Genomic DNA, 56508 nt, shown 5'->3' with positions numbered 1-56508 from the left:
GCCTTCGGTGGCGCCTACACGCGCGAGCATTTCTTCGGCAAGTACCCGCAGACGCGCGAGATGGTCGCCAACCTGTCCGACGACGACATCTGGCGCCTCAACCGCGGCGGCCACGACCCGCACAAGGTCTACGCCGCCTACCACGCGGCGGTGAACACCAGGGGCATGCCGACGGTGATCCTGGCCAAGACGGTCAAGGGCTACGGCATGGGCCTGGGTTCGGGCGAGTCGCAGAACCCGACCCACCAGCAGAAAAAGCTCGACACCGACTCGATCCGCGCCTTCCGCGACCGCTTCAACGTGCCGGTGCCGGACGACAAGCTCGACGAGGTGCCGTACTACCACCCGGGCAAGGATTCGCCGGAAGTCGAATACATGCTCGAGCGCCGCCGCGCGCTGGGTGGCTTCCTGCCGCAACGGCGCCGCAAGACGGACGTGGCGCTGAAGGCGCCGGAACTGTCGGCGTTCGAACAGATCACCAAGGGCACCGGCGATCGCGAGATCTCCACCACCATGGCGCTGGTGCGCGGCATGAATCTCTTGTTGCGCGACAAGGCGATCGGCCCGCGCGTGGTGCCGATCGTGGCGGACGAGGCGCGCACCTTCGGCATGGAAGGCATGTTCCGGCAGATCGGCATCTACGCGCCGTTCGGCCAGAAGTACCGGCCGCAGGATGCCGACCAGCTGCTGTACTACCGTGAGGACCAGAAGGGCCAGGTGCTGCAGGAAGGCATCAGCGAGGCTGGCGGCATGGCCGCCTGGATGGCCGCGGCGTCGAGCTACTCGATCAGCAATCAGCCGATGCTGCCGTTCTTCATCTACTACTCGATGTTCGGCTTCCAGCGCATCGGCGACTTGGCCTGGGCCGCTGGCGACATGCGCGCGCGCGGTTTCCTGGTGGGTGGCACGTCCGGCCGCACCACGCTCAACGGCGAGGGCCTGCAGCACGAGGATGGCCAGTCGCACCTGATGTCGGGCGTGATCCCGAACGTGAAGTCGTATGACCCGACCTTCTCCTACGAGGTCGCGGTGATCCTGCAGGACGGCACCCGCCGCATGCTGCAGGAGCAGGAGGACGTGTACTACTACATCACCGTGATGAACGAGAACTACGAGCACCCGGATCTGCCCAAGGGTTGCGAGGAGGGCGTCATCAAGGGGATGTACCTGTTCCGCGACTCAGGTCTAGGCCAGGGCAACGGCAAGGGCAAGAAGGCCAAGGCGCCGTGCGTGCAGCTGCTGGGTTCGGGCACCATCCTGCGCGAGGTGATCGCGGCGGCCGAACTGCTGGAGAAGGATTTCGGCGTGGCGTCGGACATCTGGTCCTGCCCCAGCTTCACCGAGCTGCGTCGCGACGGCTTCGACGCCGAGCGCTGGAACCGCCTGCATCCGGAAGCCGAGCAGCGCCTGCCGTATGTCACGCAACTGCTGCAGGGGCGCGCCGGTCCCGCGGTGGCGGCGACCGATTACGTGCGCGAGTACGCCGACCAGATCCGCGCCTTCATGCCGGACGGCATGCGCTACACCGTGCTGGGCACCGACGGTTACGGTCGTTCGGACACGCGCGAGCACCTGCGTGATTTCTTCGAGGTCGACCGCTACTGGATCGCGCACGCTGCGCTGGCCGCGCTGGCGAAGGACGGCCTGGTCAACGCCAAGGACGTGGCGCGCGCGATCAAGGAATACAAGCTCGACGCGGACAAGCCCAATCCGCTGACGGTCTGACTGGCTGGAGCCCCTTTCTTTGCGGAGGGGCCGATGCTCGCCTCCCTCTCCCCTGCGGGGAGCGGGTGGGGTTGAGGGGCCGGGGCTCGCGGGAATGTTTCCCGCAGGGGGCTTTGGTTGTCGCTCTTGCGTGGCCTCCCCGCGACCTGGCTCGCCTGCGGCGGGCTTCCGATCGCCTGTCGGCGCTCCGGTCACTTTCTTTGCTGGTCCAAGGAAAGTACCCAAAGAAATAGCCTGCTAAGCCCGCTGAAGGATAAGAGCTGGGTGCCGCCTCGCCTTGCTTGGGGAGTCGCTTGCTCTTGGAGGAGCTGCCGCCGCTAAACCGCGGTCGCTCGGGAGCTGAGGCAGGAAGCGCGCGCGGTTGTGCACGTCCGCCGCGCCCTGCTCCCTCTCCCCTCCGGGGAGAGGGTTGGGGTGAGGGGCCGGGGCTCGCGGGAATGCTCCGCATGGGGGGGTGTCGCGAGCAGACATCCAAACGTAAAGAAAGCAGCCCTTCCCCGTCGCGCGGCACACATGCCGCGCGAAGGCACTCCACGCGAAAGGCGCGCGTGCGCCGCAGCTATTTCGACAACACCTGCTGGATCGCCTCCAGGCCATGCCCGCGCGTCTCGATCCCGCGCCGCACCAGCAGCCACGCCGCCAGCCCCATCGGCAGCGCAATCAGCAGCGCCGACAGCATGAAATGCTCGAACAGACCAAGCACACCCAGCAGCGCGCCGAGGATGCCGCCGAGCTTGGAGCCTCCGGCGATCAGGCCTGAGCCGGTGCTGCGCAGGTGCACCGGATAGATCTCCGCCGCGTAGGGGATCAGCGTGGCGATCACACCGCTGATGCTCAACAGCAGCGCCACCGTTGCAGTCGTCGTAAGGGTATTGGAGCGCAACTCCAGAGCGCCGATCCCGAAGAACAGCAACAGCGATGCCGCCGTCAACCCGATGAACAGCACCAGCGTGCGGATGCTGCTCCAGCGTTGGTAACAGGCGACCACGACGGCGATGCCCGGCAGCGCGAGCACCGCTGAGCGCGCCAGCAGCGCGGCGCTGCCTTGCGCGTCGATGCCGAGCTTGACCAGGTTCGCCGGCAGCCACAGCAGGAAGCCGAAATTGGCCAGCCCCCAGGCCACCGCGCAGACCATCAGCCCCCAGGTGATCGCCGCATGCCGTCCGCGCAGCAGCTGGCGCATGCCGACCCGGTCGGCCCCGTGCACCTGTGTCCCCGCCGGTGGCGGGGCGACCTCGGGCACCGGTGGCTGGTTGCCGGAGAACTTCAGCAGTACGGCGCGCGCCTGCTCCTCCAGCCCGGCCAGCGCGAGGAACCGCGGCGACTCGGGGATGTAGCGGTTGAGCAGCACGATCAGCGCGCCGGTGGGCAGGTTCAGCAGCCACAAGGCGCGCCAGCTGTAGGCCGGCTCGAACAGCGTCGCCGCGCCGGAGGCCAGCAAATAGCCCGCCGAGGTGCCCACGCCGCCGAGTGCCACCAGCAGCCAGCCGCGGTGAGCCGTGGGGATGGTCTCGGCCATCAGCGTGAAGGTGATCGGCAGCATCCCGCCGGCGGCCGCGCCCATCATGAAGCACATCCCCAGGTTCCAGCCGAACGCGGGCATCGCGCCGCAGATCGAGGTGCCCATGAACATCAACGCCGAAAGCAGGATCGTCGCGCGTCGTCCGAACAGGTCGCCGAGGCGTCCCCAGACGATCGATCCGACGGTGGTCCCGATCAGTGCCGAGAGCGCCAGCAGGCCTCCGGTGGCGCCGCTGATGCCGTACTCGGCCGACATCCCCGGCATCACGAAGCCGATCGTGGCCGGCTTCATCACGTCCACCGCGAGCGCCAGCGTCAGCACGCCGACCAGTTTCCAGTGCTCGCGGTTGAGCGGCACGTGGTCGGCCACGTGGAACGGCAGCGGGCTGGCATCGGCATGCAGCGTGCGGCGCATCTGCGCCAGCCGCGGCATCAGGCCGTAGCCCGACAGCAGTACGCCCAGAGGGACGAGCGCCATGCCGGTAAGCATCAGGTTGTCCATCGGCATGCCGGCGAGGCGGTAGTGCATGGGCGCGGCCATCGCCAGCATCGGCAGGTGGGCCAGCACGCCGGCGATCACGCAGAGGCAACCGGCCCAGAAGGCGATCGGGTGGTGGAAGGTGATGCTCTTGTGGGACATGCGGAACGTCGGCAAGGGACGGCCAAGCTTACCTTGCCCACCAGCGCATGCTTTCACCCCCTCTCCCCTCCGCGGCTGGGGTGAGCGGCCGGGGCTCGCGGGAATGTCAGCAGAGCGTGCGTTGCTTGTCGTTCTTGCGCGGTCTGCCCGCGACTTGGCTCGCCTGCGGCAGGCTTCCGATCACCGGTCGGCGCCCGGGTCACTCTTCTTTGCTGGCCCAAGGGACAGTGGGAGACAAAGAGATCATGGCCAAGCGTCACTTCGCCTTGCTTGGTGAGTCGCTGGCTCTCAGAGCTGCCTCCGCTTTTCCGCGGGCGCTCGGGAATGGGGGCAGGACGCGCGCGAGGGTGTATGTGCTCACCGCGCGCTGCCCGCTCTCCGATGGAGAGGCTTCAAGAGAGGATGCGCAAAGTGAACGGCCCTTTCGCGCGGCGCGCACGGCGGGTTGCCGATACTTCCCGCACAGGCAGCCATACGCAGGTTTCCATGATCGAGTGCATGCACGGCGCCGCTGCAGTCGCGCCGCTTTCCCCTTCCGTTCAAACGCATTCGCGCTGGTCGCTCGGCGGGCCGCCCGGTGAGCCCGAGCATCCGCAGCAGGATCCGCCGCCGCAGCGCCCGAACGATCCGATCGACCCCGGCCGGCCGCAGCAGCCGGAAGTGCCGCCGATCGAACCGCATACCCCGACGGTGCCCGAGCCGCGCATGCGCGGCTGAGCGACAGTCTTTGCAGGGTGGTGGGCGCACCCTCCCGTGAGGGAGGCGCGCCGAGGTGTCAGTCCTCGTCGCTGCGCAGCAGCTTGCGCAGCAGGAAGAACGCGCCGATCGTGCCCGCGACCACGGCGACGGTCGCCACCGGGTGGCGGGTGGCATGGCGGCGCACGCGGCGGTACTGGTAGCTCGCCTCGTCGGCGAGGTCCTCGGCCATGTGCGAAATCTGCTTGCCGTAACCGGAGCCGCGGCGCCCCAGGCGCGTGGTCAGGCGACGGCCACGTTCGATCAGGCCATTGGCCGTGTCGGCGGTGCCATAGGCGTACTGGCGCACGCGGTCGCGTACGCGTTCGCTGGCGCCATCGAAGCGCTGTTCCAGATCTCGGGTTCGGTTCATGGGAGCCTCCTGTGCGTCGAGGCCCCAGCCTGACCAGCGCAGCGTGAGAGGGGCGTCGAAAACGCACCGCCCGGTTCAGGCGAGCCTTAGCCGAGCCGGTACGCGCCACCGCGTTCGAGTGCGCGCCGGTAGGCCGGCCGCGCGTGGATGCGCTCCAGCCACGCCCACAGCCGCGGACGACCGGCATCCAGGCCGCCACGCGCGCTGGCCGCTTGTACGGTGATCACCGGTTCAGTAACGCCAGCTGGTGCGATCGGCGTCCGCCGGCGCATGGCCGTCGATGTAGCGCGTGACCGTCTCGATCAGTTCCTGGCCGCGCGGGCCCCAGCAGTGCGGCGCCATCGGCTGGTAGGTCACGCTGCCGCGGAAGGACGGGTTGCGCGCGCGCTTGAGGAACGCGTCCATCGCGCGCACGCCCATGTTGAGGTTGTAGGTGTCGGCGTCGCCCACGTAGATATGGATCTTGTCGGTGACCTTCGGCCCCAGCGTGGCCCACTGGGTTTCCAGCAGGTGGCGCAGGTCGAAATGCTGCTTCCAGTACTGCGCGACGTCGTGGTCGATCACGCCGGTGCGCTTGTCCCACAGCCGCCTGGGATAGCCGTCCGCGCCAACCGGGCCGAAGGCCGCTTCCCAGATGTCCCACTGGCCGCCGGAGCGGCTGTGGTCGCCCACGGCCAGCTCGTACCGGTTCTCGTCCTTCATCATGGCCTCGACGTTGCCGTCGGGCTGGCGCGTGTCCACGCGCTCGACCTTCACCCAACCCTTGTCGAGCCAGTAGGCGTTGGCGTCGTCGTAGATGTTCACCACCTGGTGGTGGCGGAAGTCCAGCGCGTCCGGGCAGGAGGCGAAGGTGCCGCCGTAGTAGTCGGGGTGGAAGATCATCTGCGCCATGGCGATCCAGCCGCCGGTCGAGCCGCCTTCGAGGATGCGGGCCCACGGTGCGTCGATGAGGCGGAAGCGTTTCTGGATTTCCGGCAGCAGTTCCTGGTGGATCGCGTCGTCGAACGGGCCTTCGTTGGCCGAGTTCACCGCGTAGGAGTCGTCGTAGTAGGGCGAGGGATGCTGCAGGCTCACCATGATGTAGCGCGGCGTGCCGTCGGCCAGCCAGTAATCGCGGAAGTGCGACTTCGGATAGTCGAAGCCGCCCGGCGCGCGGGTGGAGAAGTGGTCCTGCTCGTAGATCACCGGGTAGCGCACGTCCGGATGCTTGTCGTAGTCCTTCGGCAGCAGCACCGTGGCGCCAAGATAGATCGGCTGGCCCCACCAGTCGCTCAGGAGCTTGCTCTTGATGCGGAAGCGCCTGACGTAGGGCGTGTCCTTCGGGAACGCGATCGGCGGGATCACCTGATCGGCCACCAGCGTCACCGGCGTGGGCGCGGCCGGGTCGTAGTGCACCTTCACCGGCTTGCCGTAGAGGTTGCCGGGCGAGTGCTTGAAGTCCTGGCCTTCCCACTGGTCCATGTGCAGCCACACGGTATGGCCGTCGGCGCGCTTGAACTCGGTGTAGACGTTCACGAACGGCTGCATCCAGTAGTCGCCGGCCGGGAGCTGCGCGAGGCTGGTCAGCGGCGCGCCGAAGTCGCCGGCATCGATGGTCGCCACCTGACCGGGCGCGAGCGCGCTGACGTCGTGGCCGAACAGCGGCACGCCGGTGATGTCCGTCTGCTCGATCGGCGGCGTCTCGTTACTGCGGCTGACCGCCACGTAGACGCGCCCGGTGATCGGCTGCGCGTGCGCCCTGGCGCTGAAACTGACCTGGATGCGCGGACCCTCCGCCGCATGCGCGGCGGGCAGGGTGGCGAGGGCGAGGAAGGCGGCGCCGGCGAGGCGCAGGAGGGGCAGGGGCGTGGTCATGCCGGCGATCGTAGCGGCTGGCTGGCTTCCGTCACACTGCCGGTCGCGTTGTCGCGGTGGTGCTCGCCCTGTAGGAGCGTCCTTGGGCGCGACCGGGATGATGGTCGCGCCCAAGGGCGCTCCTACAGGGACAGCCTAGAAAATCTCCGCCACGCAGCAACGCAGGCTGCCGCCGGCCTTCTCGATCTCGTCCAGCTCCACCGCACCGATGCGGAAACCCCAACCGCCCAGCGCCTGTCGCTGGGCATCGGTAAGCGCGCGTGCGGCGGCCGCGCTCATCCACACGCGCTGGTCCGACAGCGTGATCGCGTTACCGGCGAAGGCCTGCTTCTGCGCCGGCGTGAGCCACAGCGCACGGTCGCCGTAGGCGCGGGCGATCGACGCGGGCACGGCCGGGTCGGCGAAGCCGTCCGGCGCCACGATCGCGGCCCGGCCGGCCAGCAACGCCAGCACCACGTTGGTGTGGTATTCGCCGGCGGCGAGCGGAAAGCAGAAGGTCAGGCGCAAGCCGAACGCCTCGTGCATGGCCCGCGCGCCGGCCTCGTCGCAGCGCTCGGACAGGCCGCAATAGCCCACGCCGCGGGCGCGGTCGATCACCAGCGCGCCGGTGAGCTCGGCCACGCAGTCGTTGCGGCAGGACAGGTCGATTTCCGCATAGCCGAGCACCTGGGCGAAGAAGTCCCGCACGTCGCGCCGCCCGGCCTCGCGCTGGCGGATCGCATGGCGCATGCGCCCGACGATCAGCCGCCCCGGCGCGGTGGCGAACACGTTGTTGGGAAACACCGCATCCGGCGTGCTGGCCTCGCCCGGGAAGGTGATCACCGGGCAGTCCGCGCGCAGTGCCTGTGCCAGCGCCGCATGCTGGGCCAGCGCGCGCAGCGGATCGACCGCCAGCGCCATGTCCATGTAGCGGTTGTCGCTGGCCGACTCCGCGGCCAGCGCGAACTCTGCCGGCGCGAGCAGGAAAGCCGCGCGCGCAGTGGCCTGGGCGTCGGGCAGCGGTGGCAGGGCGGCGAAGGCGTCGAGGAAGGCGGCGGGCGAGGTGACGATCACGACCTGGACTCCCGGAGGATGCGCCATGGTAAGCGCCCGCCACTCACAGCGTCTTGGCGCCCGCCTCCTCAGCCGCCTCGATCGCCTCCGCTTCCAGGTGCAGCTTCTGGCGCCTGCGCAGCGTCGGGAACATCGCCATCCAAAGCCCCACCACCACCAGCGTGCCGACGCCGCCGAGCACGGCCGCCCCGACGGCGCCCAGCCACGCGGCGACCAGGCCCGACTCGAACTCGCCGAGCTGGTTGGAGGTGTTGATGAAGATCGAATTGACCGCGTTGACCCGTCCGCGCATTGCGTCCGGTGTGTCCAGCTGCACCATCGAGCCGCGGATCACCATGCTCACCATGTCGAACGCACCGCCGGCGAACAGCGCGATCAGCGACAGCCACATCCACGAGGACAGCGCAAACACCAGCGTCGCCACGCCAAAACCGGCCACCGAGCCGAACATGATGATGCCCACGCGCCGGGTCAGGTCGTGCCGCGCCAGAGCGAACGACATCAGCAGCGCGCCCACCGCGGGTGCCGCACGCAGCAACCCCAGGCCCCACGGACCGGTGTGCAGGATGTCCTTGGCGAAGATCGGCAGCAGCGCGGTGGCGCCGCCGAACAGCACGGCGAACAGGTCGAGCGAAATCACGCCCAACACGTCCTTGCGCTCGCGGATGAAATGCACCCCGGCGAACAGCGATTTCAGCGAGGCCGGCTCACGCTTCGGCGGCGCCTGCTCGTAGCGCAGCAGCGCCATCAGCGTGGCCGCGATCAGGTACAGGCCCGCGGCGGTGGCGTAAACCACCCCCGGCCCCGCCACATAGAGCAGGCCGCCCACTGCCGGTCCCAGCACCATCGCCATCTGGAAGGCCGAACCGCTCACCGCCACCGCGCGCGGCAGGATCGCCGGCGGCACCAGCGCCGGCAGCAGCGAGGACATCGAGGGGGACTCGAACGCCTTGGCGGTGCTGATCACGAACACCAGTGCCAGGATGCCCGCCTCGTGGATGCGCCCGCTGAAGCTCAGCGCCGCCAGCGCGGCGATCGCGCACCATTCGACGACCTGACCGATCAGCACCACGCGCCGGCGCTCGAACTGGTCGGCGACGTGGCCGGCCGGCAGCGCCAGCAGCACCGAGGGGAAGAACTGGACCAGGCCGATCAGGCCCAGGTCCAGCGCGCGGCCGGTGATCGCGTAGATCTGCCAGGCCACCGCCACCGAGAGCATCTGGAAACCGAAGCCCGAGGCGATGCGGGCAAACCAGAACTGCACGAAGGCGCGGTGCGTGAGCAGCGAGTCGGTGGGCATGGGCAGTCCAGCGGTTGAGGCGCGGAATTATCGCCGCGGGTGGCCCTTCCCGCACGAGCGCCCCCATCCGCCCTCCGGGCACCTTCCCCGTGGAACGGGGGAAGGATCGCGCGGCACGACCTTCCTCCACCCGGCGGGGCATTCCTATCGAGTCTTCCCCCGTTCCACGGGGGAAGGTGCCGACAGGCGGATGGGGGCAGCCGCGCCAACGACTTCACGACCACTTGCCCATCCCCGCCCTAGCCTCGCCCCATCGCAGCCGCAGGAGACCGGCCATGGGCCGCCAGGCCGAACACGTCTACACCGACCAGCCCACCATCGCCCGCTTCAACAGCATGGTCGAACACCTGCAGAACGGCGCGCGCGTGCGCCTGCACCTGGCCGACGGCAGCACCTGCGACGGCGTGGTCGCCGCGCGCCCGACCGTGCAGGAGTTCTTCGACGGTGACGGCAACGAAGGCAGCAACGGCGTCGTGCACCTGGAACAGCTCGGCACATCCGAATGGAAGCGCTACCTCTGGTTCGACCAGATCGAGCGCATCGAACACCTGGATTCGGACGCACAACTGCGCGCCTGACCCGCACGCCCGCATGTGGAAGCGCCCTTGGGCGCGAACGGGATGCGGACCGCGCCAACGGGCTGTGGGTACGGGGCGGCCCGCTGCAGGAGCGCAGCGGTGCGCGACCGCCATGGCTCCGGTCGCGCCAGGTGCGCTCCTGCAGCGGTTAACCGACGCGCGTGAACCCGTCTTCGCTCCAGCCCTCGCTGCCCACGCCGTGGTGCACGACGAACAGCCCGTCCGGGTCGTAACGCCGCTTGGCACGCAGCAGCCGCGCGTAGTTCGCTCCCCAGAAGCCCCGCTGCCAGTCGCGCAGGAAGTAGTCGCTCTCGGACACGTACGAGCCGGCATGCGGCGCAACCACGCGCAGCGCCTCCATTGCAGCCTCGACCGCCGCGGCGTCGCCGCGCGCTTCGGCCAGGTCCGGATCGCGCAATCCCGGGAAGGCCGGGCCGCTGCCGTCGGCGCAGATCGCCAGAGCGAACGCGTCGGCCACCTGCGGGTTCATCGCGGTGTCGCGCGTGCGCGCGATCGCGGAAGGCTCGCCGCCGGCCATGCCCTTGTTGAAGTGCAGCGCGAAGTCATGCCGGCGCGAGGCGGCGAACAAGGCATCCGCCAACGCCCTCTGCCTATCCGGCGCAAGCAGCGCGGCCGGCAGCCAGGCCGACTGGTAGGCATGGATGAACCAGCCGACCTGTCCGCGATCGCCGGCCCAGACCATGTGGTAGGCGGGCGTGCCGGGCCGGTCGTCGTCGGCCATCAGCTGCGGCGCGTGCTGGCGGAAGAAGTCGGCATCCCAGAAGTGCCGTGCCGGCAGGGCCAGCGTGCGCGGGGGTTCCGCGAAGCTGTATTCCTTGCGCGCGCGCACCCAGTCGAAGAAGGGCTTCCACGTCTGCTCGGCCTGTGCCTCGGTCAGCCCCTGGAACACCATGCTGATCGACAGCGTGTTGTCCGGTGCGAAGCCCATCTGCTCGCCCCAGTGCGGGTTGAACAGCGCCTCGCGATAGAACGCCATCGCACGCCCCACCAGCGCCCGGTAGGCCTGGTCGGAGGACGCCTGGATGGTGCCGAACACCGCGCCAAAGAACGGCGGCAGCTCGAAGGTACGCAGGGTCAGCCGGGTCACCACGCCCAGACTCCCGCCACCACCGCCCTTGAGGCCCCAGAAGAGCTCCGGATGCTGGTGCGCGTTGATCGTGAGCACCGCGCCGTCGGCGGTGACCACTTCGGCCTCCAACAGGTTGGACGCGGCGGTGCCGAAGCCCTTGGAGAAACTGCCGAAGCCGCCGCTCTGCACCAGGCCGGCCACGCCCACCGTGGTGCAGCCGCCGCCCTGCGCGTAGCGCCCACCCACGGTCGTCACCGCGTGATAGACGTCGATCCACATCGCGCCGGCACCCACGCTCACCGCCGGCAGCGGCGCTACCTTGCCCTCGCCGCCGGCGGGCACGAACCCCTCGTGCAGAGTCACCTGATTCATGCGGCGCGGCCAGACCAGCAGCGAATCGGGCGCGCTGGAGGTGCCCTGGTAGCTGTGGCCACCGCCCTTGACCACCAGCCGCAGACGGTGCCGCCGCGCGAAATCCACCGCCGCAGCCACGTCCGCGGCCGACTCGGCGGCCACCGCGTAGGCACTGGGCCGCGAGCGCCAGGCATCCGCCCAACCGCTGGTCTGGGTGAGCGCCGGGTCGTCGCCCAGGGCGAAGGGGTTCTTCAGCTGCCTGGCCGCCTCGGCGTAGGCGGCGGTGCCCGCGCCGCCCGCGAACGGAGACGCCGGCTTGAGCAGGCGACCGCCGACCGCGCGATCGAGTGACTGCCATTCGGCCAGCGCCGGCCAGCCGGGCTGGCCCGGGCGAAGCCGCACGGCGTGAGCCAACCTGGCCGGCAGGGCGCGGGCGGTGCGCGCCAATGCCGGCAGCAGTGGCAAAGCCAGGGCGGCCTTGAGCAGTTCGCGTCGTTTCATGGCGATTCTCCGGGTGATCGGCGCACCCTACGCCCTGCCGTGGTCCAGCACCGCTGCGCGGTGACCGGTCGCGGGTGCCTTGGGATGGAAGGCGGGCGTGTGGGACGAGTGGCACTCGTGCGGGACACCCATCCGGCCCGGACCCTTCCCTCGAAGCGCGGCGTCGGGTTCCCGCCCTCCAAGGGAAGCTCGACCGCGCCTGCGGCGGAACCTCCCTTTCAGGGGAAGGGCCGGGACGGACGGTTTTTGCGGCGCGCCGCCCGCCCGCCCCATAGAATCCGCCGATGCCCCCGACCACCCACCTCGACTACCGCAGCTTCCATCGCTGGCGCCGTTCGGCGGAGATCGGTTTCTGGATCCTGCTGGCCATCCTCAACACCGTGTTCAACAGCATGGTTGCGCAGATCGACCACGCCCGGGTCGCCGCGTGGGAACCGTGGGTGTGGGAATGGACCAGTTCGCTGATGATCCTGGCACTGGTGCCGGCCATCCTGGCGGCGGAGCGGCGCTGGCCGTTTCGCTTCGACACCTGGCGACAGAGCCTGCCGTGGCACCTGCTCGCCACCGTGCCCTTCAGCTTGGTGCACGTGACCGGCATGGTGGCGCTGCGCGCGCTGGCCTATGCCGCGGCCGGCCATCGCTATGACTTCGGTCGGTGGGAACCGGGCTACGCCTACGAATACCTGAAGGACTTCCGGACCTATTTCCTCATCATCGCGCTGATCAGCCTGTCGCGGCTGTGGCTGGTGCGCTGGCAGGGCGAGGCACGGCTGCTGGCGGCGCCGGACGAAGGCCCGCCGGTCGAACCGGTCGAGCGGCCCGAGAGGTTCCTGGTGCGCAAGCTCGGCAAGGAGTTCCTGGTCAACGCGCGCGAGATCGAGTGGCTGCAGGCGGCCGGCAACTACGTGAACCTGCACGTCCGCGGGCGCGACTATCCGTTGCGCACCACCATGGCCGCGATCGAGGAGCGGCTGGATCCCTCGCGTTTCGTGCGCGTGCACCGGAGCTACTTCGTGAACCTCGACTACCTCGCCGAGATCGAGCCGCTCGATACCGGCGATGCGCGGCTCAGGCTGCGCGACGGCGCGACGGTCCCGTGCAGCAGGCGCTACCGTGCCCTGCTGCGCGAACGCTTCATTGAAGCGCCGGCGACCACGGTGTGAGCCGCCGGCATGTCGGGCTCCGGGGGCTATCGGGCTGGGAGCGTGCGGACCGCGCGTCGGCCGCTCGGCGGTCGTTTCAGGGGGCAATCAGCATCGTGAAATCGTGGCCGTGGAGCCGCCCACCCTCTCCGCGGTGCGCCGCGATCTAGGCTGCGACGGCAGCGGAGGCCTCGATCGGCTCCAGGTCGCTCCACACGTAGCTGGGGCGTGTGGGGAGCGATCGAGCCTGCTGCCTTCACGCAGCAGACGAGGTGGTAGTCCTGCGGCGTGCCCCCCCCCCCCGACAGCCGGGGCAGCAGCGGCCAGTAACCATCCACCACGTCGATGAAGCCATCAGCGGGCCACCCGGCAGGTGCGCGGGCCCGCTCATGGTGTCCCCTGCCTAGCGGGCCGGAACCAGTGCCGAAGTGGGAAGAATGACTTCCACGCGACAGCCGCCGGTCTCGGACGTGCGCTTCATGGCGCCCCCCAGGCGGGTGGCCAATTCCCCCACGAGCCGTGAGCCCGTTCCGGGTTGGGCATCCACCGGGCAGCCCTCGCCATCGTCCTGCACTACGATGTGCGTGGAGGCGCCACGGTGCCAGGCTTCCACCTTGACCTGGCCGGACGACCGGTCATTGAACGCGTATTTCAGTGCATTGGTCACCAGCTCGTTCACGATCAGCCCGATGGATGCCGCGGCAGACCGGTGGATTTCGGTCGAAGGCGCGTCGACCTCGAAGGTGATCGGGCGCACGCCAGCGAGCATTTGTCCGAGCTGGTCGCATAGCGAGCCGAGGTAGAGCGACAGTGGCACGCAGCCGCTGACGTCGCCGGTGGCATGCAGGCGCTCCTGAACCTGCCCGACGGAGCTGACCCGGCTGGCTGCCGACTGCAACGCCTGCCTTGCCATCGGGTCGGGGTGGCTCCTGGCCTGGAGCGAAATGATCGACGAGGCCATGAACAGATCGTTGCGCGTGCGGTGGATCAACTCGCGCAGGAGCAGCTCCTTCTCCTCCTTGGCCGATGCCAGCTCGCGCAAGGCGTGACGAAGGCCTTCGATGATCAGCGTCATCAGCACGCCGACAGGCACGAAGACGCCCAGCGCGGCGGTCCGTTCGGCAGCCGGCGCAGGCACGGCCCAAGGCAGGTGGGCGTTGGCGACCAATGCGCATAGCAGCGTGGCCAGGAAACCCGCTCCGTGGTCGAACAGCACGGCGCAGATCAGCACGGCCGGGAAGAACAGTTCCAGCCGGTAGCCGGCGAACACCTCGGCGAAGACGTTTTGCGCCAGCCAGGCGGCCACCACGATGGCGACCACACCGGCGAGGCGCACGGGGGTTGAGAAGTGCCGCCTTGGGAGCAGCGCTCTTGCGAGCCGATTCATGGGGCCTCCGGGCGGCACGGACGTCCACACGCCGAGCCTGGCCGTCAGATAGACGGGGGATGGGAAGGATTCCCGCACCCGGCGCACGCCGGAAGCCCCGGATGACCCGCGCCTGCCTCACTGGTGAGGGGCTGCCCGCGAGCGGTTGCCGTGGGACCGGCAACCGCGAAGCCGCTAAAGCGGCTCCACCGTAAGCTTGATCCGCAGGCCCATGGTCTTGAGCGCCAACTCCACCTGGCCCAGCTTCGACTTGTGGCGAAGATCGAGCAGGCGATCCACTTGGGGCAGGTGCACGTTGAGGCGGCGGGCGAGATCGGCCTTGCGCAACCCCTGGTTGAGCATGGCCTGGTAGAGCCCGATCTTTGCTACGACAAGCGGGGGTAGATCGACCGTCTGCTGTCCTAGAGCGGCGCGACTGGGCATGGGAACCGATTGCCGATTCTGCATGCAGTCTTGCAGTTGTTCCTCGATACCCTCCATCGCTGCGGCTAACGCGTCTTGCGCGTTCTTGCCCACGGCGGCGAGATCGGGCAGGTCAGGACAGGTGACCGTGACCTTACCCAGGGTAAGCGTCAGATTCACCGGATAACGCATGGCGGCTCCTCGGATCGCGAGCTGGCGCCGTACGCTGTCGTCCCAACCGCCGGCTGCGCAGCTTCACTGCAACCGCCGATTGTCCCCCATGGGCCTGTGGACGATAACAACATTAATGTTGTCTTCGCGGGGGCTTGCCGCCGCCATGCGCTCCGCTGCCGCCGCTGCCGGAACGGGTTGCACCGCCCGCCTGCCCGTTCCACGCTAGGGCTTTCCCCCGCCAGGAGAGCGCCGATGAAGCTGCCGTTCCATCCATCCGTGGCCGTGCTGTGTGGCGTGCTGGCCCTGGCCGGCTGCAATTCGCAGGACCAGGAGCAGCCTGCCCAGGCCCCGGCGGCTTCGGCGCAGAACGACGATGCCGCGCGCAAGCTCGACACCTACCGCCAGTTGCTGCGCATCCATAACGACGAGATGGCGGTGACGATGGGCCACGACATCCTCGACCGCTATCCGGACAGCGCCGCGGCGAAGGAAGTGCAGCAGACCCTGCCCGATATCGAGAAGCGCTGGAAGGAAGAGAGCGAGAAGCGCCGCCTCGACGCGCTGTGGCTGTACCAGGTCTCGCCGATGCAGGGCGGCACGCAGTCGACCGCCACCATCTACGCCAGCCAGCCCGCCGGCAACGACCGCGTGCGGCTGGTGCTGCGCCGGCACACCGACTGGGGCCAGAACGTGTTCCTGTACGGCGGCGGGCACGGCTTTGTCTGCCGCGGCAACTGCACGATCCACGCCACGTTCGACGGCAAGGAGCACGGCATCAAGGCGTTCGCGCCTTCCACCGGCGAGCCGGCGCTGATGATCCGCGACGACGACGACTTCATCGCGCGGATGAAGAAGGCCAGGAAGATCACCCTGGACGTGACCCTGGTCGACGGCGAGAAGAAGGAGACCCTGGTCTACGAGGTGGGCGGCTTCGATCCGGCCAAGTGGAAGGCGCTGCCGAAGAAGAAGTGAAGGCGGTGCACCGAGAAGTGACTCGGTGCACCGATCGGCCCCCGACGCGTTACCGGTCGTGCGAATCGAGTCGAGGAGTAGCGCCATGTCGTTGAAACGTGCCCTGCTGGCCAGTGCCGCCACGGTGGTGTTCGCCGGTTGCTCCAGTGTCCCCTACGCGCAGCGCCAGGCCGAGCGCCAGGCGGCCTACGCGCAGGCGGCCGGCGCGCCGGTCAACCACTTCAGCTTCTTCCAGCCGATGTGGTCGTGGGAGCCGCTCGGCAGCGACCAGGTGGCGGTCTACACCAGGCCGAAGGAAGCCTGGCTGCTCGACGTGCCCGGCTGCACCGAACTGCCGTACGCCAACACGATCGGCGTGACCTCGAACCTCAACCAGGTGTCGATCAACTTCGACAAGGTGATCACCGGACGCAACCAGCTGGCCTGCACGATCCGGCAGATCCGTCCGGTCGACGTGGGCAAGCTCAAGGCGTTGCAGCAGGAGCAGCGGCAGGTGACGGCCGAACCGCGTCAGGACTGACCCGCGCGCGAGGCCTCCATGGGAGCGCACCCTGTGCGCGACCGTGGGGTCGGCCGCTCCGGGCGGTCACGCACAGGATGGGCTCCTGCAGAACTTTCGACCCGATCCGTCGGCACTCAGTTGAGGAACAGGCGTTCGGCCAGCTTCGCCAGTGGCTTCTCCAGCGCGCCCTGCAGCCGCGCGGGAAAGTCCAGCGGCTTGAGCAGCATCTTCACCGTCATCTCGGCCGGGATATGCCGTCGCAGCAGGGCCTGCGCCTTGCCGGCGACGCGACGGAAGGCCTCGCGGTCGCCCTTGTGCTGTGGGTAGCACTGCTCGAACACGTGGCGCAACGCGATGTCGCTGTCTTCGCTGCGGATCTCGTTGACCCGCTTCAACACGGCGCGGAACACCTTGTAGCGCCCCAGACCCTCGTTCTCGCGGTAGCGGCGGAAGTGCTGGTAGAAGTACTTGAAGTGGCGCACCTCGTCGCTCTTGATATGCCCAGTCAGCTGCTTGAGCACGGGCTCGTCGGTGATCTCGTGCAGCGCGCGATACAGGCTCGCGGTGCCGGTCTCGACCACGCAGCGCGCGGCCAGCTCCAGTCCGCGGCTGTCCTCCAGCTGCTCGGCCGTGCACACCGCGCCGTATTCGGTCCAGAACGCGGCAAAACCCGTGTCCCAGTCGAACTCCGGCCACACTGCACGCACATAGGCGGCCAGCGCACGGCCGTGCTGCAGCTCCTCGTGCTCCCAGTGCTGGCTGAGCCAGGTCTGCAGTTCCTCGTCGCCGTTGAAGTGCGTGACCAGGTTGTGGGTGTAGAGATCCGAACCGCTCTCGACGAAAGACGAACTGCACAGCAGGAAGAACAACTCCTCGTTGTGGCGCACGCGCGCGCGGTCGATGCGCGACAGGTCGAGGCTTTCCAGCGTCCAGGGCAGGGCAGGGGCGTAGTTCACGCGGGTGTCCTGTGAAGGCGCGGCACGAAGCGCGCGCGTGACGGGCGAATGACGGACAGCATACGGTCTCGTGACGCGCGGGGATTAACCCAGCCCGACCCTGCGACCACCATCGCTTACGGTACGACCGTCACCGGCACGTGGGCGCGCGCCAGCACGTCGCTGGAGACCGAGCCGAGCAGCCAGCGCGCCAGCGTGCCGCGGTCGGTATGGCCGATCACGATGTGGTCCACGCCGTGCTGCCCGACCTGGCTCAGCAGCACGTCGCCCGGGCTGCCGTGGGTGACTTCCACGTCGATCATGTCGCGCGCGTCCGGCTCCATCGCGACCAGTTCGTCCAGCAGCTCCTGTGCGCGCTGGGCGCTGGAGTCGGCCATCATCAGCGCGCAGGCATCGGCGCCACCCTCGGTCACCTGCAGCACCGACACCACCCGCACCCGGCCCTTGCCGCAGCGTGCCAGCGCGACGGCGGTCTGGAAGGCGCGTTGCGACGAAGGCGAACCGTCGTAGCCGACCAGCGAATACTTGAACATGGCGCCTCTCCGTGCGTGTGGTTCCGATTATGCCGCGCCCGTCACTGGTCGCATGGGGCCTCCACCTCGGCGTGTGCGTTGGGCCGGATCGGCACCCCGCGCACCTCCGCCACGTTCTGCGTGAGCTCGGCGCCGAGCAGCAGGATCACCACCGAGTAGTACACCCACACCAGCAGCACCACCACGCTGCCGGCCGGGCCGTAGGCGCCGCCCACGTCGCTGTGCGACAGGTACAGGCTGATGCCGAACTTGCCGATGGCAAACAGGATCGCCGTGAAGGCGCCGCCCAGCAGCGTGTCCCGCCAGTCGATCTGCGCATCGGGAAGGACCTTGTAGATCGAGGCGAACACCAGGCCGAAAAGCAGCAGCGCGACGATCGCCTCCAGCGCGTCCCACATGGCCGTGTCGCTGCGCGCGAACACCGCGATCGCGGTGCTCGCCACCAGCGACACGATCAGCAGGAAGGCCAGCGTCAGCAGCAGCCCGAAGGCATGCATGCGCGTGAGCAGCCAGCTGAACAGCGCATTGCGTGGCGCCGCGCGCAGGTTCCACACGCGGTTGATCGCCAGTTGCAACTGGGCGAATACGGTCGATGCGCCGATCAGGGTGATCGCCAGGCCGATGATGCCGGCCCAGTGGCCGAGCTGGGGCCGGTCCTCCGCATTGTTGATCACCAGCTTCACCGCGTCCGAGGCGCGCGTCCCGACCAGGTGGTTGATCGAACTGACCAGCTGGTTCTGCCAGGCCGGCTGCAGCGAGGCGACCAGCCATAGCAGCAACACCAGCATCGGTGCGAATGACAACGCCGAGTAGAACGCTACCGCCGCGGCGTGCGTCATCAGATCATCCTTCGCCGCACCCTTGGCGGTGCGCTTGACGACCTCCACGGTCGATTGCCACAGCGAGTGCATGGGGCTCTCCGGAACCTGCGTGCGAACCCAAGCATGGCGAGGCGCCTGCGCTGCGATCGTGAACGCGCGGTGCCGTTCCCGCTGGCGCTTCCTTCACCCGTGCGGGGACAGACTCGACCGCAGCCTCACAGCGCCCCGAACGGGGAAGGAGACCTGCGATGAACCTGCGCACCACCGCATGGGCGAGCGTGTTCTTGGCCGGCACGATGGCGTTGGCGGCCTGGCCGGCCGCACCGGCCCGCGCGTCCGAACCCATGGTCAAGTGCGAGCTCAGCTACAACCTGCAGGGCTGGTCGATCATCTACAAGCACGCCGAAGGGGCAGGCACGGTCACCTGCGACAACGGCGAAAGCGCGCCGGTGAAGATCAGCGTGGTCGGCGGCGGCCTCACCGCCGGCAAGTTCCGCGTCACCGACGGCAAGGGCGAGATCACCAGGGTGCACGGTATCGCCGAGGTGTTCGGCGACTACGTGCAGGCCGGCGCCGAGGCGGGCGTGGTCAAGAGTGCCCATGCCCAGGTGCTGACCAAGGGCACCACGTCGCTGGCGCTGACCGGCACCGGCCAGGGCATCGACCTGGGCGTGTCGGTGGGCAAGTTCACCATCTCGCGTCAGTAGGCCGCATCACGCCCAGGGACGGGTTTCAGTCCATGGCTCCCCGCAGGGCGCTGGCTGAAGCCCACCCTGCGCCGGCCAGCGCGTAGACTTTGGCGGATCTTCCCATGGAGTCCGCCATGCGCAGACTGTCGATCACGTCCGTCCGCCACGCGGCTTTCTCCTGATGGCCGTCGATGCCACGCCCGCGCCCCGCTTCGGACTCTGGCGCGTTGCCACCTGGGTCGTGCTGCTGCTGGCCGCCATCGGCGGCGTGCTCTACCTGCGCCACGGCGACTGGCCCTACCTGGTCGGCAGCTTCGTGGTGATCGTGGTGTGCGCCGGCGGCATCCTGCGCCAGCCCTGGGCGCGACAGGCGCTGCGGGTGGTGGCCTTGCTGCTGGCGCTGTGGGCGCTGGCCACCGGCGGCCTGATGCTGGCGCAGTGGGGGCGGTTCGACGTAGCCCGCGCCCACGCCATGACCCAGCCGCAGGCGCCATTGCTTTTGCTGGTGATCGAGGACTGGCGCCGCAGTTTCATGCTGGCGCTGGCCTTCAAGGCGCTGCTGGTCCCGCTGGCGCTGTGGCTGGCCTGGCAACTAGGCCGGCCGCCGGTGCGCGCGCAGTTCGTTGCGCGGCGCTGAAACCGGGCGCAGACTCCCGGCACCGACCTGGGGAGGTATGGGGATGAAGCGCTTGTTGTTGGGAGTCGCCGGCCTGCTGCTGGCCGGCATGGCGTTCGCCGGTGGGCCCCGCGCGACCCGCGAGAAGGTCGAAGCCAGCATGGTCGTCACCGGCACGATCGGGGTGACGCCGCAGGGCACGGTGCTCGCCTTCGCACTCGACCAGCCGGAGAAGCTGCCGCCGCTGGTCGCCGACCTGATCGGCAAAGCCATACCGGGTTGGACCTTCCAGCCGGTGCTGCGCGACGGCAAGCCGGTGGCCGCCAAGGCCAGGATGAGCCTGCGCGTGGTCGCGCAGCCGATCGGCGAGGGCAGGTTCAAGGTCGGCGTGCGCAGCGCCTGGTTCGGCGATCAGGGCCAGGGCATCAGGAAGGAGAGTGCGCTCCAGCCGCGCTACCCGATGCAGGCGATCCGCGGTCGGGTCGAGGCCACCGTCTACGTCGCCTTGCGGCTCGACCGCGCCGGCCGGGTGTCCGATGCCACCGCCGAGCAGGTGAACCTGCGCGTGATCGCCGGCGAAAACGAGATGAACCACTGGCGCGAGCTGTTCGCCAAGGCCACGCTGGCCACGGCGCGGCAGTGGACCTTCAGCCCGGCCGATCCTTCCGACCATGCGCTCTACCGGGATGTCCGCGTCCCGGTGACCTACCAGCTGCACGTGGGCAACACGCCGCCTCCGTCAGCCAATGCGAGCTACGGCCAATGGCAGACCTACGTTCCCGGTCCCATCGAGCCGGTGCCGTGGAGCGACGAGGACAAGATGCTCAGCGGCGGCGTCGATGCCCTGCCCGACGACGGCGTGTTCGGGCGCTCCAGCCTCTCGCTGCTTACGCCGCTCGATCACGGCTGAAAAGCGGTCAATTCAGCCGCGGTTGACGCGCGGGCGGGTATCGCTGAGGTCCCTTTCCCGGACGACAACCGATGCGCCTGCGGCTCCTGTTCGCCAGCCTGATGCTGATCGCCGCCCTGCCGGTCCTGCACGCGCAGGACCTGGCGGGCACCTGCCACGCCAGCAGCGGCTATGACCTGACGGTCAAGCCGGACAGCCTGCTGTTCGATCGCCCGCAGCCGGCGCCCTTCCACGTGCAGATCGCCGACGGCACGCTGCATACCGACGGCCAGTCGGTGCGCCTCAACGCCGAGGACCAGGACCGGCTGGTGCTGTTCGAGCGCGAGCTGCGCGCGCTGGTCCCGCGCGTGCGGGCAGTGGCCGATGCCGGCGTCGCCCTGGCGACACGCGCGGTGCACGATGAAGCCGCCGGCATGCAGCTGGCGCCCGCCACCCTGGCCGAACTCGACCGGCGGCTGGCCACCCATGCTGCGCAGCTCAGGCAACGCATCGCGCAGAGCAACAGCACCCACGACTGGCAGGGTGACGCCGCCCAGCAACTGGCCGACCGCATCGTCGGCGACCTCGCGCCGCTGGTCGCCGCCGACCTCGGCCAGCAGGCGCTCGCTGCCGCGATGAACGGCGACCTGGCCGAAGCTGCGCGCCTGCGCGACGAGGCGGCGGACCTGGCCACCCAGCTGCAGCCCCGGCTGCAGCGCCGCATGCAGGCGCTGCGACCGCAGGTCCAGGCGCTGTGTCCGTCGATCCGGCGGCTGGCCGAACTGCAGCAGGGCGTGCGCGGGGCGAACGGACAGCCGCTGAACCTGCTGCAGGTGGGCGAGTAGGCTCCGCTGGCGCCGGGCAGCCGCGTGAACCGGCGCAGAGCAACCCGAATGCCGCCTGACGGACGGTGCGCAGCGAGCCGCGCGAACCGCGCGAGTTAATCCCCGGCTAAGTGCGCAGGGCCGACCATGGTCGTCCCACGTCGAACCCCAGGAGCCGCGCCCGTGGCGCCACGCCCGCAAACGCTGTTCAACGCCCTGATCCGCCGGGGCATCGACCTGCGCGCGATGTATCGCGATGCCTCGGCGCAGGCGAGCGAGCCGGGCCTGCGCGTGGTGCTGGGCGAGAACGCGAGCGCGCTGGACCAGGTGATCGCCGACCTGCAGGGCCAGGTCAGCCAGCTCGGCGGTACGCCGGCCCGGCACGGACGCCTGGGCGGTTCCGCGCGGCGCCAGCTGATCGAGTGGCTGCTGCCCGACACGCCTCGCCGCGACACGGCCTGGATCGCCCGCCTGGCGCACGGCGAAGCGGCGCTGGTGCACGCCTTCGAGGAAGGCCTGCAGCGCGCCACGCCGGAGGCCGCGCTGGTGCTGCGCCGCCAGCTGCCGAAGCTGCAGGGCATCCACCTGGACATGCACAGCCTGGCCCGCGCCCGGCGCTGCTAAGCTCCGCCCACCCGGGCTGGCCCAGGGGGAAAACGGCATGACCGCAAGCGCGCAGGATGTACTGGATTTCTGGTTCGCCGACGAGAACGCGGTGCGCTGGTTCGTGCGCGATCCCCAGTTCGACGAGGTCGTGCGGGCGCGCTTCGGCGCCACCCTGGACCTGGCCATCACGGGCGCGCTGGACCTGTGGGCGGTCACCCCGCACGGCTGGCTCGCGCTGCTGATCGTGCTCGACCAGTTCAGCCGCAACGTCTACCGCGGCGATGCGCGTGCGTTCGCCCAGGACAACCGGGCGCAGGCGCTGGTGCTGGAGGGGCTGGAACGGCGCGACGACGAAGCGCTGACGCCGCTCGAGCGCGTGTTCGCCTACCTGCCGCTCGAACACGCCGAGGACCTCGCGCTGCAATGGCGTTCGGTGACGCTGTTCCGCGCGCTCGCCCTACAGGCCACGCCCAACGCACGCGGGCAATATGACAACTTCCTCGACTACGCGCGCCGGCACTGCGAAGTGATCACGCGCTACGGCCGCTTCCCGCACCGCAACGCGGTGCTGGACCGGCCGAGCACGCCGGACGAACTGGCCTACCTTGAAGAGGGCGGCGGCTTCTAGCGCGACGGGTCGACTCCATGGAGGGAACGACATGCGCACCATCATGATCGCCGGCCTGTGGCTGCTCGCCTTCGGCGCCACCGCCTCGGACACCCTGCGCGTGGGCAGCCGCCTGCTGGTCGCCGGCGACAGCGCCGCGCAGGTGCGCGAACTGCTCGGCCAGCCCACGCGGGTGACCCACCACCGCGCGCGGCGCCGCGGCCGCGGCGTGGTGGTGCTGACGCCCGCCAGCGAAAGCTGGATCTATCGCGACGGCGAGCGCGAGATCACCGTCACCCTCGTCGACGGCGAAGTCGCAGGGATCGAACAGCGCCCCTGAAACGCGGCAGGCATGACCGATGGCAGGGCATGACGCCTGGCCCATGCCGGTCGCGCCGGGCGGCGGGAAGCTGGCGCCATCGTCAACGCGGAGCCGCCCCATGCGCACGCTGATCCTTTCCCTCGCACTCGCCACCGGCCTGGCGCTGGGTGCGCCGGCGCAGGCGGGCGGGCTGCACGTGAACCACGAGCAGTGCAGCTTCGGCACCGACTACGACGTGCTGGTCAAGCCCGAGGGCATCACCTTCGAGCATCAGGACGGCATGCCCGGCAGCGTGTTCATGCATGACGGCGCGCTGCGCATCGATGCCCGCGACGTGGCCGTGTCGGCCGCCGACGCGGGCCGCCTGCGCGAGTACGAAAACCAGGTGCGCAGTCTGTTGCCCGAAGTCGCCTCGATCGCCCGCGAGGGTGTGGACATCGGCTTCGATGCCCTTACCACGGTAGTCGCCAGCTTCGCCGACGACCCGGGCGAGCGCAGCCGGTTGACTTCGCAACTCAACGACCAGCACAAACAGGCGCTGCTCAAGATCGACGAGGGCCTGGGCCACGGGCAGTGGCGCCAGCACAGCGTCGAGGACCTGATGGAGAACCAGGTCGGCGACGCGGTCGAGTCGCTGGTCAGCACGGTCACCGCCAAGGCGGTCAAGGCCGCGTTGAGCGGCGACCAGAGCCAGGTCGCCGCGCTGGAAGCGCGCGCCGACGCACTGGACAAGAGCATCGACAAGCAGGTCGATGCCCGTGCGGACGCACTCTCCGACCGGGCCGAGGCACTGTGTCCGCGCATGGCCCGGCTCGATGAGCTGCAGCAGCAGTTCGAATTCCGCCTCAAGGACGGCTCGCGCCTGGCGCTGGTCGACCACCAACCCGAACGCGACAAAGAGGCTTCCGCCACGACGGAGCCCAAGACCCGCTAGCCGATCCCACGGCTTCGCGGGCCGGCCGCTCTCCCACAACGCGTATTGCGCGGCCAGCTACGCCGCGCCGGTTTCCCCAGGCCGGCGCGGCGTTTTTTTTTGGCTGCCGCGGGCTCCTGCTAGGCTTCGGGGCTGTTTCGTACGCGGAGTGACGCCATGCCCGACCTGCTTGCCCGGATCCATTTTTCCGAGAGCGCCACGCGGCTGGGGATCAACGTCCTCGCCGCCTTGCTGATCCTGCTGATCGGCATCTGGCTGGCGGCGCGCGTCGCCAATCTGGTCCAGCGGGCGATGCATCGGGCGAGCGTGGACGACACCCTGGTCGGCTTTCTGCGCAACCTGATCTACGGCGTGCTGGTGGCGGTGCTGGTGGTCAGCGCGCTGATCACCGCGGGCGTGCCCTCGGCGCCACTGGTGGCCGCCCTGGGCGCCAGCGGCCTGGCGATAGGCCTGGCGCTGCAGGGTTCGCTCAGCAACCTGGCCTGGGGCGTGCTGCTGATCATCTTCCGGCCGTTCCGTGCCGGCGATTTCATCCACGCCGGCGGCCTGGACGGCACGGTCGAGGCGGTCAACCTGATGTACACGCTGCTTTCGCTGCCTGACGGCCGCGAGGCGATCGTGCCCAACGCCAAGGTCGGCGGCGACGCGATCATCAATGCCAACCGCCGCGGTACGCGGCGCTTCGAGCTGAAGGTCGGCATCGGCTACAAGGACGACATCGGCCAGGCGATCGGCGAGATCGACAAACTGTTCGCGGCCGACCCGCGCATCCTGAAGGAACCCCCGCCGACCGTGGTGACCGGCACGCTGGCGGAAAGCTCGGTGGAACTGATCATCCGCGCCTGGACGCGCAGCGAGGACATGTGGGGTGCGCAGACCGAGCTGCTGCGCAAGATCAAGGAGCGCTTCGCCGAGGCGGGCATCAGCATCCCGTTCCCGCAGCGCGAGCTGACCGTCGTGCAGGGCGCGCTGCCGGACGGAAACGCCAAGGCCGGCTGACCCATTCGGTGCGCGAGTCCCCTTGTGGGCAATGCCTTTCGCAAACGACGCGAAGGCATCGCCCGCAACGGGACGCCACGAAAAGGCGGGCTGCTATGGCATCGTCACCGGCCGCCGGTTGTCGCCCGACACGCGGTCGATCAGCTCGTTGAACGGATCGATGCCCGCCTCGGCCGGCGTGCCCTCGACGGTCACGGTGATGGTGCTGTCACCGGCCGGCAGCCGGCGCTTTTCCAGGTACAGCGGCTTGCCGTCGCGGCCCTTGCCCGGCGAGGCGGCGAACACGCCGATGTCCACCGGCACATCCGGGGCGGCCGGGGTTTCCTTGCCGGTGCCGTCCACGTGGACCTTGCCCGCGTGGACCTTGAGCGTCACTTCGTAGCGGCCGTCCGGCAGCTTTTTTGCCGTGGCCTCGCTGATGCGGTTGTCGAACAGGGTGATTTTCCAGAACAGGTCGTCCAGCAGGCCCTTCCATTCGGGATCCAGCGCGGCACCGAGCGTGTCCATGAAATCCCTCGAGCTGGGGTAGGGCGGCCCGCGGAACTGCCAGGTAAGCAGGAACTGCTTCAGCGCGCGGTCGAAGACGTCCTCGCCGACGTAGTCCTGCAGCGCGTAGAACACCAGCGAGCCCTTGTTGTAGTGGATGTACTGCTGGTTCTCCACCTTCGCCAGCGGCTCCTCGGCGACCTTCTCGGTCGCACGGCTCATCAGGTATTTGTCCAGCTCGTACTTGAGGAACTTGCGCATCTGGTCGGCGCCGTACTTGTGCTTCATCACCATCAGCGCCGAGTACTGCGCCAGCGACTCGCTGAGCATGGTCGAGCCCTGCATGTTCGCGCCGATGACCTGGTGCGCCCACCACTGGTGCGCGACCTCGTGCGCGGTGACGTAATAGACGTAGTCCACCTTGGACGGGTCGCGCAGGTCGGCGATGAAGCCCACGCCTTCGGAGTAGGGAATCGTGTTGGCGAAGGACTGCGCGAAGTGCGCGTAGTTGGGAAACTCCAGGATGCGCACCTGGCGGTACTGGTAGGGCGTGAAGTGCGCCTGGTAGTAGGCCAGTGCGTCCCTGGTCGCCTGGATCATGCGGTCCACGTTCCAGGCGTGCGCGCTGTCGTAGTAGACCTCGATCGCGATGCCGTCGTAGCTGTCCTTCTTTACCGTGTACCGCGCGGACAGCCAGGCGAAGAAGTCGAGCATCGGCCGCTCGGCGGTGTAGGTGAAGTAGCGCCGCCCGTTGGCGGTCCAGCTCTTCGTGAGGTGTCCCGGGGCGAGCGCGATCTGGTCGGCGGCAGTGGAAACGGTGGTGCTGAAGTCGATCCAGTCGGCGTCGTTGCCGACATAGTTGTCGGCCAGCGCCTTGCTGTCGCCCAGCTTCGGCATGCGCGGCACGTCCGGTGGCAGACCGTACTTGCGCCGGTCGCCACGGTCGGTCAGTTGCACCTCGCTCTGGTAGCCGAAACGCGGCAGCACCTGGCTGTTGAAGAAGCTGCCGTTGGCGACCAGGAACTGGCCGGAGGGCTCATTGGTGAAGCCACGGGGCGCGTACTCGAGGTCGAAATCCAAGTGCATGGATCTGCCCGGCGCCAGCGGCGTCTTCAGGCGGTAGATCGCATAGCCCAGTCGCCTGTCGTCGGTCACCGTGTCGTGCGGCGCGAAGTGGAGCGCCTTGAGGGTGAAGTCGGTATCGGTGTTGACGTGCAGCGTATCGATCGGCCGGTCGCTGCGGTTGACCAGCGTGTAATGACCGCGGATTTCCAGCCGCCGCTGGTACGGATGGATGTCCACCTCGGTCGTTACCGCGGTGATCCTGGGCTGCGGCAGGCCCTCGTAGCGCGAATATTTCTTCTCGTAGTCGGCACGCTGGCGTGTGCCCTCCTCGCTGCTGGTGTAGTGGTTGAGCACGTTGGTGTTGTAGAAGATCCACGCGCCGGTCGCGATGAAGCCCGCCAGCGCCAGGCCCAGCGCGATGGCGGCCGGACGCCGCAGACGGCCACGCGCCTCCTGCAGCCGTTCGCGCCAGGTCGTGCCGGTGCCACGCACGTTGAACAGTGCCGCGACCACCAGCATGGCCACGGCCGCGAAGCCCCAGTAGAGGTCGAACCACAGCGCCGCGGCGAGGAAATGGCCGAAGCCGTTCATGTCCGAGTACGGCACCGACGAGGCGTGGCCGAAGATGGTGAGGTTGTGTTCCCAGTGCAGCAGCGGGAAGCCGATCAGCGAGGCCACCAGCCACACGATGCCCAGCAGGTAGCCCATGAATTTGCTGCCGGCCAGGGTCTGCAACAGCAGCATCAGCACGGCCAGCAGCGCGAATGGCGCCGCATCCAGCCCCAGCGTGGCCAGGTAGAGGCCGATCTGAAGATGCGTGTAGCCGTGGCCGAGCTGCCAGAGGATGCCGACCAGGTCGCCGATGACCAGGTACACCAGCACCACCGCGAGCAACGCGATCAGGCGCGCGGTGAGTGGTAGCCAGTCCGGCAGCGGGAAGGCGTCGACCACCTCGGCGGTGTGCCGGTCGCGCTCGCGCCAGACCAGCTCGCCGGCGTAGAAGGTGACGATGATCGCCAGCAGCCAGTGGAAGCTGCCCTGGATCGTTTCCAGCACCGTGTGGGTGACCGGATAGACCGGCGTGCCGTAGAAGTCGCTGGCGAAGGCCAGCGAGAACAGCAGGTTGACCAGCCCGAACACCAGCATTACCAGGAACGGCACGCCGCGCAGCACCTGGCCCACGTCGAAGGCCAGCAGCGCGCGCAACTGCGCAAGCCGTGCGCGCAGGTCGTGCGCCAGCCGCACCGTCGGCAGGCCGGTGCGCACCGCGCCGGGCATCGATCGCAGCAGCGGCGGTTCGGGCCGCGGCTTGCGCCGGGACAGGTGCAGGCCCTCGCGGTCGGTGCGGAAGAGCACGAACGCCGCGCCGGCCAGCAGCAGCGAGATGCCCAGCCAGAGCAGCCGGTTCCACAGCAACAGGCCTTCCAGCGGCGGCAGGCGATGGTTGAGCTCGTCGGCCGACCAGTAGCGCGTGACGATGGCCAGCGTGCGGCCGCCGAACGGGTCGAGCATGGCCGCGACGATGTGGTGGTTCACGTCCCGCGTCAGCAGCCCCGACAGCGAGAGCAGCACGATGAAGGCGATGATGCCGATGTAGGTGGCCAGCAGCGAGCGGGTCACCGTCGCCAGCAGGAACAGCAGCGAGGCGACGAACAGCATGTCCGGCAGCACCATCACGTCGAAGGCCCAGGCGTAACCGTGCCAACCGGACGGGCCCAGGCGGGCCGGGTCGACCCACGGCATCGCGCCGCCCAGCGCCACGCCCAGCGCCACCGCCAGCATGATCGCCACCGCTGCCGCGTAACCGGCGGCCAGCCGCCCGCCCAGATACGCACCGCGGCTGACCGGCGTGGCGAACACCAGTTCGGCGGTGTTGTGGTCGAAGTCGCGCAGCGCCGCGCCGGCGACGAATACGCCGCCGGCGAGCATGCCGAAGATGGTGAAGGCGCTGACCAGCCGCACGATCACCATCGGGGCGTTGCGCAGCACATTGCCGCTGGCGCCGCCGATCACCACCGCGTCGGTGCTGGCCACCGCGAAGGCGAGCCCGCCGAAGGCGAGCACCATGATCCAGAACAGCGGCGCACGCCATTGCTGGCGCCATTCGAAGCGGAACACTTCCCCCAGCATGGCGTCAGGCCGCGCGCGCGGTGGCCTGCGCGCGCAGGCGGCCGAAATAGACGTCCTCCAGGTCCGGCGCCACCGGCTCGAAACCCGGTTCCGGCCGCGCGTCGGCCAGCACGTGCAGCAGCGTGCGTCCACCGGCCAGGCGAGTGGAGAGGATGGTCATGCGGGCGCGGTAGTTGTCCAGCTCCGCCTTGTCGATCGTGCGCCGCCACACGCGCCCGTCCAGGCTGCGGATCGCCTCGCGCGGCTCGCCGGTGAGCAGCACCTGGCCCTGGCCGATGATCGCCATGCGCGGGCACAGGTCGGTGACGTCGGCCACGATGTGGGTGGAGAGGATCACCACCACCTTCTCGCCGATCTCGGCCAAGAGGTTGAGGAAGCGGTTGCGCTCCTCCGGGTCCAGGCCGGCAGTCGGCTCGTCCACGATCACCAGCTTCGGACTGCCGATCAGCGCCTGCGCGATGCCGAAACGCTGGCGCATGCCGCCGGAGAAGGTGCCCAGCTTGCGCTTGCGCACGTCCCACAGGTTGACCTGGCGCAGCAGCGCCTCGGTGAGGTCGCGCCGCTCGCCGCGGGCGGTGACGCCCTTGAGCACGGCGAAGTGCTCCAGCATCGCCTCGGCCGACACCTTCGGGTAGACGCCGAATTCCTGCGGCAGGTAGCCGAGCAGGCGGCGGGTGGCCGGCTTGTCGGCCAGCAGGTCCAGCCCGTCGAGCTCGATGCTGCCCTGGTCGGGGTCCTGCAGGGTCGCGATGGTGCGCATCAGCGAGGATTTGCCCGCCCCGTTGGGCCCCAGCAGGCCGAACATGCCCTGCGGGATGTCCAGGTCGATCCCGCGCAGCGCGTGCACGCCGTTGGCATAGGTCTTGGACAGGTGGCGGATGGTCAGCATGCAGTTTCCTCCGCGCCACCTCGCGCGGCGCCGATGGGAAGCAGCATAGGGAGCGCTTCCGGCGGGCACATCGGCACAAGGTCATGCCTGCGGCGGCGCCAGGACCCGCAAGATCCTTCCCCCGTTCACGGGGGAAGGTGCCCGAAGGGCGGATGGGGGAGACCTTGCGAAAGGCCCACCCGGACACCCCGGCCAAAAGCGCCCCCATCCGCCTGTCGGCACCTTCCCCCGCGTTCGCAGGGGAAGGCTCGATGGGCCACCTTTCGGCATCCACGGTATCGCTGCGGACACATTCCCGCCCACCGAGACTCCCGCGCAGGCGGGAGAAGGTCCGGCCGACGGCCCGTCGCTGCCAGGTCCTACGCGGCGGGCGGGCGTTCGCTATCATGGGAGGCCTTGCGCGGCCGCCATCCCCGGGCGCTGCGCCCTTGCCATCGCAGGAGACCCCATGGCCGACCTCAAAGAAGCACGCGTCCCCGACATCGGCGGCCACGACAACGTGCCGGTGATCGAAGTGCTGGTGAAGGCCGGCGACCGCGTGGAGAAGGAGCAGAGCCTGATCACGCTCGAATCGGACAAGGCCACCATGGAAGTGCCCTCGCCGTTCGCCGGGGTGGTGAAAGAGGTCAAGCTCAAAGTGGGCGACGAGGTGTCCGAAGGCGCGCTGATCGCGATGATCGAGGCCGCGGGCGCCGCGCCGGCTCCCGCTCCGGCCAGGGCTCCGGCCGCCGCGCCGCTGGCTTCCGACCGCCAGGCGAAGGCCGCCGAGCCGGGCTCGGGCAAGGGCGCGGTCGAGGAGTCCTCGCCGCAGCCGCCGCCCGCCGCGCCGCCGGCCGGTGGCGGCGTGCGCGAGGCGCGCGTGCCGGATATCGGCGGCCACGACAACGTGCCGGTCATCGAGGTGCTGGTGAAGGTCGGCGACACCGTCGCCAAGGACCAGAGCCTCATCACGCTGGAGTCGGACAAGGCGACGATGGAAGTGCCTGCGCCGTTCGAGGGCGTGGTCAGGGAGCTCAAGCTCAAGGTCGGCGACGAGGTGTCGGAGGGCGCGCTGATCGCCCTGATCGAAACCGGCGCCGCCACCCCGGCCGCGCCGGCGCCGTCGCCCAAGGCCTCGCCCGATGCACAGTCCGCCACCGGGCTGCCGGTCAGCGGCGGTGGTCCCACGTCCGGCCAGCCGGCGCCGGTCGGCGGCCGCGGCGTGCAGCCGGGCAACGTGCCCGAGGGTGACGTCGCGCCGCGCGCGCGTCCGCCGATGGATGCCAAGGTGATCATGCCCGGCGATGCCCCCTACGCGAGCCCGGCGATCCGCGCGTTCGCGCGCGAGCTCGGCGTCGACGTCGCGCAGGTGAAGGGTTCGGGCCGTGGCGGGCGCATCCAGCGCGAGGACGTCAGCGCCTACGTCAAGCACGCGCTGGCCTCGGGCGCACGCCCGGTGCAGGGCGCGCCGGTGGCTGCCGGCGGCGGGCTCAACCTGCTGCCGTGGCCGAAGGTCGACTTCTCCAAGTTCGGCCCGGTCGAGGAAAAGCCGCTCACCCGCATCCAGAAGATTTCCGGCGCCAACCTCTCGCGCAACTGGGCAATGATCCCGCACGTGACCCAGCACGAGGACGCGGACATTACCGAGCTGGAGGCGTTCCGCAAGCAGCTCGGCGCCGAGAACAAGGACCTGAAGGTCACCCCGCTGGTGTTCCAGATCAAGGCGGTGGTCGCGGCCCTGAAGCAGTTCCCGCAGTTCAACGCCTCGCTCGACGAGACCGGCGAGAAGCTGATCCTCAAGAAGTACTTCCACATCGGCATCGCGGTGGACACGCCCGATGGCCTGGTGGTGCCGGTGATCCGCGACTGCGACCAGAAAGGGCTGCTGGATCTCGCCCGCGAGCTGGGCGAGATCTCGAAGAAGGCGCGCGAGAAGAAGCTCGGTCCCAGCGAGATGTCCGGCGGCTGCTTCTCGATCTCCTCGCTCGGCGGCATCGGCGGTACCGCGTTCACGCCGATCGTCAACGCGCCGGAGGTGGCGATCCTCGGCGTCTCGAAGGCCTCCATCAAGCCGGTATGGAATGGCGAGGAGTTCGCGCCGCGACTCATGCTCCCGCTGTCGCTCTCCTACGACCACCGCGTGATCGACGGCGCGCTCGCCGCGCGCTTCGCCGCCTTCCTCGCCACCCAGCTCGGCGACATCCGCCGGCTGCTGCTCTGACGGAGGCGCGGCCATGGCGAACACGATCGAAGTGAAGGTCCCCGACATCGGCGGCCACGACAACGTGCCGGTGATCGAAGTGCTGGTGAAGGCCGGCGACCGCGTCGAAAAGGAACAGAGCCTGATCACGCTGGAGTCGGACAAGGCCACGATGGAGGTGCCTTCGAGCGCCGCCGGCGTGGTGAAGGATTTGAAGCTGAAGGTGGGCGACGAGGTGTCCGAGGGCGCCGTGATCCTCACCCTCGAAGCCGAGGGCACGGCTCCCTCTTCCCCAGGTGGAAATGGAGCTGGGGGAGAGGGCCGGGGTGAGGGGGCACCGCGACAGCCTGGCAACGAAGCCCACGCACCTAGCACCACTCCCGGGAGCCCCGCCCGCTCACCTCAGTCCTCTCCCCGGGGGGGAGAGGAGGCAAAAACGGCAAGCCCCAGCGGCCGCCAGCCAGATATCGAATGCAAGCTCGTCGTCCTCGGCTCGGGCCCCGGCGGCTACACCGCCGCCTTCCGCGCGGCCGACCTGGGCCTGGACACCGTCCTGGTCGAACGCTACGCCACCCTCGGCGGCGTCTGCCTCAACGTCGGCTGCATCCCCTCCAAGGCGCTCCTGCACGCCGCGGCGGTGATCGACGAAGCCGAAGCCATGGCCGCGCACGGCGTCAGCTTCGGCAAGCCGAACATCGAGCTGGACAAGCTGCGCCACTTCAAGGAGCAGGTGGTCGGCAAGCTTACCGGCGGCCTGGCCGGCATGGCCAAGCAGCGCAAGGTGCGCACCGTGCAGGGCACCGGCCGTTTCGTCGCGCCGCACGAGCTGGAAGTAGAGACGGCCGAGGGCACGAAGCTCATCCGCTTCGAGCAGGCCATCATCGCGGCCGGTTCGCAGGCGGTGCGCCTGCCCATGTTCCCGTGGGACGACGAGCGCGTGATGGATTCGACCGGCGCGCTGGAATTGAAGGACATCCCGAAAAAGCTGCTCGTCGTCGGCGGCGGCATCATCGGCCTGGAGATGGCCACCGTGTACGCCGGCCTCGGAAGCGAAGTGACCGTGGTCGAGTTCATGGACCAGCTCATCCCCGGGGCCGATGCCGACCTGGTCAAGCCGCTGGCAAAACGCCTCGCGGCCAGGCTCAAGGGCGTGCACCTGAAAACCAAGGTGGTCGAGGCCAAGGCGACCAAGAAGGGCATCGAGGTTCGCTACGAAGGCGAGAGCATCCCCGACACCACCGTGTTCGACCGCGTGCTGGTCGCCGTCGGCCGCTCGCCCAACGGCAGCAAGATCGGCGCCGACAAGGCGGGCGTGGCGGTGACCGAGCGCGGCTTCATCACCGTGGACACGCAAATGCGCACGAACGTGGCGCACATCTTCGCCATCGGCGACCTGGTCGGCCAGCCGATGCTGGCGCACAAGGCTACGCACGAGGCGCGCGTCGCCGCCGAAGCGGCAGCCGGCATGAAGAGCCACTTCGACGCCCGCGTGATCCCGTCGGTCGCCTACACCGATCCGGAAATCGCCTGGGTCGGCGTGACCGAGCGCGAGGCGAAGGAAAAGGGCCTCAAGATCGGCGTTGGCAAGTTCCCCTGGGCCGCCTCCGGCCGGGCGATCGGCATCGACCGCACCGAGGGCTTCACCAAGCTGCTGTTCGATGAAGAAACCCATCGCGTGGTGGGCGCCGGCATCGTCGGCCCGCACGCGGGCGACCTGATCTCGGAACTGGCGCTCGCCATCGAAATGGGCGCCGAAGCGGCCGACATCGCGCTGACCATCCATCCGCACCCCACCCTGAGCGAATCGGTCGCAATGGCGGCGGAGGTCTACGAAGGCACGATCACCGACCTGTACATCCCGAAGAAAAAATAACGGCGGATGCCGTGCTTCACGGAGGAAGACCATGGATCGAGCAGGCCTCGTGCTGCTTGCCTTGCTGGCCGCATGGCCATTCGGCGCATGTGCCGCCGACACGGACGCGGCCCTCATGAAAGCCTGCCCCGGGCTGGCGGCCTGGGCCGAGCAGCATCCCCACGGCGATGCTGCCGCCGCGCAAGCGGATGCCCACCGCCAGGTCTCGCAGCCTTCGTTGCGCGAGGCGTTGGCGACGCGCGCGGCGGCCGACACACGCGTGCGTGACAGGGCGATGGCCCAGGGCAGGCCAAGCCAGGCCACTATCGAGGCGGTACTGGCGGTCGATGCCGACAACCTGGCCTGGCTCAAGGGCGTGGTGGCGCGCCAGGGCTTTCCCACCCTGGCACAGGTCGGAGCGCAGGGCATGGCCGACGCCTGGTTGCTGGCGCAGCACGCCGACCGCGACAGTGCGTTCCAGCTCCGGGTGCTGCGCACGCTGCAGGCGCGTGGCCGGGATGCCGGCGTGCGCAAGCAGGATCTGGCCATGCTCACCGACCGCGTGTTGCTGGCGCAGGGCAAGCCGCAGCGCTACGGCACGCAGTTCAAGCCCGATGCGAGCGGTGTGCTGGCGATGCAGCCGGTCGAGGATGAAGAGGGCCTGGACGCCCGCCGCGCTTCGGCCGGGCTGATGCCACTGGCGATCTACCGCTGCGTACTCGGCGCCTCCTACGCCATGCCGGTGGCGCACTAGGTCGCCGCAACCGCGTGCTGCTGCCGGGGCCAGCTAGCCGACCGTGGCAGTTGGTGTGCCGATCCCTGCCTTGAGCCAGCGATGCCAGCGTGACCTGGAAATCCCAGGTGCGGCCGTCCCTGCGGTCAGACGGTTGTCCGGACAGTCTCGAACAGGTCGCGCTGCGCGGCGAAGTCGTCGCGATCGATGAAACCGGCCAGGCCTACGCCAACCAGTCGGTAGCGCGTGCCCGCCGGGCGGTCCACGCGTGCGCGCAGCGCGCAGGCGAGCTCGGCCAGCGCGTGCGCCGAGTCGGGCAGGGTGGCGGGCGAGAGGCTGCGGGTCAGCGTGCGGAAATCGGCTGTCTTGAGCTTGAGCACGATGGTGCGCGCGATGCGTCCCTCCTCGCGCTGGTGCCCGGCCCAGGTCTTCTCGGCGAGGCGGCGGATGTGCGGTTCGAGTTCTTCCAGCGTGAGGTCGTGCTCGAAAGTGTCCTCCGAGGACACCTGCAGGGTGAGCCGGTCCGGCTGCACCGGGTGTTCGTCGATGCCCCAGGCAAGCTGGTGCAGGCGCCGGCCCCAGCGACCGAAACGCTGCTCCAGCTCGGCCTCGCCCAGCCGTCGCAGGTCGGCCGCGACCGCCACGCCCATGGCCGCGAGCTTGCCCTCCATCACCTTGCCCACGCCCGGCAGGCGGCCGACCGCGAGCGGCGCCAGGAAGCCCTCGACCTGGTGCGGGCGGATCACGAACAGGCCGTCGGGCTTGCGCCAGTCCGAGGCGATCTTGGCCAGGAACTTGTTCGGCGCCACGCCGGCGGAGGCGGTCAGCGAAGTTTCCGCGCGAATCGCGGCGCGGATCGCCTCGGCAGTCGCGGTCGCCGAGGCCAGGCCGCTCTTGCTGGCGGTGACGTCCAGGTAGGCCTCGTCCAGCGACAGCGGCTCGATCAGGTCCGTGTGCCGCGCGAAGATCGCCCGCACCTGCCGTGACACGGCCTTGTAGCGGGTGAAATCCGGCGGCACGAAGATCGCCTGCGGACACAGCCGCTCCGCGCGCACCGCCGGCATCGCCGAGCGCACGCCGAACACGCGCGCCTCGTAGCTCGCCGCGCACACCACCGAGCGCGCGCCCCGCCACGCCACGACCACCGGCTTGCCGCGCAACGACGGATCGTCGCGCTGCTCCACCGACGCATAGAACGCGTCCATGTCGATGTGCAGGATCTTTCGGGGATGGGCGGACACGGTTCGGGACGGAAAGTAGCTCTCGGGATTCTAGGTGACGCCGGGCAGCCTGCGCACTGTGGAGACCCCGGCGGAGGAGCAACAACGCCTGAAGCGCGGCTATCGTGCGTTTCTTGGCGACCCGCGCAACTGCAGTACGCCCGAAGCGGCCGCCATGTTCCTGGACAAACTCTGGCGACGGCAGTTGCTTTCAGCGGCCGCGACCGCCGATCTGCTCGATTTCATGGATGCCCAGCGCAAGCCGCGCCACCTGCGGGCCGCGGCCTGCCGCCAGGCGCTCTAAGTCGACCTGGCGCGTGCCGTCGTGCAGGCCGCGCAGCCAACCGGTGAGCGTGCGCCGTAGCGCCGGGTTTGACACGCGATTGATAGCCGCCGGACTAGCGTGGCCGGGCATTACGGAGGCCCCCGCCATGAACGATTTCGCCGAGCAGCGCCAGCGCATGGTCGAGCGCCAGCTGGCCGGGCGCGGCATCACCGATGCGCGCGTGCTGGAGGCGATGGGCACGATTCCACGCGAGGCGTTCGTGGGCGGCAACCTGCACGAGTTCGCCTATGAGGACTCGCCGCTGCCGATCGAGGCCGGGCAGACCATCTCGCAGCCGTTCATCGTGGCGCGCATGCTGCAGGCAGCCGAGCTGCACGAGGGCGACAGCGTGCTGGAGATCGGCGCCGGCTCGGGCTACGCCGCGGCGGTGATGGGCGCGCTGACCGCCTGCGTCCATGCGATCGAGCGCCACGCGGAGCTTGCCGACCTCGCGCAACAGCGCTTCGACGCGCTGGGTTACCGCAACATCCGCCTGCGCGTGGGCGACGGCAGCGGCGGCTGGCCGGAGGCGGCCCCGTTCGACGCGATCATCGCCGCGGCGGGCGGACCGGCGGTACCGGACGTGCTGCGCCGGCAACTGGCCATTGGCGGGCGGTTGGTGATGCCGGTCGGCGAGGCGCTGTACCGGCAACGGCTGGTGAAGATCACCCGCGTGGCCGAGGACCGCTTCGAGGAGGAGCCGCTGGACGAGGTGCGCTTCGTGCCGCTGGTCGGCAGCTACGGCTGGAGCGAACAGGACGCCTCCGCACCGCCACGGATTGAGCCCGCCGCGGTGCGCGCGCCGACCGATGGCGCAGGCCTTGCCGACCTGATCCGCGCGGCGGCCGAACCGCTGCCCGACCTCGACGATCCGGCCTTTGGACGGCTGTTCGACCGCTACGGCGACGCGCGCGTGGTGCTGCTGGGCGAGGCCAGCCACGGCACCAGCGAGTTCTATCGCGCCCGCGCGGCGATCACGCGCCGGCTGATCGAGGCGCACGGCTTCACCATCGTCGCGGTAGAGGGCGACTGGCCGGATGCGGCGGTGCTGGACCGCTACGTGCGCGGCCGGCCGGCCAGGCACGAGGAGCCGATCTTCCAGCGCTTCCCGACCTGGATGTGGCGCAACCGCGACGTCGCCCGCTTCATCGACTGGCTGCACGACTACAACAGCGACAAGCCGGCCGCGAGGCAGGCCGGTTTCTACGGGCTGGACCTTTACAGCCTGGACAGCTCGATCCGCGCGGTGATCGATTACCTGGACAAGGTCGACCCGGAAACCGCGCAGGTCGCGCGCCGCCGTTATGGCTGCCTGATGCCCTGGAGCAAGGAGCCGGCACAGTACGGCCGCATGGCGTTGAACGCCGGGTATCCGCTGTGCGAGAAGGCGGTGGTGCAGATGCTGCGCGAACTGCTCTCCCGTCGCATGGAGTATGCCCACGCGGACGGCGAGCACTTCCTCGACGCCGCCCAGAACGCGCGCCTGGTCAGCAACGCCGAGGCCTATTACCGCGCCATGTACTACGGCTCGGCCGAGTCGTGGAACCTGCGCGACAGCCACATGTTCGAGACGCTGGAAAACCTGCTGGCCGCCGGTGGGCCGCGGGCGAAGGCGGTGGTGTGGGCGCACAACTCGCACATCGGCGACGCGCGCCACACCGAGATGGGCCAGGTGCGCGAGGAACTGAACCTCGGCCAGTTGTGCCGCCAGCGCTTCGGCGACGACGCGGTGCTGCTCGGTTTCGGCACGCACACCGGCACGGTGGCCGCGGCGGACGACTGGGACGAACCGATGAAGGTGATGGGCGTGCTGCCCTCGCGCCAGGACAGCTACGAGCGCCTGTTCCACGACGCCGGCCGGCCGCGCTGCCTGCTCGACCTGCGCGGTGGCGCGAACCGCGAGCTGTGCGGGCGCCTGGCCAGCGGCCGGCTCGAGCGATTCATCGGCGTGATCTACCGCCCCGAGACCGAGCGCTGGAGCCACTACGTCGAGTGCTCGATGCCGCGCCAGTTCGACGGCTACACCTGGTTCGACGAAACCCACGCGGTCGAGCCGCTGGGCGAGGAGCCACACGCCGGTGTCGCCGAGACCTGGCCGTTCGGGCTGTGATCGCACCGCGCGGGCTGGCCTCCGCTCTTGCAAGCAGGTGCGCTCCTGCCATTCCCGTTTTCACGCCTTGCGCCGGCGCGCCTCGAACACGCCCAGCGCCAGCGCCGCCGCGCCGAACGGCAACAGGTTGTAGACCAGCCGGTAGCAAAGCAGCCCGGCCAGCACCTCCGCGCGGGCCCCGGCGGGAAACGCGCCGAGCAGGATCGCCTCGAACACGCCCAGGCCGCCGGGCGCGTGGCTGACGATGCCGGCCAGCAGCGCCGCCAGGTAGATCGGCACGAAATCCGCGAACGACGGCGCGATCTCCGGTGGCAGCAACAGGTACATCGCGCCGATCGCCGCGCTCATCTCCACGCCGCCGACCAGCATCTGCCGCAGCACCGCGCCCGAACCCGGCAAGGCGATCGACCAGCGACCGATGCGCAGGTTGCGAGGTCGCGCCAGCCAGAGCACCAGGGCAGCCAGCAGCAGGACGACGGCGACGCCCGCGGGGCGCCCCCAGCCTTCGGCGATCGCCGGCTCCATCAGCAGCCCGGCGGCGCCCAGTACCGCGTAGCCCAATCCCACGCCCAGGCTCGCCAGCGCGACCACGCGTGCGATGTCGCCCGCACCCAGCCCCGCCGTGGCGTAGACCCGGTAGCGCACCGCGCCGCCGGTGACCGCGTGGAACCCCAGGGTGTTGGACAGCGCGTGCGCGGCGAAGCCCGCGAAGGCGGCCAGTCCGGTCGATGCGCGCGCGGGCGCCACGCTGCGCGCGGCCAGCACGTCGAACGTGGCGAGCATGGCGAAGCTGACGGCCGTCGCCGCCACGGCAACGACCACGTGCGCGCGCGGCAGCTGGACCAGCGCCGCTGCCACGTCGCGCCAGCGCATCGCGCCCAGGTAGCGGTGCAGCAGCCACGCGGCCAGCGCCAGCAGCAAGGCAGAGACCAGCCAGGACAGCCCGCGCAGCCAGCGGCGCGCGCCCGGGTTGGAAAGGGAAGGGGCAAGGGCGGACATCGGCGCAACCTTACGGCGCATGCGCACGGGGCCGCAGGTGCGGATTCGTCATGTCGCCAAGCGTAGCGGCTTCTGCCCCTTCCCTTGTAGGAGCGCACCTGTGCGCGACCGCGGGGGATGGGCAGCGCGAGGTGCCCGCGGTCCCCCCCTGGGTCGTCTGCAACAAGCCCCACCCCATGCGCCACGGGCTGAACCCGGGCACCAACTCACGCTATCGTTGCCGCTTCCGCCGCCGACGATGCCCACCCACGCATGAGCACCGAATCGAACACCTACCTGCGCCGACTGGGCACCTGGGACGCGGCGATGATCGTCATCGGCGGCGTGATCGGCGCAGGCATCTTCAGTACGCCCTCGACGCTCGCCCAGCGCACCAGCTCGGGCTGGGAGTTGCTGGCGCTGTGGGTGGTCGGCGGCCTGCTGACGCTGACCGGCGTGCTGAGCTACGCCGAGCTCGGCGCGCGGCGGCCACAGGCCGGCGGCAGCTACATCTACCTGCGCGAGGCGTTCGGCCAGCTGCCGGCGTTCCTGTTCGGCTGGACGATGGCGCTGATCAACTATCCCGGCAGCGTGGCCGCGGTGGCGACCATTTTCGCGCAGTATTTCTGCGCGGCGCTCGGGCTGTCGCTGCTCTACATCAAGCCCGTGGCGGCCGGCGCGATCGCCTTCATCGTCGGCGTGAACCTGTTCGGCATCCGTGCCGGCGCGTGGATGCAGAACATCTTCACGTTGCTGAAGCTTGCGGCCATCGTGCTGCTGGTGGTCGCCGGCGTCGTGCTGGCCGATGGTCACCTGGGTGTGTCGCTCGCGGTCGATCCCGGTCGCGACGTGCCGGCGGGCGCACTGTTCGGAGCGTTGCTGCCGGTGCTGTTCACCTATGGCGGCTTCCACTACCTCAACGACCTGGCCGGCGAGGTGCGCAACCCGCAACGCACGCTGCCGCTCGCGCTGGGGCTGGGCATGGCCGGCGTGATGATCGCCTACGTGCTGGCCAACTTCGCCTACCTGGCGGGCCTGGGCCACGCCGGCCTGGCCTTCAGCACCGCGCCGGCGGCCGACGTGATGCACAAGCTCCTGGGCGAGCGCGGCGCCACGCTGATGGCGCTGGGTATCGCCTGCTCCACCTTCGGCTATTGCAACATCGCCATCGCCGGCGGCGCGCGCGTGCTGCAGACGATGGGCGCCGACGGCATGTTCTTCTCCGCCGTCGGCCGGATCGAGCCGCAGAGCCGCGCGCCGCAGGTGGCGCTGGCCACCCTGGGCGCGTGGGCGATCGTGCTGGCGGTGTCGGGCAGCTTCAACCAGCTGCTGGACTACACCACCGTCGGCGAGTGGCTGGCGCACGCCTGCAGCATCGCCACGCTGTTCTGGTACCGCCGGTACCTGACCGAGCCCTCCCCCTACCGCGTGCCGTTCTACCCTTGGCTGCCGATGATCTTCGTGGTCACCGTGCTGTGCGTAATCGGCGCCACCGCCATCCACAACCCGGGGGATGCCGGCATGAGCCTGGTGATCATCGCGTGCGGCATTCCGGCGTACTACGGCTGGCGCTGGCTGGAGCGCAGCGGGGCCTAGGTTGTCGGGTCTACCGTAGGAGCGCACCTGTGCGCGACCGCGGGCGTTCCGGCTGCGGGCGGTCGCGCACAGGTGCGCTCCCACAAGGGCTCGAGGTGCCATGAAAACGTGCGTTCTGTTGGCCTGTATGGGCTTGTCGTGCGCCTCCTGGGCGACATCGCCCGACCCCCGAACGACCGCTCAGGTCGAGCTGTCCCACGTCCGTGCCGGCGGATCGGAGCAGGTCTCCGCAGACACCCTGCGCCGCTACACTTTCGAACCTGCGGCGAACCCCTACGTGCGCCTGACGCCACCGCAGCCCTGGCGCGGGGCGGACGAATGGCGCGTCCGCTTGCAGAACGTGATGCCCTGGGCGGTCACGCTGTCGATCGACATCGAAGGCACGTCAGGCGCGCATCTGACGGCGATGGTCGGCCTGCCCGCCGGCCCCGCACAGACTCTGGTCATCCCGCTGCACGCGACCTCGCCGCGCGCGTTCGGCGTGCAGGCCGGGCCGCCGATGCCGGTGGAGCTCGATGGGCGGCGGATCGTGCTGGCGACCACCGTGGAAGGCGCGACCGCGCTGAAAGCCGTTCGCGCGGTGCGCTTGTCCATTCCTGCGCCGCAGGCCGAGCAGGTCCTTCTCATCGGCGACGCGGATGTCGCTCCCGGCGTGACGCTGCATGACGCCTACGCCGGGATCGTCGACCGCTATGGGCAGTACACGCGTGGCCGATGGCCGGAAAAAATCGACAGCGACGCCGCACTGCGCACGGCGCATGCGCGCGAGCGTGCGCGGCTGGCCGATGCCGCCGCGCGCGGGAACGAAGACAACGCACTCACGGACGCCGCCGGCTGGTTCCACACGCGCAAGCGTGATGGCCGCTGGCAACTGGTGGCGCCGGACGGCCGCCCGTTCTTTTCGCTGGGCGTCAACGCGGTGGTCGCCGACGGCGGACGCAGCTACGTGCAGGGCCGCGAGTGGATGTTCACCGACCTGCCGCCCGCCAAAGGCCCCTGGCATGCGTTCGACGGCGAGGGCGACAGCCGCCGCGACACGGGCGCGTCGCGTGGCCTGGCCTACAACCACGGCCGCTGGTTCGACTTCTACGCGGCCAACCTCTACCGGGTGGACGGTGCGGACTGGCGCAGAGCCTGGCGCACACGCACGCGCCAGCGCCTGGTTGCCTGGGGCTTCAACACGCTGGGCAACTGGAGCGACGAGGCGATCGCGCGCGGGCACGGCCTGGCGTACACCCGTTCGATCAACATCGCCGGCGACTACGCCAACGTCGCCACCGGCTATGACTGGTGGGGCCGCATGCCCGATCCGTTCGACCCGCGCTTCGAGGCCGCGACCGAACGCGCCGTCGCCGCCGCCACCCAGGGCGTGCGCGACGATCACTGGCTGCTCGGCTACTTCGCCGACAACGAACTGGCCTGGGCGGCGCCCGGGCCGCAGGGCCGCTGGGTGCTGGCCATCGGCACGCTACACGGCGACCCGCGCAGCCCCGCCAAGCAGGCCTTCCTCGCCATGCTCAAGCGCAAGTACGGCGACGCCCTGCGCCTGGGCGTGGCGTGGGGCATCGGCGTGACGCGTTGGGAGGCGCTGGAGCCGGCCGGGTTCCAGGCGCCGTTGCCGGACGAGGCGCATCCGGCCATCGCCGAGGACTACAGTGCCTGGCTGCGCGCCTACGCCGAGCGCTACTTCCGCACCGTCGCGCAGGCGCTGCGCCGGCACGACCCGCACCACCTTTTCCTCGGCGGTCGCTTCGCCGTGCGCACCCCCGAGGCGGTCGCCGCCTGCGCCCGCTGGTGCGACGTGATCAGCATCAACGTCTACGCCGACCTGCCGCAGCACGGCATGGATCTGGACCGATTGCACCAGCTCGACAAGCCGGTGCTGGTCAGCGAGTTCTCCTTCGGCTCGACCGACCGCGGTCCGTTCGGCGCCGGCCCGGTGCCCGTCTGGAACGAAGCCCAGCGCGGCGAGGCCTACGCGCACTTCCTCGCGGCGGCGGCCGCCGATCCGGCGATCGTCGGCGCGCACTGGTTCCAGTACGCCGACCAGCCGGTCACCGGTCGCCTGCTCGACGGCGAGAACGCGCACTTCGGGCTGGTCGGCATCACCGACATTCCCTTCGGCGGTTTCGTAAGCGCGGTGCGAGGCGCCAACGCTACAGCGAGCCGGCCCTAGGAGCTGCGATACCTGACGTCATGGCGCTGACCGCAGCCATGGCTACGCAGGCGCTGACAGCGAGCGGAGTCCGTCGGCTGGGTTTCCGCCCACCGCCATCTGGCTGGGAGCGGTGGGCTGAAGCCCACCCTACGCGAGGCTGGTCGCGATGCCGAACGCCACGGCAGTCACCGCCGCCATCGCCATGCAGGCACTGGTGGGCCGGATGCGATGGGCGTCGACGCGGGGCGTGAGCCGCCACAGCAGCAGGGCGCCAACGAGCATGTCCACGACCAGCGCCAGGCGCAGAGGCAGCGAGGAAAGCAGCGGTCCGTACGGCGGCCGGACGTTGCCTTCGTGCGCGGCCACCAGTCCGACCAGCAACAGCCCGAGCAAGCTCCACAGCAGGCAGGCGAAATACACGCGGTTGAACACCACGTTCGTGCGCTCGCTCCAGCGCAGCACCGGCCAGGCGATGAGGCTGGCGAACAGCGCGACGATCGAGCCGTACAGCACCCACCAGAGCAGTGTGCTGAGCAGGGTAAGCAGGGTTTGCATCTAGTCGTGGGCCTTGAAGCCGATCCGGCGCAGGAACTTTTCCATCAGCCAGGCAGGACCGACCAGCAGGTAGGAGAGATCGGTGAGGAAACTGGGCCGATGGCCTTCGAACTTGTGGCCGACGAACTGGCCGATCCAGGCCAACACGAACACGGCGAGCGCGAGCCAGCGCAGGCGCACCGGGCCGAGCAACTCGAACAGCCACGCGGTGAACAACGCCAGCACGACGAAGGCGACCAGCAGCGCGCCACCAAGGCGGTGCGAGTGCTTCCAGTACCAGGCGAACGCCAGCACCATCGCGAACACCGCCCACGCGCCGGGCTTGAGGAAGGCGCTCGGTACCGGCACGGTCCACAGCAGCGCGACCACGGTCCAGACGATCGGCGGCACGCAGATCCAGTGGATCACCTGGTTGACCGGGTTGCGGTGGTCGGCGCTGTAGCCGTCGAGCCAGCTCTGCATCGTGCGCATGGTGTCGCCCTCGTCAGCGGATCAGTCGAGCCGGATGCCGGCCAGTCGCTCCAGCGCCTCGGCGTACTTGGCGCGGGTGCGCTCGATGACCTGGGCAGGCACCTTCGGTCCGGGGGCCTTCTTGTTCCAGTCGAGCGTCTCCAGGTAGTCGCGCACGAACTGCTTGTCGTAGCTCGGCGGGCTGATCCCGGTGCGGTACTCGTCGGCGGGCCAGAAGCGCGAGGAATCGGGCGTGAGCATCTCGTCCATCACGTACAGCTTGCCGTCGGCGTCGGTGCCGAACTCGAACTTGGTGTCGGCGATGATGATGCCGCGGTCGGCCGCGTAGTCGGCCGCCCAGCGGTAGATCGCCAGCGTCGCGTCGCGCACTTTCTCGGCCAGCTCGCGCCCGACCGCGTTCACCACCGCGTCGAAGCTCACGTTCTCGTCGTGGTCGCCCACCGCGGCCTTGGTCGAGGGAGTGAAGATCGGTTCGGGCAGCTGCTGCGCCTGCTTCAGGCCTGGCGGCAGCTTGATGCCGCAGATGGCGCCGGTGGCCTGATAGTCCTTCCAGCCCGAGCCGATGATGTAGCCGCGCGCGATTGCCTCCACCGGCACCGGCTTCAGCCGCCGCGTGACCACCGCGCGGCCGGCGTAGAGCGAGAGGTCGGTGCCCTTGGGCAGCACCTCGCCCAGCGGCACCGGCAGCAGGTGGTTGGTGATGATGTGCGCGGTCTTGTCGAACCAGAAGTTGGAGATCTGGGTGAGCATCTCGCCCTTGCCGGGGATCGGGTCGGGCAGCACCACGTCGAAGGCGGACAGACGGTCGGTGGCGACGATCAGGAGCCGGTCGTCCGACAGCGCGTAGACGTCGCGCACCTTGCCGCGGTGGATCAGGTCCAGGCCGGGCAGGTTCGATTGCAGCAGGGTGGTGGGCACGGGGCGATCCGCCTTCGGAAGGTGGGAAGCGGTCTATTCTAGCCAGTCGCCGTAGGGTGGGCTTCAGCCCACCGTCCGTGCATGGTGGGCTGAAACCCACCCTACGTGAGGGCGTATGGCTCCGCGCTGCTAGAATCGCGCGTTCCGGGAATCCATCTCGCCCCACACCCTGCCGATGCGACTCGTCCTGTTCGCGGCGCTTTTGGCCGCCTCCCTCCCAGCCTTTGCCGCGGGCCCCGCCCGTCCGGCCCGCCTGGGCCTGTGCGCCGCCTGCCATGGCGAAACCGGCATCGCGCAGATGCCCGGCGCGCCCAACCTGGCCGGGCAGCGGCTGAACTACCTGCGCAACGCGCTGGCGCAGTACCGCGACGGCCGCCGCGACGTGGCGGTGATGCGCGCGGCGATCGGCCCGGTCAGCGCCGCCGAACTGGATGCGCTGGCGCGCTGGTACAGCGCGCAGGCGCCGGCGCCGCAGGCGCAGCCATGAACCTTTCCTCCACGCTGATCCTGGCGTTCGTCGGCCTGGTCCTGGGCCACGGCCTGCCTGGTGCCATCGTCGGCGCGGTGATCGGTTTCGTCATCGACAGCCTGCGCCAGAGCCAGCGCTACCGCCCGGCGCCGCAGATGGACGGCCTGTACGGCCCGCTGTTCGCCTTGCTCGGCGCGGTCGCCAAGTCGGACGGGCGCGTGTCCGAGGCGGAGATCGCGGTGGCCGAGCGCATGATGACCCGCATGGGCCTGATCGACGAGCAGCGCCGCCAGGCCATCGCCAGCTTCAACCGCGGCAAGCAGCCGGAGTTCGACGTCACCCCGGCGATCGACGGCCTGCGCCAGTGGGTCGGCATGCGCCGCGACCATGCCTTCCCGGTGCTGGACGTGGTGATCGAGACGGTGCTCGCCGAAGGCAACCCGCCGCCGGAAAAAATGGCGATCCTGCGCCAGCTCGCGTTCGCCCTGCGCATCAGCGACATGGAGCTGATGGCGCTGATGGCGATGAAGGGCTACGCCTGGAACGCCGCCGCGGGCGACCGCCGGCGTGGGCCGGGCGGCGGCGGTTACGTGCCGCCGCATCGCAATACGCACGGGCCCGATCCGTACACGGTGCTCGGCATCGAGCGTGGCGCCGACGAGCGGGCCATCAAGCGCGCCTACCGCAAGCTGATCTCCGAGCACCATCCCGACCGCTTGGGCGACCTGCCCGAGGACATGCGCAAGCGCGCCGAATCACGGGCGAGCGAGATCAACGCGGCGTACGAGCGGATCAAGGCCGAGAAAGGCTTCAAATAATCGACGCGTAGGAGCGCACCCTGAGCGCGAGCCTACGAAGCGGAACGCCGCACATTCCCGGTCGCGCACGTCGGTGCGCTCCTACAGGACAGGCACGCATGAGCAAGCAGACCCCCGTCATCGCCCCATCCATCCTCTCCGCCGACTTCGCCCGGCTGGGCGAGGACACCGTCAACGTGCTGGCCGGCGGCGGCGACTGGGTGCATTTCGACGTCATGGACAACCACTACGTGCCCAACCTCACCATGGGCCCGATGGTGCTCAAGGCCCTGCGCGACTACGGCGTGGCCGCGCCGATCGACGTTCACCTGATGGTCAAGCCGGTCGACCGCATCGCCGCGGACTTCGCCAAGGCGGGCGCCAGCCTGATCAGCTTCCACCCGGAGGCCAGCGAGCACGTCGACCGCACCATCGGCCTGATCCACGATGCCGGCTGCCAGGCCGGGCTGGTGTTCAACCCCGCCACGCCGCTGAACTGGCTCGATCATGTGCTCGACAAGCTCGACCTGGTGCTGATCATGTCGGTCAACCCCGGCTTCGGCGGGCAGAAGTTCATCCCCGGGGCGCTCGCCAAGCTGCGCGAGGTGCGCCGGCGCATCGACGAGAGCGGTCGCGCGATCCGGCTGGAGATCGATGGCGGCGTGAGCGCCGCGAACATCGGCGAGATCGCCGCGGCGGGCGCCGACACGTTCGTGGCGGGCTCGGCCATTTTCGGTGCGCCGGACTACGCGCAGGTCATCACCGCCATGCGCCAGGCGATCGGCTGACCAAAGAAAAATCCCGGTGCAGTTCCTGCACCGGGATAAGAGCGTCGTCGGAATGGGACGCGTTGAGGAGTCCACCAGAGCGGGCGCCTGGACGCCACCGCCGGAAGGCGGCGGCGTATCCACGGCAATGGACGACGCCCGCCACTACAGCAAGACCGGCCCATCGGCGGTTGGTTCCGCGACCGGAGCAAATTTTTTCGGCCCGGTCCTGGGTTCACGCGTACGTTTCGTTCACACTGGCCCGGGGAGGGTGCAGCCACACAGGAGACGCGGATGATGTCCGCACGGAACGTGATCGTTTCCCTGGTGCTCGGGTTCGCTGCACTGGCCGCGCGGGCCACTGCCACCCCCCCCCCGCCCACCGGTCCCGGCGGCGACGCCTCGCCGGTTACCCTGGCCGAGCTCGGCAGACTCGGCTGTGCGCCCGGACTGGAGCGATTCCTGCCCGGCGTCTACTACTACTGCGTGGGTGCCCGCGACCTGGCCAACCATCGCGACGCCAGCGGCGTGGGCATGCTCGAGCTGGCGGCTGCCTGGGGTAGCAAGCCGGCCCAGTTCACGCTCGGCGTGGGCTACTACAACGGCGATATCGTGGCGCAAGACCGGGCGCGCGGGCTGGCCTGGCTTGGACTGGCCGCCGAGCGCCGCGATCCCAATTACCAGGCGGTGCTGCGCTCGGCCTGGCAGCAAGCCACGCCGGCCGAGCAGGCGCAGGCCAACCTGTTGTGGAAGGCCATGCGGCCCACCTACGGCGACGCCCGCGCCGCCAGACGCGCCGAGCGGCGATACCGGCATGAACGCGACCAGTTGCTCGGTGGGGTCACGCTCGGCCGACGCGTCTGCATCGCCGGGCTGACCCAGCGCGACATGGTTTCGATCCGTCCGCAGAAGCAGCCGGGCACCGCGGCACTTCCCGGCAGTCCCGGGCCGTCGGGCCTCCAGCTATCGATCGGCTGTCCAGGCGGCGCACCGGCAAGCACCGTGCTTCATCGACTGGATGGCTTTGCCGGCAGCCTGTTCGACGGCCTGGAGGGGCACGTCACCGTGGGCCCGCTTTCACCCGTGCGAAATCCGACCCAACGGTAGCCGGCAAAAAAAATCCCCTCACGAGGAGGGGAAGGAACGGTTGCTGACGGAGGGGTGTTGCGGTGCCGTGGGTGAGTCAGAGCGGTCGCCAGTCCGGATCCGGCTCCTCGTCCGCACCCGCCGTGCTTCCCTGCACGGCGGGTGCTTCCACGCCTTCCACGGCAAACGGGTCGACATAGTCGGCATTCATGGTCGTCTCCTCAGTGGATGCCCATCACCAGCCCCAGCAGCAGGGCGCCCAGCGCCAGCACCACGCGCAGGGGTTCGAAGTGGCGCAGTTCGGCGTTGGGGTCGGGTCTGGCGGCGGTGTTGCTCATGGCATCTCTCCGGTGACGGCTCCATGGAACCGCCCGGGCGGGCGCACGCCGCGGCGCCGCGCGGGCGAAGCGCGGGCCGGATCGGGCAAAACGCGGGCAGCCGCCCTGCGCGCCTTGCATCGTGGCGATGCGCATAGCACGCTGCGCGCCACCACAGGGAGACCTTTTTGCCATGGGCCGCAGCATCGCCATCGTCGAGGACGAACCGCTCATCCGCGCCAACTACGTCGAGGCACTCACCCGCTTCGGCTACGACACGCGCGGCTACGGCTCGCGGCAGGAGGCGTCCACCGCCTTCGGCATGAAACTGCCGGAACTGGTGATCATCGACATCGGGCTGGGCGACGAGCCGGAAGGCGGCTTCGACCTCTGCCGCGAGCTGCGCGCGAAATCGGCCACGCTGCCGATCATCTTCCTCACCGCGCGCGACTCGGATTTCGACGTTATTTCCGGCCTGCGCCTGGGAGCCGACGATTACCTGTCCAAGGACACCAGCCTGCACCAGCTCGCCGCGCGCATCGCGGCGCTGTTCCGGCGAATCGAATCGCTCAAGGCGCCCGCCTCCAGCGAGACGGTGATCGCGCACGGGCCGCTCAAGCTCGAGTCCGAGCGCATGCGCATCACCTGGAACGACGCGGAGATCCCGCTCACCGTCACCGAGTTCTGGATGGTGCACACGCTGGTGCGCTTCCCCGGCCACGTGAAGAACCGCGACCAGCTGATGCGCGAGGCCGAGCTGGTGGTAGACGACGCCACCATCACTTCGCACATCAAGCGCATCCGCAAGAAGTTCGTCGCCGTGGCGCCCGATTTCGACGCGATCGAGACCGTGCACGGTGTGGGCTACCGGTGGAAACCGTGAAGCGCCTGCTCGCCGTCCTGCTGCTGGCGTTCGCCGGCGCCGCCGTGGCCGGCAACGCGCCGGGCGAGGCGATCGCCACGGGCCAGCCCGACGGCAATATTCCCGGCTGGACCCTGCGCGCGCCCACGCCCGTGGGCTGGACCGCCGATTGCTGTACCTATGCCCGTGCCATCGGCGTGGATGAAGTGATCTACCGGGGCGAGTGGACCGGCGAGCCCTACGGGGTGATGGTGCTCAACGTCTGGCCGCGCAAGCTCGCCAGCCTGGGCGCCGAACTGGACGCCGATCGAAAGCACTATCTGCAGCGCGACCCGGCCGCGAAAGTCGGGCGCTTTCCCGTGCGCCACCGCGGCATGTCCTGCGAGGCGCTGGTCTTCCAGGGCAGCGACCAGGTCGACGACGCCGTGGTCTTCTGCGATCCGGGCAAGCGCTCCGGCATCCGCCTGAGCTGGTCGATGAGCTTCAAGGACGCCGACCCCGCGCGCGCCGCACAGCTCGATGCCTTCATGGGCGTGGTGGTCGGCACCCGCTACCGGGCCGGGATGTCGCGCTAGCCCGCGGCACCGGTCTAGGCTCCTGCGATGAACCTGCGCCGCAAGCTGTTGCTGGTCGCCCTGTGCACGCTGGCCTTGCCGGTGGCCGGCTGGCTGTACGTGCGGCAGATGGAAACCCTGCTGCGCGAAGGCCAGGCGCAGGCGCTGACCGCTTCCGCACGCGCGGTGGCGCGCAGCCTGGTGGCGACCGGCGCCACCCTGCCGCAGCAGGCACAGGGCTGGTATGTCGAGCAGGCCGGCACGCCGATCACGATCGATGGCTATGGCGACGACTGGGCGCCGCTCACGCCCTGGAGTCAGCCGCTCGGTGCGCGCGGCAGCGTGCTGCTCGCGGAGGACGCCGACGGGCTCTATCTCTTCGTGCAGCAGCGGGGCACCCGGCGGGTCCGTGCCGACGCCGACGATCCGGGCGCGCTGCACGCGGATCACCTGGTGCTTGAACTCGAGCGCGGCGACACGCGCCTGCGCTACCTGCTGGCCAGCGCCGCGCCGGGCGCCTTCACCGCGCGGCTGCTCGATCCGCCCGTCGCCGACTGGCCCGACCGCCTGGTCGGCCAGTGGCAGGAGGACGGTGGCGGCTGGCGCCTCGAATTGCGCCTTCCGCGACCGCTGATCATGGACCGGCTCGGCCTGGGCCTGTACGACGCCTCGGCGGGCGGCGATCCGCTGGCGGTCGAGTCGCGCCCGCTGTGGCACTACTCCTCCACGCTGGCCCGGGAACTGGCCCGGCTGGCACCGGAGGACACCCGCGCCCGCGTGCTGGCGCCGACCGGCTGGCTGCTGGCGCAGAGCGGGCGCCTGCAGGCGGATGGCCCGCAGCCGGGCTGGTTCGCCGCGCTGGTCTACCGCGCGCTGCTGGCCAATCCCGTCGAGGATGCCGCGCCCTGGGCGCAGGACGCCCCGCGCCTGGAACTGCCGGAGATCACCCGCGCCGGCGCGGGCGAGCCGGCCACCGTCTGGCGCGACGGCGAAACCCGCGCCAGCGTCGTGTTGGCCGCGGCGGTGCCGATCGGCACGCCCGGCCAGGTACGTGGCGTGCTACTGCTCGAACAGGCCAGCACCACCGTGCCGCTGCTGGCCAACCGCGCGCTGCTCACGCTGTTGCTGACCAGCTTCGGCGTGCTGCTGGTGGCCGGCGGCATCCTGCTGTGGTTCGCCACGCGCCTGAGCCTGCGCCTGGGCCGCCTGCGCGATGCGGCCGAGCGCGCGCAGCTGGCGGATGGACGTCTAGACGGCCTTTTCGCCCAAGGGCGGTTCCCGCTGACCGCCGCGCCGGACGAGATCGGCGACCTGGCGCGCAGCTTCGAGCGCCTGTTCGAGGCGGTCGGCGGCTACACCGACTACCTGCGTACGCTGGCCTCCAAGCTCTCGCACGAACTCAACACGCCGCTGGCCATCGTCAAGAGCTCGCTGGACAACCTGGAGCACGCGCTGGAAGCCCGTGCGCCGTTGCCGCCCGATGCACGGCCCTACCTGGAGCGCGCCCGCGACGGCGTGGCCCGCCTAGGCACGCTGGTGCGCGCGATGAGCGAAGCGAGCCGGATGGAACGCGCGATCGCCGCGGCCGAAGCCGAGGACGTGGACCTGCGCGAAGTGGTGCGCGGCTGCGCCGAGGCCTACCGCCCACTGATCGGCACGCGCACGCTGGCCTGCGAACTGCCGCAGGCCCCGCTGCCGATGCACTGCGCTCCGGAGCTGATCGCCCAGGCGCTGGACAAGCTGCTCGACAACGCGCTCTCGTTCACCCCCGCCGACGGCTGGCTGCGGCTGGTGCTCAGCGCCTGCGACGACGGCGCCGAGATCGCCCTCGCCAATCAGGGCCCGCCCTTGCCGGCCGCCATGCAGGCGCGCCTGTTCGACTCGCTGGTCAGCCTGCGCGACAAGGCCACCCCGGGGGACGCGCCGCATCTGGGTCTCGGCCTCTACGTGGTGCGCCTGGTCGCCGAACGCCACGGCGGCCACGCCGGCGCGCGCAACCTGGAAGACGGCAGCGGCGTGGCCTTCACCCTGCGCCTGCGCAACATGCCGCGCCAGCGGCTGGGCGGCGGCTGACGGACAAGCGTGTGGTCAGTGGCACTCGGCCGGCAGGTAACGCGGGTCGATGTCCGGACTCTCGCAGCTCCAGCTGATCACCCCGTCGCGGCCCTCGGCAATGAAGGCCAGCTGCCTGCCGCGCAGGGCCGCCGGGGCGTTGCCGCCGAAGGTGGCCACCAGTGCCGTGCCTTCCTCCATGGCCTGGACTTCGAAGCCGGCCAGGTTGGCGCTGGCATAGGCGCCGGCTTCCCTGAGCCCGGCCTCGGCGTTGTCCTGCGGCCAGGCGCGGTTGCGGCCGATCGCATCGAGCACCTGCTGCTTGATTGGCTCGGCCTGGGCCAGCGCGCTCGCAACCTGCGCGCGCATCACGTAGGCCTGGTAGCTGGGCAGCGCCACGGCGGCCACGATGAAGGCGAAAGGTACGGCCATCACGCCCCAGAAGATGGCCTTGGGCGGCTTGGACCGAGTCTGGCCGGTCTGTTGCCAGCGGGCCAGCCAGGTCAGTTGTCCCTGCAGGTACAGCGTGTTGAAGAACAGCAGGGTGATGCCGCCGATCCGCATCGGCACCCGATAGCCTGCCATCACCCGGCGGATCGTTCCGGCCATCGCGAAGTAGGCGCCCAGGACGAGCAGCACATAGACCAGTTCCAGCAGCCAGCCGAGGCGCTCCATGGTGGTCGCGGGCGCGGCGTCGTCGAGCGGCGCGCCGTTGGCGGCGAGGAAGTAGCCGACGAAATAGCAGCTCAGTGCCGTGCCCAGCATGGCCGTGGCTCGGCTGTCCGGGTCGATCCTGCGCACCCAGTTGGCCTGGATGAAGGACCAGACGATGGCGAAGATACCTAGGGTGACCACGCTGAGCAGGAACACCCAGCCCCAGTGCATCGAAGGCGGCGTCGGCAGGGAGGCACGATCGGCCATCTCCCTGTGCCACTGTCCGGCGTCCCGGTCCGTCAGGCCGGGCATCGTATCGGTGCGTTCCATCGTGTTTCCCCTTGTCCCGGCGCGCAGATTAGGCGTGCGCCCCGCGCCGCCGCAAGCGACGGTGCCCGGGAGCGTATGGACTGCTATCGTGGTGGGCCGCCATCACCGATTCCCAGAGCCGTGATCTCCCGAGACCAATTCGACGCGCTGGCCGCCCAGGGCCACACGCGCATTCCGCTGGTGCGCGAGGTGTTCTCCGACCTCGACACGCCGCTGTCGGTGTACCTGAAGCTCGCCGACGGGCCGTACACCTTCCTGTTCGAATCGGTCGAGGGCGGCGCCACCTGGGGCCGCTATTCGATCATCGGCCTGCCGGCGCGGCGCGTGTACCGGCTGCGCGGGCACGAGCTGGAGGTGGAGGAGGCCGGCGAAGTGATCGAGCGCCGCCATCTCGACGATCCGCTGGGCGAGATCGAGACGCTGCGCGCGCAGTACTCGGTGCCGCGCCTGCCGGAGCTGCCGGCCTTTACCGGCGGCCTGGTCGGCTATTTCGGCTTCGAGACCATCGGCTACATCGAGCCACGCCTGGCGCAGTGGGAACGGCCCGACGAACTGGGCACGCCCGACGTGCTGCTGATGCTGGCCGAGGAAGTGGCCGTCTTCGACAACCTCAAGGGTCGCCTGTACCTGATCGTGCACGCCGACCCGGCGCAGCCACAGGCCTACGCGCAGGCGCAGCGACGGCTGGATGCCCTGGTCTACCGCCTGCGCCAGGGCGGCGCGGCCTACCCGCAGCTGACCCAGTCCACCGCACTGGACGAGAGCGACTTCAAGTCCTCCTTCACCAAGGCCGAGTTCGAGGCGATGGTGGAGAGGGCCAAGGCATACATCCGCGCCGGTGACATCTTCCAGGTGGTGCCCTCGCAGCGCCTGAGCGTCGGCTTCAACGCGCGGCCCGTGGACGTGTACCGCGCGTTGCGTGCGCTCAATCCCTCGCCGTACATGTATTTCGTCGACCTGGGCAACACGCAGATCGTCGGCTCCTCGCCGGAGATCCTGGCGCGCCTGAAGGACGGCAAGGTCGTCGTGCGGCCGCTGGCCGGCACGCGCAAGCGCGGCGCCACGGAGGAAGAGGACGCCGCGCTGGAGGCCGAGCTGCTGGCCGATCCGAAGGAGCGCGCCGAACACGTGATGCTGATCGACCTGGGCCGCAACGACATCGGCCGCATCAGCCAGACCGGCACGGTCGAGGTAAGCGAGTCGTTCGTGATCGAGCGCTACTCGCACGTCATGCACATCGTCTCGCAGGTGCAGGGCAACGCACGGCCGGGGCTGTCCTACATGGACGTGCTCAAGGCGACCTTCCCGGCCGGCACGCTGTCGGGCGCGCCGAAGATCCGCGCGCTGGAGATCATCCAGGAACTCGAGCCCTACAAGCGCAACATCTACGCCGGCGCGATCGGCTGGATCGGCTGGTGGGGTGACGCCGATACCGCGATCGCCATCCGCACCGCGGTGATCCAGGACGGCCGCCTCCACGTGCAGGCGGGCGCCGGCATCGTCTACGACTCCGACCCCGCCGCGGAATGGGAAGAGACGATGAACAAGGGCCGCGCGCTGTTCCGCGCGGTGGCGCAGGCGGCCAAGGGCTTGTGAAGCCCCTGGCGCTGGCGCTGGTCGCGCTGGCCGGCACGGCCACGGCTGCCACGCCGGCCTGGCCGGACACCCCGCTTGCCCGCGTCGAGGCACTAGCGCTGCTGCAGACGCTGAACGCCGACCTGCTCAGCCACCCGAGCGCCACGCTCACGCTGGAGCGCTGGTGCCAGGCCCATGGGTTGGCCGATCCGCCGACGGTGCACGCGCGTCGCGTTCGCGGCGCGGCCAAGGCGCTGCCCGACGACCTGCGCCGCGCGCTCGGCATCGCGCCAGACGCGCCGGTGCGCTACCGCCGCGTGCAACTGGCCTGCGGCAACCACGTCGTCTCCGAAGCCGACAACTGGTACGTCGGCGAACGCCTCACCGACGAGATGAACCGCCAGCTCGATACCAGCGGCATGCCGTTCGGCAAGGTGGTGGCGCCGCTGCGCTTCAGCCGCCACACGCTGTCCGCCCGGCTGCTCTGGCCACCGCTGCCGGCCGGTTGGGAGACGCGCGGACTGCCGCCGGCCGTGCCGCACCCGCTCGCCGTCCCGCACCAGGTGCTGCAACATCGTGCGCTGCTGGTCGATGCGCAGGGCCGGCCCTTCAGCGCGCTGGTGGAGACCTACACCGAGCAGGTGCTCGCCTTCCCGCCACCCGCCAGTGGCCCCTAGGCGCCGCGCGTCGCGGGATCTGCGACCGCCCGCCGTTATCATGTCAGGCATGGCTGCCCTCTCCCCCGACGACCTGACCCGCGGCATCTCGGTGATCCGCGCCAGCCGGCTGGAGGCACTGCTGGAACCGCTGGTGGCGCTGCTCGACGCGGCGCCGCCGGCCAGCGTGCTGGCGCCGCAGACGGTGATCGCCGCGCATCCGGGCATGCGGCACTGGCTGTCCGGCGCGCTGGCGCGCAAGCGCGGGGCGGGCGGGATCGTGGCCAACCTGCGCATCACCCTGCCGAGCAGTTGGCTCGACGAGCTGGCGCTCAGCGTGCTGGGCAGTGGCGCGGTGGCGCTGGCGCCTTACCGTCGCGATCGCTTGCGCTGGCGCATCCATGAGCTGCTGCCCGGGATCGACGACGCGCACGTGCGCGCCTACCTCGCCGGCGGCGAGGCCGCCCGGCGCCGCTACCAGCTGGCCGACCGGCTGGCACGCCTGTACACCCAGTACCTGACCTACCGGCCCGACTGGCTGCAGGCGTGGGAGCGCGGGCGCGACGACCTGCCCGAGCCGACCTTCATGGCGCCGCTGTGGCGCGAGCTGCATGCCGCCATCGGCACGCCGCATCGCGGCGAGCGGGTCGAGGCGCTGGTGCGCGAGCTGGCGCGCCACCCGGAAAAGCAGGCCACCGTAGAACCCCTGCACATCTTCGGCGTGAGCCACCTGGCCCCGGCCGAACTCGCTCTGCTGCGCGCCGTGGCGCGCGTGCGCCCGGTCGTGCTCTACGTACCCGATCCATGCCGCGAATACTGGTCGGGGCTACGCGGCGAGCGCGCGCAACTGCGCGAGCTGGCCCGGCGGACCGATTTCACCGAGGCCTCCGAGCAATTCTTCCAGCAGCTCGGCCACCCGTTGCTGGCCGGTTGGGGGCGCATGGGTCAGCACTTCATGCTGAACCTGCAGGGGGTCGAGGACACCATCCGCATGGACGTGCGCCACTGGCAGGACGAGCAGCCCGGTGCCTCCGGCAGCCTGCTGCAGCGGCTGCAGGAAAGCCTGCGGCAGCTCGATCCCGCGCGTGTCGCGCCGCTGGCCCGCGGCAACGATGCGGCGATGGCCGACCGCTCGCTGCGCGTGCACCTGTGCCACACGCGCCTGCGCGAACTGGAGGTGCTGCGCGACGTGTTGCTGCACGAGCTCGCGGAACGCCCGGACCTCAAGCCCTCCGATATCGTCGTCATGGCCCCGGATATCCAGGCCTACGTGCCGCTGCTGCCGGTGGTGTTCGGCGAGAGCGGCCGCGCGCACGGCCCGCTGCCCTATCACCTGGCCGATGTGGCGGTGGCGCGCACGCATCCGCTGCTGGAGGCGTTCAGTCGGTTGCTCGACACCCCCCACGCGCGCCTCGGCGCCCCCGAACTGCTCGACCTGCTGGAGGTCCCCGAGATCGCCCGCGCGCTGGCGCTCTCCGAGGACGACCGCGAAACGCTCACCCGCTGGCTGCGCCAGAGCCGCGTGGCGTGGGCGCTGGATGGCGAGCACCGCGCGCGCTTCGGCGTGCCGGCGATCGAGGAAACCACGCTCGCCTGGGGCATGGACCGGCTGCTCGCCGGCTACG

51 protein-coding genes and 1 pseudogene (2 of these 52 running past the window's edge) are annotated in these 56508 nt (G+C 69.7%); 32 read left to right on the top strand and 20 right to left on the bottom strand.

Going from position 1 to position 56508, the window contains the following annotated elements:
* On the top strand, positions 1-1725 hold the 3' portion of the coding sequence (gene aceE / locus ACFWZU_RS11120) for a pyruvate dehydrogenase (acetyl-transferring), homodimeric type (RefSeq protein ID WP_439701577.1). Its footprint begins 993 nt before the window's first position; the window shows 1725 of its 2718 coding nt (coding positions 994-2718); its start codon lies beyond the left edge, outside the window; it ends in the stop codon at positions 1723-1725.
* Positions 1726-2284: 559 nt separating this feature from the next.
* On the opposite strand, the gene ACFWZU_RS11115 is transcribed toward aceE, so the two are convergent.
* Complete coding sequence (locus ACFWZU_RS11115) at positions 2285-3886, bottom strand: MFS transporter (RefSeq protein WP_439701576.1); 1602 nt, start codon at positions 3884-3886, stop codon at positions 2285-2287.
* A gap of 402 nt (positions 3887-4288) precedes the next feature.
* Here ACFWZU_RS11115 and ACFWZU_RS11110 point away from each other — a divergent pair, with 402 nt between their 5' ends.
* The gene (locus tag ACFWZU_RS11110) at positions 4289-4603 is read left to right on the top strand and encodes a hypothetical protein (RefSeq protein WP_439701575.1); all 315 of its coding nucleotides are present in this window, start codon (positions 4289-4291) and stop codon (positions 4601-4603) included.
* A gap of 58 nt (positions 4604-4661) precedes the next feature.
* On the opposite strand, the gene ACFWZU_RS11105 is transcribed toward ACFWZU_RS11110, so the two are convergent.
* The 5 genes and pseudogenes from ACFWZU_RS11105 to ACFWZU_RS11085 form a co-directional block, all read right to left on the bottom strand.
* On the bottom strand, positions 4662-4994 hold the full coding sequence (locus ACFWZU_RS11105; protein WP_439701574.1) for a hypothetical protein: 333 nt from the start codon (positions 4992-4994) through the stop codon (positions 4662-4664).
* Positions 4995-5080: 86 nt separating this feature from the next.
* Positions 5081-5212 (bottom strand): annotated as a pseudogene (locus ACFWZU_RS11100) (glutathione S-transferase); the annotation flags it as partial.
* Positions 5213-5225: 13 nt separating this feature from the next.
* Positions 5226-6848 (bottom strand): alpha/beta hydrolase-fold protein, encoded by a 1623-nt coding sequence (locus ACFWZU_RS11095; RefSeq protein ID WP_439701573.1) that lies wholly within the window; start codon positions 6846-6848, stop codon positions 5226-5228.
* 135 nt (positions 6849-6983) lie between these two features.
* On the bottom strand, positions 6984-7928 hold the full coding sequence (locus ACFWZU_RS11090) for an arginine deiminase-related protein (protein ID WP_439701572.1): 945 nt from the start codon (positions 7926-7928) through the stop codon (positions 6984-6986).
* A 16-nt stretch (positions 7929-7944) separates the two neighbouring features.
* Positions 7945-9201: an MFS transporter gene (locus ACFWZU_RS11085; protein ID WP_439701571.1), complete on the bottom strand. Its 1257-nt coding sequence runs from the start codon at positions 9199-9201 to the stop codon at positions 7945-7947.
* Between the two features lie 275 nt (positions 9202-9476).
* Between ACFWZU_RS11085 and ACFWZU_RS11080 the strand changes: the two genes are divergently transcribed.
* Positions 9477-9779, top strand: a complete 303-nt coding sequence (locus ACFWZU_RS11080) for a DUF3247 family protein (RefSeq protein ID WP_209617772.1) — start codon at positions 9477-9479, stop codon at positions 9777-9779.
* A 148-nt stretch (positions 9780-9927) separates the two neighbouring features.
* Here ACFWZU_RS11080 and ACFWZU_RS11075 read toward each other — a convergent pair whose 3' ends face one another.
* Positions 9928-11724 (bottom strand): FAD-dependent oxidoreductase, encoded by a 1797-nt coding sequence (locus tag ACFWZU_RS11075; RefSeq protein WP_439701570.1) that lies wholly within the window; start codon positions 11722-11724, stop codon positions 9928-9930.
* A gap of 284 nt (positions 11725-12008) precedes the next feature.
* On the opposite strand from ACFWZU_RS11075, the gene ACFWZU_RS11070 reads away from it, so the two are divergent.
* Positions 12009-12887, top strand: coding sequence for a LytTR family DNA-binding domain-containing protein (locus tag ACFWZU_RS11070; protein ID WP_439701569.1), 879 nt, complete (start codon positions 12009-12011; stop codon positions 12885-12887).
* A 382-nt stretch (positions 12888-13269) separates the two neighbouring features.
* Here ACFWZU_RS11070 and ACFWZU_RS11065 read toward each other — a convergent pair whose 3' ends face one another.
* Complete coding sequence (locus ACFWZU_RS11065; protein ID WP_439701568.1) at positions 13270-14172, bottom strand: sensor histidine kinase; 903 nt, start codon at positions 14170-14172, stop codon at positions 13270-13272.
* A gap of 255 nt (positions 14173-14427) precedes the next feature.
* A complete protein-coding gene (locus ACFWZU_RS11060; protein WP_439701567.1) occupies positions 14428-14847 on the bottom strand; it encodes a type II toxin-antitoxin system HicB family antitoxin in 420 nt (139 codons plus the stop codon).
* A 234-nt stretch (positions 14848-15081) separates the two neighbouring features.
* Here ACFWZU_RS11060 and ACFWZU_RS11055 point away from each other — a divergent pair, with 234 nt between their 5' ends.
* Entirely contained in the window at positions 15082-15801 is a 720-nt protein-coding gene (locus ACFWZU_RS11055; protein WP_439701566.1) for a hypothetical protein, read from the top strand.
* 85 nt (positions 15802-15886) lie between these two features.
* On the top strand, positions 15887-16321 hold the full coding sequence (locus tag ACFWZU_RS11050; protein ID WP_439701565.1) for a DUF6491 family protein: 435 nt from the start codon (positions 15887-15889) through the stop codon (positions 16319-16321).
* A gap of 116 nt (positions 16322-16437) precedes the next feature.
* Here ACFWZU_RS11050 and ACFWZU_RS11045 read toward each other — a convergent pair whose 3' ends face one another.
* From ACFWZU_RS11045 to ACFWZU_RS11035, 3 genes are all read right to left on the bottom strand, one after another.
* Complete coding sequence (locus ACFWZU_RS11045) at positions 16438-17259, bottom strand: ferritin-like domain-containing protein (protein ID WP_439701564.1); 822 nt, start codon at positions 17257-17259, stop codon at positions 16438-16440.
* A 116-nt stretch (positions 17260-17375) separates the two neighbouring features.
* Positions 17376-17792 carry a universal stress protein gene (locus ACFWZU_RS11040; RefSeq protein WP_439701563.1) on the bottom strand — a complete coding sequence of 139 codons (417 nt, stop codon included), beginning with the start codon at positions 17790-17792 and terminating at the stop codon, positions 17376-17378.
* A 41-nt stretch (positions 17793-17833) separates the two neighbouring features.
* Positions 17834-18703 (bottom strand): YihY/virulence factor BrkB family protein, encoded by an 870-nt coding sequence (locus ACFWZU_RS11035; RefSeq protein WP_439701562.1) that lies wholly within the window; start codon positions 18701-18703, stop codon positions 17834-17836.
* 158 nt (positions 18704-18861) lie between these two features.
* Between ACFWZU_RS11035 and ACFWZU_RS11030 the strand changes: the two genes are divergently transcribed.
* The 9 genes from ACFWZU_RS11030 to ACFWZU_RS10990 all read left to right on the top strand — a co-directional run bounded on the left by ACFWZU_RS11030 (position 18862) and on the right by ACFWZU_RS10990 (position 25099).
* Positions 18862-19320: a hypothetical protein gene (locus ACFWZU_RS11030; protein ID WP_439701561.1), complete on the top strand. Its 459-nt coding sequence runs from the start codon at positions 18862-18864 to the stop codon at positions 19318-19320.
* A gap of 163 nt (positions 19321-19483) precedes the next feature.
* Entirely contained in the window at positions 19484-19939 is a 456-nt protein-coding gene (locus tag ACFWZU_RS11025; RefSeq protein WP_439701560.1) for a hypothetical protein, read from the top strand.
* Positions 19940-19982: 43 nt separating this feature from the next.
* Positions 19983-20828 carry an energy transducer TonB gene (locus ACFWZU_RS11020; RefSeq protein WP_439701559.1) on the top strand — a complete coding sequence of 282 codons (846 nt, stop codon included), beginning with the start codon at positions 19983-19985 and terminating at the stop codon, positions 20826-20828.
* A gap of 71 nt (positions 20829-20899) precedes the next feature.
* A complete protein-coding gene (locus ACFWZU_RS11015; RefSeq protein WP_439701558.1) occupies positions 20900-21652 on the top strand; it encodes a DUF2884 family protein in 753 nt (250 codons plus the stop codon).
* A 162-nt stretch (positions 21653-21814) separates the two neighbouring features.
* Positions 21815-22255 carry a PA2169 family four-helix-bundle protein gene (locus ACFWZU_RS11010; RefSeq protein WP_439701557.1) on the top strand — a complete coding sequence of 147 codons (441 nt, stop codon included), beginning with the start codon at positions 21815-21817 and terminating at the stop codon, positions 22253-22255.
* A gap of 37 nt (positions 22256-22292) precedes the next feature.
* The gene (locus tag ACFWZU_RS11005) at positions 22293-22865 is read left to right on the top strand and encodes a DUF924 family protein (protein ID WP_439701556.1); all 573 of its coding nucleotides are present in this window, start codon (positions 22293-22295) and stop codon (positions 22863-22865) included.
* Between the two features lie 31 nt (positions 22866-22896).
* Entirely contained in the window at positions 22897-23184 is a 288-nt protein-coding gene (locus tag ACFWZU_RS11000; RefSeq protein ID WP_439701555.1) for a DUF2845 domain-containing protein, read from the top strand.
* Between the two features lie 100 nt (positions 23185-23284).
* Positions 23285-24100 carry a DUF2884 family protein gene (locus ACFWZU_RS10995; protein WP_439701554.1) on the top strand — a complete coding sequence of 272 codons (816 nt, stop codon included), beginning with the start codon at positions 23285-23287 and terminating at the stop codon, positions 24098-24100.
* Between the two features lie 156 nt (positions 24101-24256).
* Entirely contained in the window at positions 24257-25099 is an 843-nt protein-coding gene (locus ACFWZU_RS10990; protein ID WP_439701553.1) for a mechanosensitive ion channel family protein, read from the top strand.
* A 93-nt stretch (positions 25100-25192) separates the two neighbouring features.
* Here the strand turns inward: ACFWZU_RS10990 and ACFWZU_RS10985 are convergent, their stop codons facing one another.
* Positions 25193-28780 carry an ABC transporter permease/M1 family aminopeptidase gene (locus ACFWZU_RS10985; protein ID WP_439701552.1) on the bottom strand — a complete coding sequence of 1196 codons (3588 nt, stop codon included), beginning with the start codon at positions 28778-28780 and terminating at the stop codon, positions 25193-25195.
* Positions 28781-28784: 4 nt separating this feature from the next.
* Positions 28785-29669: an ABC transporter ATP-binding protein gene (locus tag ACFWZU_RS10980; RefSeq protein ID WP_439701551.1), complete on the bottom strand. Its 885-nt coding sequence runs from the start codon at positions 29667-29669 to the stop codon at positions 28785-28787.
* Positions 29670-30117: 448 nt separating this feature from the next.
* Between ACFWZU_RS10980 and aceF the strand changes: the two genes are divergently transcribed.
* Genes aceF through ACFWZU_RS10965 form a run of 3 tightly spaced genes read left to right on the top strand, consistent with a single transcriptional unit; the run spans position 30118 to position 34454 of the window.
* A complete protein-coding gene (gene aceF / locus ACFWZU_RS10975) occupies positions 30118-31869 on the top strand; it encodes a dihydrolipoyllysine-residue acetyltransferase (RefSeq protein ID WP_439701550.1) in 1752 nt (583 codons plus the stop codon).
* Positions 31870-31882: 13 nt separating this feature from the next.
* Complete coding sequence (lpdA, locus tag ACFWZU_RS10970) at positions 31883-33721, top strand: dihydrolipoyl dehydrogenase (RefSeq protein WP_439701549.1); 1839 nt, start codon at positions 31883-31885, stop codon at positions 33719-33721.
* Positions 33722-33752: 31 nt separating this feature from the next.
* A complete protein-coding gene (locus tag ACFWZU_RS10965) occupies positions 33753-34454 on the top strand; it encodes a DUF6624 domain-containing protein (protein ID WP_439701548.1) in 702 nt (233 codons plus the stop codon).
* Positions 34455-34579: 125 nt separating this feature from the next.
* On the opposite strand, the gene dinB is transcribed toward ACFWZU_RS10965, so the two are convergent.
* Entirely contained in the window at positions 34580-35674 is a 1095-nt protein-coding gene (dinB, locus tag ACFWZU_RS10960) for a DNA polymerase IV (protein WP_439701547.1), read from the bottom strand.
* A gap of 34 nt (positions 35675-35708) precedes the next feature.
* Between dinB and ACFWZU_RS10955 the strand changes: the two genes are divergently transcribed.
* Both ACFWZU_RS10955 and ACFWZU_RS10950 read left to right on the top strand, forming a co-directional pair.
* The gene (locus tag ACFWZU_RS10955; protein ID WP_439701546.1) at positions 35709-35957 is read left to right on the top strand and encodes a serine hydrolase; all 249 of its coding nucleotides are present in this window, start codon (positions 35709-35711) and stop codon (positions 35955-35957) included.
* A 127-nt stretch (positions 35958-36084) separates the two neighbouring features.
* Positions 36085-38088: a protein-L-isoaspartate(D-aspartate) O-methyltransferase gene (locus ACFWZU_RS10950; protein ID WP_439701545.1), complete on the top strand. Its 2004-nt coding sequence runs from the start codon at positions 36085-36087 to the stop codon at positions 38086-38088.
* Positions 38089-38148: 60 nt separating this feature from the next.
* Here ACFWZU_RS10950 and ACFWZU_RS10945 read toward each other — a convergent pair whose 3' ends face one another.
* Entirely contained in the window at positions 38149-39087 is a 939-nt protein-coding gene (locus ACFWZU_RS10945) for a UPF0104 family protein (protein ID WP_439701544.1), read from the bottom strand.
* 252 nt (positions 39088-39339) lie between these two features.
* On the opposite strand from ACFWZU_RS10945, the gene ACFWZU_RS10940 reads away from it, so the two are divergent.
* Positions 39340-40662 (top strand): APC family permease, encoded by a 1323-nt coding sequence (locus tag ACFWZU_RS10940; RefSeq protein ID WP_439701543.1) that lies wholly within the window; start codon positions 39340-39342, stop codon positions 40660-40662.
* 100 nt (positions 40663-40762) lie between these two features.
* The gene (locus tag ACFWZU_RS10935) at positions 40763-42838 is read left to right on the top strand and encodes a beta-agarase (RefSeq protein ID WP_439701542.1); all 2076 of its coding nucleotides are present in this window, start codon (positions 40763-40765) and stop codon (positions 42836-42838) included.
* A gap of 129 nt (positions 42839-42967) precedes the next feature.
* Here the strand turns inward: ACFWZU_RS10935 and ACFWZU_RS10930 are convergent, their stop codons facing one another.
* The 3 genes from ACFWZU_RS10930 to ACFWZU_RS10920 are packed head-to-tail and all read right to left on the bottom strand — an operon-like array spanning position 42968 to position 44764.
* Positions 42968-43375, bottom strand: a complete 408-nt coding sequence (locus ACFWZU_RS10930) for a hypothetical protein (RefSeq protein WP_439701541.1) — start codon at positions 43373-43375, stop codon at positions 42968-42970.
* The gene (locus ACFWZU_RS10925) at positions 43376-43846 is read right to left on the bottom strand and encodes a DUF962 domain-containing protein (protein ID WP_439701540.1); all 471 of its coding nucleotides are present in this window, start codon (positions 43844-43846) and stop codon (positions 43376-43378) included.
* Positions 43847-43867: 21 nt separating this feature from the next.
* Positions 43868-44764, bottom strand: coding sequence for a phosphoribosylaminoimidazolesuccinocarboxamide synthase (locus ACFWZU_RS10920; protein ID WP_439701539.1), 897 nt, complete (start codon positions 44762-44764; stop codon positions 43868-43870).
* Between the two features lie 175 nt (positions 44765-44939).
* On the opposite strand from ACFWZU_RS10920, the gene ACFWZU_RS10915 reads away from it, so the two are divergent.
* The 7 genes from ACFWZU_RS10915 to ACFWZU_RS10885 all read left to right on the top strand — a co-directional run bounded on the left by ACFWZU_RS10915 (position 44940) and on the right by ACFWZU_RS10885 (position 51689).
* Positions 44940-45251, top strand: a complete 312-nt coding sequence (locus ACFWZU_RS10915; protein ID WP_439701538.1) for a c-type cytochrome — start codon at positions 44940-44942, stop codon at positions 45249-45251.
* Positions 45248-46051 carry a co-chaperone DjlA gene (gene djlA / locus ACFWZU_RS10910; RefSeq protein WP_439701537.1) on the top strand — a complete coding sequence of 268 codons (804 nt, stop codon included), beginning with the start codon at positions 45248-45250 and terminating at the stop codon, positions 46049-46051. Before ACFWZU_RS10915 ends, djlA begins: the two co-directional genes overlap by 4 nt.
* A 98-nt stretch (positions 46052-46149) precedes the next feature.
* Positions 46150-46818: a ribulose-phosphate 3-epimerase gene (gene rpe, locus ACFWZU_RS10905; RefSeq protein WP_439701536.1), complete on the top strand. Its 669-nt coding sequence runs from the start codon at positions 46150-46152 to the stop codon at positions 46816-46818.
* A 273-nt stretch (positions 46819-47091) separates the two neighbouring features.
* Positions 47092-47904, top strand: a complete 813-nt coding sequence (locus ACFWZU_RS10900; RefSeq protein WP_439701535.1) for a hypothetical protein — start codon at positions 47092-47094, stop codon at positions 47902-47904.
* Between the two features lie 489 nt (positions 47905-48393).
* Positions 48394-49083 (top strand): proteobacterial dedicated sortase system response regulator, encoded by a 690-nt coding sequence (gene pdsR, locus ACFWZU_RS10895; protein WP_231323229.1) that lies wholly within the window; start codon positions 48394-48396, stop codon positions 49081-49083.
* Positions 49080-49637: a hypothetical protein gene (locus ACFWZU_RS10890; protein ID WP_439701534.1), complete on the top strand. Its 558-nt coding sequence runs from the start codon at positions 49080-49082 to the stop codon at positions 49635-49637. The genes pdsR and ACFWZU_RS10890 overlap by 4 nt, the downstream gene beginning before the upstream one ends.
* A 27-nt stretch (positions 49638-49664) precedes the next feature.
* Positions 49665-51689, top strand: a complete 2025-nt coding sequence (locus ACFWZU_RS10885) for an ATP-binding protein (protein WP_439701533.1) — start codon at positions 49665-49667, stop codon at positions 51687-51689.
* Positions 51690-51704: 15 nt separating this feature from the next.
* On the opposite strand, the gene ACFWZU_RS10880 is transcribed toward ACFWZU_RS10885, so the two are convergent.
* Positions 51705-52652 carry a pilin gene (locus ACFWZU_RS10880; protein ID WP_439701532.1) on the bottom strand — a complete coding sequence of 316 codons (948 nt, stop codon included), beginning with the start codon at positions 52650-52652 and terminating at the stop codon, positions 51705-51707.
* Positions 52653-52727: 75 nt separating this feature from the next.
* Here ACFWZU_RS10880 and trpE point away from each other — a divergent pair, with 75 nt between their 5' ends.
* The 3 genes in view from trpE to recC are tightly spaced (at most 49 nt apart) and all read left to right on the top strand, a layout consistent with a single transcriptional unit that may run on beyond the window.
* Positions 52728-54248 (top strand): anthranilate synthase component I, encoded by a 1521-nt coding sequence (gene trpE / locus ACFWZU_RS10875; protein WP_439701531.1) that lies wholly within the window; start codon positions 52728-52730, stop codon positions 54246-54248.
* A complete protein-coding gene (locus ACFWZU_RS10870) occupies positions 54245-54904 on the top strand; it encodes a hypothetical protein (protein WP_439701530.1) in 660 nt (219 codons plus the stop codon). The genes trpE and ACFWZU_RS10870 overlap by 4 nt, the downstream gene beginning before the upstream one ends.
* Before the next feature lie 49 nt (positions 54905-54953).
* Positions 54954-56508 carry the beginning of an exodeoxyribonuclease V subunit gamma gene (gene recC / locus ACFWZU_RS10865; protein WP_439701529.1) on the top strand. 1907 nt of this gene lie beyond the right edge of the window, so the window shows 1555 of its 3462 coding nt (coding positions 1-1555); it begins with the start codon at positions 54954-54956; its stop codon lies beyond the right edge, outside the window.

Source organism: Frateuria sp. GZRR33, assembly GCF_051900425.1.
Taxonomy (GTDB): domain Bacteria; phylum Pseudomonadota; class Gammaproteobacteria; order Xanthomonadales; family Rhodanobacteraceae; genus Frateuria_A.
This window is presented reverse-complemented; position numbering and strand designations above follow the sequence as displayed.

Bases quoted from the DNA above. Each gene is read 5' to 3' on its own strand.
- ACFWZU_RS10980 (WP_439701551.1), bottom strand. From the start codon at position 29,669: ATGCTGACCATCCGCCACCTGTCCAAGACCTATGCCAACGGCGTGCAC.
- ACFWZU_RS10985 (WP_439701552.1), bottom strand. From the start codon at position 28,780: ATGCTGGGGGAAGTGTTCCGCTTCGAATGGCGCCAGCAATGGCGTGCG.
- ACFWZU_RS11085 (WP_439701571.1), bottom strand. From the start codon at position 9,201: ATGCCCACCGACTCGCTGCTCACGCACCGCGCCTTCGTGCAGTTCTGG.
- ACFWZU_RS10995 (WP_439701554.1), top strand. From the start codon at position 23,285: ATGCGCACGCTGATCCTTTCCCTCGCACTCGCCACCGGCCTGGCGCTG.
- ACFWZU_RS10885 (WP_439701533.1), top strand. From the start codon at position 49,665: ATGAACCTGCGCCGCAAGCTGTTGCTGGTCGCCCTGTGCACGCTGGCC.
- ACFWZU_RS11040 (WP_439701563.1), bottom strand. From the start codon at position 17,792: ATGTTCAAGTATTCGCTGGTCGGCTACGACGGTTCGCCTTCGTCGCAA.
- ACFWZU_RS11000 (WP_439701555.1), top strand. From the start codon at position 22,897: ATGCGCACCATCATGATCGCCGGCCTGTGGCTGCTCGCCTTCGGCGCC.
- lpdA (WP_439701549.1), top strand. From the start codon at position 31,883: ATGGCGAACACGATCGAAGTGAAGGTCCCCGACATCGGCGGCCACGAC.
- ACFWZU_RS10900 (WP_439701535.1), top strand. From the start codon at position 47,092: ATGATGTCCGCACGGAACGTGATCGTTTCCCTGGTGCTCGGGTTCGCT.
- ACFWZU_RS10925 (WP_439701540.1), bottom strand. From the start codon at position 43,846: ATGCGCACGATGCAGAGCTGGCTCGACGGCTACAGCGCCGACCACCGC.
- ACFWZU_RS10990 (WP_439701553.1), top strand. From the start codon at position 24,257: ATGCCCGACCTGCTTGCCCGGATCCATTTTTCCGAGAGCGCCACGCGG.
- ACFWZU_RS11015 (WP_439701558.1), top strand. From the start codon at position 20,900: ATGCGCCTGCGGCTCCTGTTCGCCAGCCTGATGCTGATCGCCGCCCTG.
- ACFWZU_RS10965 (WP_439701548.1), top strand. From the start codon at position 33,753: ATGGATCGAGCAGGCCTCGTGCTGCTTGCCTTGCTGGCCGCATGGCCA.
- ACFWZU_RS10950 (WP_439701545.1), top strand. From the start codon at position 36,085: ATGAACGATTTCGCCGAGCAGCGCCAGCGCATGGTCGAGCGCCAGCTG.
- ACFWZU_RS11020 (WP_439701559.1), top strand. From the start codon at position 19,983: ATGAAGCGCTTGTTGTTGGGAGTCGCCGGCCTGCTGCTGGCCGGCATG.
- ACFWZU_RS10935 (WP_439701542.1), top strand. From the start codon at position 40,763: ATGAAAACGTGCGTTCTGTTGGCCTGTATGGGCTTGTCGTGCGCCTCC.
- ACFWZU_RS11070 (WP_439701569.1), top strand. From the start codon at position 12,009: ATGCCCCCGACCACCCACCTCGACTACCGCAGCTTCCATCGCTGGCGC.
- ACFWZU_RS11055 (WP_439701566.1), top strand. From the start codon at position 15,082: ATGAAGCTGCCGTTCCATCCATCCGTGGCCGTGCTGTGTGGCGTGCTG.
- ACFWZU_RS11110 (WP_439701575.1), top strand. From the start codon at position 4,289: ATGCGCAAAGTGAACGGCCCTTTCGCGCGGCGCGCACGGCGGGTTGCC.
- ACFWZU_RS11105 (WP_439701574.1), bottom strand. From the start codon at position 4,994: ATGAACCGAACCCGAGATCTGGAACAGCGCTTCGATGGCGCCAGCGAA.
- ACFWZU_RS10880 (WP_439701532.1), bottom strand. From the start codon at position 52,652: ATGGAACGCACCGATACGATGCCCGGCCTGACGGACCGGGACGCCGGA.
- ACFWZU_RS10930 (WP_439701541.1), bottom strand. From the start codon at position 43,375: ATGCAAACCCTGCTTACCCTGCTCAGCACACTGCTCTGGTGGGTGCTG.
- ACFWZU_RS11075 (WP_439701570.1), bottom strand. From the start codon at position 11,724: ATGAAACGACGCGAACTGCTCAAGGCCGCCCTGGCTTTGCCACTGCTG.
- ACFWZU_RS11035 (WP_439701562.1), bottom strand. From the start codon at position 18,703: ATGCACTCGCTGTGGCAATCGACCGTGGAGGTCGTCAAGCGCACCGCC.
- ACFWZU_RS10915 (WP_439701538.1), top strand. From the start codon at position 44,940: ATGCGACTCGTCCTGTTCGCGGCGCTTTTGGCCGCCTCCCTCCCAGCC.
- ACFWZU_RS11030 (WP_439701561.1), top strand. From the start codon at position 18,862: ATGAACCTGCGCACCACCGCATGGGCGAGCGTGTTCTTGGCCGGCACG.
- ACFWZU_RS11115 (WP_439701576.1), bottom strand. From the start codon at position 3,886: ATGTCCCACAAGAGCATCACCTTCCACCACCCGATCGCCTTCTGGGCC.
- ACFWZU_RS11095 (WP_439701573.1), bottom strand. From the start codon at position 6,848: ATGACCACGCCCCTGCCCCTCCTGCGCCTCGCCGGCGCCGCCTTCCTC.
- pdsR (WP_231323229.1), top strand. From the start codon at position 48,394: ATGGGCCGCAGCATCGCCATCGTCGAGGACGAACCGCTCATCCGCGCC.
- ACFWZU_RS11050 (WP_439701565.1), top strand. From the start codon at position 15,887: ATGTCGTTGAAACGTGCCCTGCTGGCCAGTGCCGCCACGGTGGTGTTC.
- djlA (WP_439701537.1), top strand. From the start codon at position 45,248: ATGAACCTTTCCTCCACGCTGATCCTGGCGTTCGTCGGCCTGGTCCTG.
- aceF (WP_439701550.1), top strand. From the start codon at position 30,118: ATGGCCGACCTCAAAGAAGCACGCGTCCCCGACATCGGCGGCCACGAC.
- ACFWZU_RS10940 (WP_439701543.1), top strand. From the start codon at position 39,340: ATGAGCACCGAATCGAACACCTACCTGCGCCGACTGGGCACCTGGGAC.
- ACFWZU_RS11080 (WP_209617772.1), top strand. From the start codon at position 9,477: ATGGGCCGCCAGGCCGAACACGTCTACACCGACCAGCCCACCATCGCC.
- ACFWZU_RS11090 (WP_439701572.1), bottom strand. From the start codon at position 7,928: ATGGCGCATCCTCCGGGAGTCCAGGTCGTGATCGTCACCTCGCCCGCC.
- ACFWZU_RS10945 (WP_439701544.1), bottom strand. From the start codon at position 39,087: ATGTCCGCCCTTGCCCCTTCCCTTTCCAACCCGGGCGCGCGCCGCTGG.
- rpe (WP_439701536.1), top strand. From the start codon at position 46,150: ATGAGCAAGCAGACCCCCGTCATCGCCCCATCCATCCTCTCCGCCGAC.
- ACFWZU_RS11060 (WP_439701567.1), bottom strand. From the start codon at position 14,847: ATGCGTTATCCGGTGAATCTGACGCTTACCCTGGGTAAGGTCACGGTC.
- trpE (WP_439701531.1), top strand. From the start codon at position 52,728: ATGGACTGCTATCGTGGTGGGCCGCCATCACCGATTCCCAGAGCCGTG.
- ACFWZU_RS11025 (WP_439701560.1), top strand. From the start codon at position 19,484: ATGGCCGTCGATGCCACGCCCGCGCCCCGCTTCGGACTCTGGCGCGTT.
- ACFWZU_RS11005 (WP_439701556.1), top strand. From the start codon at position 22,293: ATGACCGCAAGCGCGCAGGATGTACTGGATTTCTGGTTCGCCGACGAG.